Source organism: Proteus sp. G2674, from assembly GCF_009915195.1.
Taxonomy (GTDB): domain Bacteria; phylum Pseudomonadota; class Gammaproteobacteria; order Enterobacterales; family Enterobacteriaceae; genus Proteus; species Proteus mirabilis.
This window is the reverse complement of record NZ_JAABLS010000042.1, coordinates 57,672-108,545: the sequence shown is the minus strand read 5'-3', so window position 1 is coordinate 108,545 and position 50,874 is coordinate 57,672. Positions and strand designations below refer to the sequence as shown.

Here is a 50,874-nt window from a genome sequence, read left to right as displayed (position 1 = left end):
GAAAATTCCCCCACAAAGCTATTTATCGCAAGATAAATTCGCTTGAACTAGGGTGTTACCACTGCTGATATTAAAAGAGCACAATCTTTCATGTCTCAGTAGAGTAAAACACAAAACTGTAATACATACAGTAATCAGCCCAATAAGGGCAAGCTTAGTCATTTCTCTTGACACTCCTTGTTAAAGGAGACAGAATCAAGTTGTTGTGGACTTGAGACTGCCTCGAATTTTATGTAAATAGAATTCGGGGCTTTCGTCTTTTTGGTCCTTGCAAATGCTTGAACCAAAATGATCCAAGCACCCGCCTGTATACTAACAGAAAATAGCCGTGTGTCTCTGTTTATTTTGCTAAAATAAAGCTAAAAAGATTTGTTAAATCAATGGGTTATTTTGTTTTATGAGCGGGGTTTATAATGTGTTTTTTGATTTATCAAGCATTATAAAAAAACGCCAGTGATATGAACTGGCGTTTTTATAATTTATTGAAGTGAATTCAATAATTAGGCATTTTCTTGTTGGCTTGCTTGAATTGCAGTTAATGCAACAGTGTAGACGATATCATCGACTAACGCGCCACGAGAAAGATCGTTAACGGGTTTACGCATACCTTGTAACATTGGTCCAATGGAAACCAAGTCAGCTGAACGTTGTACTGCTTTATAGGTAGTGTTACCGGTGTTTAGATCAGGGAAGATAAACACAGTTGCTTTACCCGCAACAGGTGAGTTTGGTGCTTTAGATTTAGCAACGTCAGCCATTACAGCCGCATCATATTGTAAAGGACCATCAATAATCAGGTCTGGACGTTTTTCTTGTGCTAAACGAGTTGCTTCTCGCACTTTTTCAACGTCACTGCCAGCACCTGAGTTACCTGTAGAGTAAGAGATCATCGCAACGCGTGGGTCGATACCAAACGCTTTTGCTGAGTCTGCAGATTGAATAGCGATTTCAGCCAGTTGTTCTGCAGTTGGATCTGGGTTAATTGCGCAGTCACCATAAACATAGACTTGTTCTGGTAGTAGCATAAAGAACACAGAAGACACTAATGAGCTACCGGGTGCAGTTTTAATTAACTGTAGTGGTGGGCGAATAGTGTTAGCGGTTGTATGAACAGCGCCAGAAACAAGACCATCAACGACGCCTTTTTCTAACATTAAGGTACCGAGAACAACGTTATCTTCTAACTGTTCACGAGCAACAACTTCTGTCATACCTTTGTTTTTACGCAGTTCAACTAAGCGAGGTACATAAATTTCACGTACTTCTTTAGGATTGACGAGTTCAATACCTGTACCTAATTCAACACCTTGTGCTGCAGCAACACGACGAATTTCTTCAGGATCACCTAACAGTACACAGGTTGCGATACCACGTTCAGCACAAATAGACGCGGCTTTAACGGTACGAGGTTCATCACCTTCAGGTAATACGATGCGTTTTTTCGCCTTACGAGCTAATTCCGTTAATTGATAACGGAATGCTGGTGGTGATAAACGATTAGGACGTTCAGAGTTTGCTGTCAGTGAATCAATCCATTGGTTATTGATATGTTGAGCAACATAGTTCTGAATTTTTTCGATACGCTCATGGTCATCTGCTGGCACTTCTAAGCTAAAGCTTTGCAGATTTAATGAAGTCTGCCAAGTGTTTGAATTAACCATAAAGATAGGTAAACCAGTTTCAAATGCACGCTCACACAATTGTTTAATTGGTGCATCGATTTGGTAACCACCTGTGAGTAAGATAGCACCGATTTCAACGCCATTCATTGCAGCAAGACATGCTGAAACTAACACATCTGGGCGATCGGCAGAAGTGACAAGCAATGAACCTGGACGGAAATGCTCTAACATATGTGGAATACTACGAGCACAGAAAGTCACAGACTTAATACGACGAGTTTCAATATCACCTTTATTGACGATAGTCGCATTTAAGTGTTTTGCCATATCTGTAGCACGAGTAGCGATTAAATCGAAGTTCCATGGAATGCAACCCAATAAAGGAAGTGGGCTATTTTTTTCGATGGTATTTAAATCGATATTAGAGATAATCGCTTTGCTTGAGTCATCAAAAATTTCTGATAAATCAGGGCGAGTACGACCTTGATCATCCACAGGGGCATTTAATTTATTAACAATCACACCTGTGATATTTTGATTTTTTACACCACCAAATTCAGCACGAGCAAATTCAATGCGCTCTTTTAACTGCTCAGCGGTGTTGTTGCCTAATGCAGTAACGAAAACAATTTCAGCACCTAATGTTTTGGCAATCTCATAGTTTAAAGATTGTGCAAAAGGGTGCTTACGCATTGGCACTAAGCCTTCAATCAGTACAACTTCTGCATCAGCAGTATTTTCGTGATATCTAGCAACAATTTCTTCCATCAGAACATCTTTTTTATTGGAGCTGAGTAATGACTCAACGTAATCCATATTTAAAGGTTCTGCGGATTGAATTGTGGAGTGAGAGCGGATAATCGCAGTGGTTTGATCTAATGCGCCTTTAACACGAGGCTGTGCGATAGGTTTGAATACACTAAGGCGAACGCCTTTTTGTTCCATAGAACGGATTACACCCAAGCTGACGCTGGTTAAACCTACGCGTGTATCAGTTGGGACTAGCATAATTGTACGGGACACGGAAACCTCTTTAAATATCGGTTGCTCGTTATGTGAAACAGTACTGCCAGCATAACACTGGCAGTACATCAAAAAACTTAAGCGGTCAGGCGGCTAGCATCCTGAGCGATAACTAACTCTTCGTTAGTTGGGATAACAACAGCAAGACGGCTGTTATCGGTAGTGATGGTGCCTGATTTACCGAAACGTGCATCTAAGTTACGCTGATGATCAACTTCAAAACCTAATAGAGCGAGTTTTTTCAGTGATAATTCACGAACCATTGCTGCATTTTCACCGATACCACCAGTGAAGATAATGGCATCTAAACGACCTTCCATCAGTGCACAATAAGAACCGATGTATTTCGCTAAGCGATGGCAGTAAACGTCCATTGCACGTTTAGCATCAGCTTTTGTTTCGTAGTTATCTTCAACATAACGGCAGTCACTAGTAACTTCCGTTAAACCTAATAAACCAGATTCTTTAGTGAGCAGTTTATTAATATCTTCAACGCTCATACCTAAAGTATCATGTAAATGGAACACGATAGCAGGATCGATATCACCACTACGAGTACCCATGACTAAACCTTCTAATGGTGTTAAACCCATAGAAGTATCAACACATTTACCGTTAACAATAGCAGAAACAGAACCACCATTACCTAAATGGCAAGTGATTACGTTCAGTTCATCAACAGGTTTATTTAACATTTTAGCTGCTTCACGAGAAACAAAGAAATGGCTAGTTCCGTGAGCACCGTAACGGCGGATGCTGTGATCTTTATATAAGCTGTATGGCAGAGCATACAGATAAGCTTCTTCTGGCATTGTTTGGTGGAATGCAGTGTCAAATACTGCCACCATTTTATTAATTAAATGAGGGAAGGCTTTACGCGCTTCTTCAATACCAATAAGGTGAGCTGGGTTATGTAATGGGGCAAATGGAATAGCCGCCTCAATACCTTTGATGACTTCGTCAGTAATGACGACAGATTTAGTAAATTTCTCGCCACCGTGAACAATACGATGACCAATTGCTGCGATTTGTTGTGAAAGTTCTGGTTTTTCAGCCAGAATAGTATTAACAATAAAGTTTAATGCTTCGCTGTGGGCAGCACCAGCGCCTAAAGCCGCTTCATGTTTCTGACCATCCATTTTCCACTTCAGGCGGGCTTCAGGAAGGTTGAAGCACTCAGCCAAGCCTGAAAGGAATTCTTCACCATTTTCTGGGTTAATAATTGCAAACTTAAGAGAAGAACTACCGCAGTTCAGTACCAGCACCAGCTTACTTGACATGGAATTACCTATTTATCTTGTTGTCGTAGTGTCTTTTATATTATAAAGACGATGGTTAATAAAACGTCACTCATAAAAGCCTATCGCATTACTATGATGACATTAATGATACGCATCATGCTTAGGGTAAAAAACTTGATGCTAATTATAGTTGCCAATCATCAATTGGACGATTTTTATTCACCCCGAAATTTTTGCCCGAAAATCGGCGAAAAGGGTTGAAAATCACGCCGGCAAACAAAATATAGCGCTTTATTGCCACAAACCTTTAGAATGAGCACAGGATACAGAGTAAAGGCAACAAAGACAAAATATACTTAATTCTACTAAAAGATTTTTATTCTTTATAGATGTTTTTTAAAAGTTATAGAAAAAATTGATTGAGGTCATTATGAACGAACCGACAGTGACTCCCCCAGGTTTCTTCAAAAAGTTACGCCTAGGGAACGAGTATCTAAAAACCTGGCCGGTTGAGAAGCAATTAGCCCCAGTTTTTCCTGAAAATAGAATGATAAAAGCAACGCGTTTTGGTATACGTTATATGCCTCCTATCGCTATTTTTACATTGACCTGGCAAATTGCATTAGGTGGTGATTTGGGGCCGGCGATCACTACTGCACTTTTTGCCTGTAGCCTGCCAATGCAAGGATTATGGTGGTTAGGAAAACGCGCTGCAACGCCATTACCCGCTGTGTTACTCAATTGGTTTTATGAAATTCGTGAAAAATTTGAGCAAGCGGGTATTGCATTAGCCCCAGTAGAAAAGACGCCAACCTATCTCTCATTAGCGCATTTGCTTAAACGTGCTTTTAAGCAACTTGATCGCTCTTTTCTTGATGATGTGTAGAACATTTGTTCTACCTTCTTCATGGGTTATTTAATGGATTAAAATTACCCCTGTTTAGATCAAAAAACGTGTTGTTAGCACTACTCAAGTGTTTTGATTAATGCCATGCTCTCTCCAATAATTTCTTTGGAGAATTAATGATGGAAATGACACACGCACAACGCTTGATCCTCTCTAATCAATATAAAATGATGACCATGATGGATCCTGATAACGCTGAACGTTATCGTCGCTATCAGACAATTATTGAACGTGGTTATGGATTACAATTACGTGAATTAGACCGCGATTTTGATGAGATGTCAGAAGAGACCTGCCGAACCATTATTAACATCATGGAAATGTACCATGCATTGCAAGTTTCTCGAGAAAATTTAAAATCACCAGAAATGCCGGATGCTCGTCGAGTGGCATTTATGGGCTTTGATGCAGCAACAGAATCTCGTTATCTTAGTTATGTACGCTTTATGGTCAATACTGAAGGGCGATATACGCATTTTGATAGTGGTAGTCATGGTTTTAACTCTCAAACGCCTATGTGGGAGAAATACCAAAGAATGCTGGCTGTTTGGTTAGCCTGTCCACGTCAATATCACCTAAGCAGTGTTGAGATCCAACAAATACTGAATGCGTAATTATTAACGCATCACGATAAGGTAGGCATAAAATATGACAATCACCTGTAAAGGCTTTCTTTTTGATTTAGATGGTACATTAGTTGATTCATTGCCTGTTGTTGAATACTGTTGGGCACTATTTGGTGAGCGAGTAGGGGTATCAACACAAGAAATTAATAACTATATCCATGGAAAGCCGGCCATTGAGTCGATTCGCCATTTTATGCCTAATGCTACGCAAGCACAGATTGAAGAGACTTTTCGTTGGCTAGAAAAGTTAGAAGCGACACAAACAGAAGGATTAGCCCCTCTTCCGGGGGCTATCGAACTCATTAATCGCTTAAACGACTTAGCGATCCCTTGGGCAATTGTCACCTCAGGCACAGTACCAATTGCCTCTACTCGTCAGTCAGTTACAGGTATTCCTGAGCCTAAACATTGGGTGACGGCAGAATGTATCACTCAAGGGAAACCCAACCCTGAGCCTTATCTTTTAGGGGCAAAAAAATTAGGCTTGGCTCCCGAAGAGTGTGTGGTTTTTGAAGATGCTGCTGCAGGTATTTATTCTGGTTTAGATGCCGGGTGTCAGGTTATTGCCGTACATGCTCCGATTTCCCTTCCTCGTCGTAATGAAATTGATTTAATCATTGATTCATTAAATGATTTACAAATTGACAAAGAAAATCAGCAAGTCGTTATTAAGCATAAATGTTAATCATTTATTTGATCATATAACGAGATTTATATTGGTAAAAATGGTCTACTTATCAATGCAGTGAATTGACGTATTAATCTGTTTTCACTTATTGCTGATCGAGGCCATTTTGAATAGCGAATTATTATGGGTTTTAAGCCTGCTATTGATAGCTATTGTCCTTTTTACGACCAACAAAATCCGCATGGATGTGGTCGCTTTACTTGTCATCGTCGCTTTTGTTCTTAGCGGCACACTCTCATTAAATGAAGCCACGGTAGGATTTAGCGATCCGAACGTATTACTGATTGCGGCCCTTTTTGTTATTGGGGAAGGATTAGTAAGAACAGGTGTGGCATATCAAATGGGAGATTGGCTAGTACGAGTTGCGGGTAGTAGCGAAGTAAAAATGCTGGTGCTATTAATGATCTGTGTTGCAAGTTTAGGGGCTTTTATGAGCTCGACAGGGGTGGTGGCTATTTTTATTCCTGTGGTGCTCAGTGTGGCGGCACGGATGAAAACTTCTCCCAGTCGATTAATGATGCCTCTTGGCTTTGCGGGGTTAATTAGTGGTTTAATGACCCTAGTTGCGACACCGCCTAATATGGTGGTTAATAGTGAATTAGTTAGGGAAGGGCTACCCAGTTTTCAGTTTTTCTCTATTACCCCAATAGGGATCGCTGTATTAATTGCGGGTGTATTATATATGCTGGTGGTACGTCGTTGGTTAGGTTCAAGTGAAGGGGGTAAGCAAAAAGAGGTTTATCGTCGTACTTTTCGTGATCTTATCCGTGATTACCAATTAGCAGGGCGTGCACGTCGCTTAGCCATACGTAAAGGCTCACCACTGATAGGTCACTCTCTAGATGAATTACATTTACGCTCTCGCTATGGAGCAAACGTTGTCGGTATTGAACGCTGGAGGCGTTTTCGGCGTGTTATGGTCAGTGCGACGGGAGGCACTGAATTAAGAGAGCGAGATGTCCTATTAGTGGATATGTCAGCAAGTGAGGTAGATTTACGAGAGTTCTGTCGTGAACAAATGTTAGAGCCGATGGTGTTACGTGGAGAGTATTTTTCTGAGCAATCTCGTGATGTGGGATTAGCGGAAGTCTCTATGAACCCTGACTCAGAATTATTAGGAAAATCATTAAGAGAAATCAAATTCCGTACACGTTATGGGCTAAACGTTGTGGCTATTCGCCGTGAAGGGAGTGCTTTACCGGGGAAAATTGTTGATGAGCCATTACGTCTGGGAGATGTGTTACTGGTTATTGGTGATTGGAAATTAATTCGTATACTTTCGACAAAACCGCGTAATTTTATTGTATTAAATTTAGCGGCTGAAATTGATACTGTTGCACCGGCCTCATCGCAAGCACCACATGCACTTTTTTCATTAGCATTAATGGTTGCATTAATGGTGACCAATGAAGTACCTAACTTTATTGCCGCGTTAATTGCTTGCTTATTGATGGGAAAATTTCGCTGTATAGATATGGAAAGTGCTTATCGTTCTATTCATTGGCCAAGTATAATCTTGATTGTCGGGATGATGCCTTTTGCGGCTGCATTGCAAAAAACTGGGGGTATCGAGCTTATCGTTAATGGACTTATGGATGTAGCAGGGAATGCTGGGCCACAGGTTATGTTAGTCTGTTTATTTGTACTTTGTGCCACTATTGGTTTATTTATCTCTAATACGGCAACGGCGGTGTTAATGGCACCGATTGCAATAGCAGCGGCCCATCAAATGAATGTCTCTCCGTTACCTTTTGCAATGGTTATTGGTGTTGCTGCATCGGCGGCGTTTATGACACCTGTATCATCCCCGGTTAATACCCTGATCCTTGAGCCTGGTGGTTATAAATTTGCTGATTTTATTAAAATAGGGGTGCCTTTTACCATCATTGTGATGTTGATTAGCGTTTTCTTAATACCGCTATTATTCCCATTTTAATCGGTTATCTTTTGCAAAAACGCCGTTTAGTTTCATTTATTATAACGGCGTTTTTGCTACTTACTCACTGATCTCATCTAGCGATAAACTAAAGCCTGGTACAAACACTTTCATAAAATAGTCCATCTCAGGGCTATGTCTTTCTGCTAACGTTTTTTCTAAACGATTTTTGGCCAAATTAAATTCGCTATTACCCGCAGCTAACTCTTCAAGGCATTTTAAATAGGCACATAAACTATCAGCTTGTTTGACAATAAAAGTTTCTTCCTCACTATGTAATTGCTCATCGATAAGAGGGCGAAAATCTTCTTGTAACTCTTCGGGTAACATTTCAATCAATTTTTGCTGAGCATATTTTTCTATTTTTTTATATTCATGAGCAATTTGTGGATTGTGGTATTTAATAGGAGTTGGCATATCACCGGTGATAACCTCACTGGCATCATGATACATTGCTTGTAGTGCAATACGCTCGGCGTTGACATTGCCATCAAATTTACGATTTTTAATCACCGCTAATGCATGGGCAACAAAAGCCACTTGTAAACTATGCTCAGAGACATTTTCTTGGCGAATATTACGCATCAGAGGCCAGCGTGTAATTAGCTTTAAACGAGAAAGGTGGGCAAAAAAGTAACTCATAATATCTCCCAATAGCGTGATTGAAGAGATTATTGTGAGTGGATAGACACTAGATGTAAACGGTGATCAGTAAGAAAATAAAAAAACGCAATATAACCTCAGTGATATTGCGTTTTATCTTTATTAATAATAACTATTGGTGATAGCCGACAATAAAACGACCAAATTTTTGAATCGCCATCTCTAAATCATTCTCACGAGGGAGTGTCACAATACGGAAATGATCAGGGTGAGGCCAGTTAAATGCAGTACCTTGCACTAATAAGACTTTTTCTTGTAATAGTAAATCGAGGATCATTTTTTGGTCATCTTTAATACTATAACGATTTAAGTCTATTTTAGGGAACATATACAGCGCTCCCATTGGTTTAACGCAAGAAACCCCTGGAATTTGATTGATAAGCTCCCATGCGCGGTTGCGTTGCTCGTATAAACGGCCTCCGGGTAGAATAAATTCACTGATACTTTGATAGCCACCCAATGCCGTTTGGATCGCGTGTTGCATCGGCACGTTGGCACATAAGCGCATAGATGCCAGCATATTTAAGCCTTCAATATAGCCTTTTGCTTGTTTTTTCGGGCCATTAAGTACCATCCAACCTTGGCGGAATCCTGCGACGCGATAGGTTTTTGATAAACCGTTAAAGGTAACAGTTAATAAATCAGGTGCCATTGCGGCGATAGAGTGATGTTGGGCATCATCATAAAGAATTTTGTCATAAATTTCGTCAGCAAAAATAATCAAATTGTGTTGACGGGCAATTTCAACAATTTCCAGCAAAATCTCTTTGCTATATACCGCGCCGGTTGGATTGTTAGGGTTTATAATCACAATACCGCGCGTTCTGGGGGAGATTTTACGACGGATATCATCTAAATCAGGAAACCAACCTTGTTGCTCATCACACATGTAATGAACAGCATTACCCCCAGAAAGAGAAACCGCAGCGGTCCATAATGGGTAATCAGGCGCTGGAACTAGCATTTCATCGCCATCATTTAATAATGCTTGCATAGCTTGTACGATAAGCTCTGAAACACCGTTACCAATATAGATATCTTCAACAGTTACATCACGCATATCACGTGCTTGGTAATGTTGCATGATGGCTTTACGTGCTGAAAAAAGCCCTTTAGAGTCGCTATAGCCTTGGGAGCTAGGTAGGTTACGAATAACATCTACTAAGATTTCATCTGGCGCTTCAAAACCGAAAGGTGCTGGGTTACCAATATTGAGTTTTAATACTTTATTACCTTCTTCTTCCAGACGTTTTGCTTCTTGCAAAACCGGTCCTCGAATGTCATAACAAACATGGTCGAGTTTACTTGATTTTTTTATTTGATTCATAGCACGTTTACCTAATCGGGTATGACTTTATCTACATAGCGACATTTATATTTCTCATACACATCTCGGAAAGATATAAATGAAAAGGCTGTCCCAGCAAATTAACTGTTCTATCACTCTACTCTTACACTACAAACTTTTGAAGATGCTAGATAATTTTTGGTGTAAAAGGTCAGTTTATTCTAAAGAACTTATTTTGATGGCTGAAAGTATCACTTAATCTGGTGGTATGTTCTTATTTTGAATAAAAATCAAAAATATTATGCTGGTGAAGAGAGGGTTTTTAGTGCGTTTTTTAACAATAACCAGATGTGAGAGGGAAGTTGATAAGATGTTGCATAATCAATTATTGAATAATTTTATCGGATTTGTATTATCTTACTTAATATATTAAATTTTCAAATAATATGGTTAAATCTATTTTTATTCATATCAATCAAATAGTTTTTATATAAATTAAATTGAAATCTTAAATATATTTTATAAGGGTGGATACTTAAAATAGCATACACAGTTAAGGTAATTTAAATTATTTTAAAAATGTTAAAATTTATGTATTCCTAGAGAGCATTGTATGATCTACATCTAACTTGTAATGATGGTATACAGTTCTTTCTTGTAGATCCTTAGAATGATAATAAAATTTAATTTGTTACAAAAAAATGCAGTTGCTTGCGAACTAGGAGGTGTAAACGACAACAAACAAATGTAAAGTATTCAGTATGTCTTTGCTCTCTTTTTCAGAGTAAGGTACTGTCTGAATCGGAAGTCCAATTTAGACTTTTGATAAAAAACACCAGGTATATGTAATTTAAAAATCAAAAATAAGTGAAGAATAAACAATGATTAATGCAAATCGTCCGATAATGAATCTCGACCTCGATCTGCTTAGAACGTTTGTTGCTGTAGCAGATTTGAATACTTTTGCAGCCGCCGCGGCCGCTGTATGTCGAACTCAATCTGCAGTCAGTCAGCAGATGCAACGTTTAGAGCAATTAGTCGGCAGAGAACTCTTTGCCCGTCATGGTCGTAATAAACTGTTAACAGAGCATGGCTTACAATTATTAGGCTATGCACGTCAAATTCTCCGTGCTAATGATGATGCAACTGCTTCATTAACATATAGCGATGCTGAAGGTGAGTTACGTATTGGTGCATCTGATGACTCCGTCGATACACTATTACCATTTTTGTTAAATCGTATCGCATCAGTATATCCACGTTTAGCGGTTGATGTGCGTATTAAGCGTTCTCAATTTATTGAGACTATGCTTGATAACCACGAAATCGACTTAGCATTAACCACTGCACGTATTGGACATCATCCACGCACAGCGTTACGTACAGCACCTGTTTTGTGGCATTGTGCCCCTGATTTCCAATTACAAATGAATGAGCCTATTCCTTTAGTGGTCATGGACGAAACTAACCCATTCCGTCAGTTGGCAACAAATACACTAGATGACGCAGGTATTCAATGGCGTATTGCGTATGAAGCGGCTTCTTTATCTGCCGTTCGTGCTGCTGTAAATGCCGAAGTGGGGATCACAGCTCGTCCATTAGAAATGCAAAATGCTGATTTACGTATATTAGGCGAAAGCGAAGGGTTACCTCGTTTGCCTGAGACTCAGTACTGGTTATATCGTAATTTTGATGAGCAAAACGAAGCTGTATTAACGGTATTCAATGCCATCGAAAATAAGAAAACGCCTTATACTGTCACTTCAGTTGAAGAAGCGCATTCTTTAGATTTAGAGTAAGGCGCAGAGTGATATTGTTATCATGATTATTTGGATAACCCATATTAACGGTTAAAAATAGTCAAACGAAACAATAAAGTGATATATCACAATCAACGGAAACAGGTGCTATAAACGCATTTGTTTCCGTTTTTTTATGCTTTATTTTTAAATAGTCACATTGGTTTAATATTTATAGAGATTAATGTATATCACAGTGTGATCCACCTCTCTTTTCCCGCTCAGTCGCTTTGTTAAAAAATTGTATGCAGTTGTGATGGGTTACACGCTTGTAGAAATTGTTAACAAATAAAAGGTTTGTCTAGGTTTTCAGGGAATAAATAGTCAAATGAAAACGGATATTTGACCTTCTCCACATTATTGGAAAGTTAATTTGTTAAAATTTGGATAAAATTTAAACTGATTATGTATTTTTTCGACTATTTTGTGAGTTTGATCAAAAAAATAAGGCACATTTGCCTATATAGAGTCAGGTTTTTCCTGAGATACTGGTGTAGTAAAATCGAATTATCGGTTAGACTAAGCGTGTTAGCAGAAAATTTGTAGGTTGACTGACACGTTTTAGCATTGGCCAGTAATTGGGTGTTAAAAATGAGTGTTAAATTTGTTAAGAAGCGACGGAAAACTGAGTGAGTTATCACAATGTTTTCCTTAAAAGAAGAAAGGTTTAAATAGATTGTTATCATTTATTTAATTAGCAAGTCTGTTGTTTTACCTTTTTTTTCGTATTAATAAATGTGGTGTAAACCGCCGGATAAGAGTTGGTTAATTGACACCACCTTTGATGAGTAAGCAATGAGTATGTCTACGACCACCGAAGTTATCGCCCACTATTGGGCATTTGCTGTCTTCTTAATAGGCGCATTGGGGTTATGTTCGCTCATGTTGCTGGGTGCCCGCTATTTAGGCGGCCGTGCACAAGCAAGGGCTAAACATGTTCCTTATGAATCTGGCCTTGATTCCGTTGGCAGCGCTCGTCTGCGCATGTCAGCTAAATTCTATTTAGTTGCCATGTTTTTCGTAATTTTCGATGTTGAAGCACTGTTTCTTTATGCTTGGGCCGTTTCCGTACGTGAAGTGGGCTGGTTAGGCTTTATTGAAGCAGCTGTCTTTATCGCAATTTTATTAGCTGGATTATTCTATTTGGTTCGTATTGGTGCATTAAATTGGACACCAGTTCGCTCTCGCCGTGAAACCGCGGGTAAAAGCCATGTCAGATTAACCAGCGGCAAACATCCGCAGCAGTAATAAGCGAGGCATTAAAAATGGATTATACGCTCACCCGCATAGATCCGAACGGTGAGAATGACCGTTATCCCCTGCAATCACAGGAAATTGTCAGTGACCCGTTAGATGCTCACGTTCATCGCAGCGTGTATATGGGAAAACTGGAACATGCGTTACATGACGTTGTGAACTGGGGCAGAAAAAACTCTTTATGGCCATATAATTTTGGTCTTTCCTGTTGTTACGTTGAAATGGTGACGTCATTTACTGCGGTCCATGACGTAGCGCGTTTTGGTTCTGAAGTATTACGTGCTTCCCCTCGTCAAGCTGACTTTATGGTGGTTGCAGGAACCTGCTTTACAAAGATGGCGCCCGTTATTCAGCGTTTATACGATCAGATGCTAGAGCCTAAGTGGGTTATTTCCATGGGAGCTTGCGCTAACTCTGGTGGTATGTATGACATCTATTCGGTAGTGCAAGGTGTCGATAAATTCATTCCTGTTGATGTGTATATCCCAGGATGCCCACCTCGTCCAGAAGCTTATATGCAAGCATTGATGTTATTACAAGAGTCCATTGGTAAAGAACGTCGCCCATTATCTTGGGTGGTGGGCGACCAAGGCGTTTACCGTGCCAATATGCAGTCAGAACGAGAAAGAAAACACGGTGAGCGGATCGCAGTAAAAAATCTGCGTACTCCAGACGAAATTTAAAGGCTTTTGCCTAAGACGTAACCAGAGCAATGTGTTGCGATCATAGTAACCCTGATCAAAGTTGTGGTGAATAGAAATGACCGATCAGATAGCGCAAAATAGCGCACGGCCAGCGTGGGAAACCAGCGATCATATTGATGATCAGGTGGTTAACGAACTGCGTCAGAAATTTGGGCCAGATGCGTTTACATTCCAGCCGACTCGTACTGGCATGCCAGTGGTATGGGTTAAGCGGGAACAACTTATTGAGGTTATGCAATACCTCAAATCTTTACCAAAACCATATGTCATGCTGTACGACTTGCATGGCGTTGATGAGCGTGTCCGCACGCATCGTCAAGGCTTGCCGGCAGCTGATTTTTCCGTTTTCTATCATCTGATATCACTCGATCGTAATAAAGATATCATGCTGAAAGTCGCATTAAGTGAAAAAGATCTTAATCTACCGACTCTCACTTCTATCTTTCCGAACTCGAATTGGTATGAGCGTGAAGTGTGGGATATGTTTGGGATCGTCTTTAACGGACACCCTAATCTACGCCGTATTATGATGTTGCCGAATTGGGAAGGTCATCCACTGCGTAAAGATTATCCCGCTCGTGCGACAGAATTTGATCCTTATGTGCTGACTAAGCAGAAAGAGGATCTGGAAATGGAATCACTGACCTTTAAACCAGAAGAGTGGGGAATGAAACGCGGTACTGAGAATGAGGACTTTATGTTCTTAAACCTCGGTCCTAATCACCCATCTTCTCACGGTGCATTCCGTATTATTTTGCAACTTGATGGCGAAGAAATCGTCAACTGTGTACCTGATGTTGGTTATCACCATCGTGGTGCAGAGAAAATGGGCGAGCGTCAATCATGGCATAGTTATATTCCTTATACCGACCGAATTGAATACCTTGGTGGTTGTGTTAACGAAATGCCTTATGTACTGGCGGTGGAAAAGCTTGCCGGTATTGAAGTACCTGAGCGCGTTAAAGTCATTCGTGTCATGCTGTCTGAGCTATTTCGTATTAATAGCCATTTACTGTATATCAGTACCTTTATCCAAGATGTTGGTGCGATGACACCGGTATTCTTTGCCTTTACTGATCGTCAAAAAGTTTACGATATTGTGGAAGCAATTACCGGTTTCCGTATGCATCCGGCATGGTTCCGTATCGGTGGTGTTGCTCACGATTTACCAAAAGGGTGGGAACGCTTACTACGTGAATTCTTAGATTGGATGCCAAAACGTCTTGATTCTTACGTTAAAGCCGCCTTGCAAAACAGCATTTTAAAAGGCCGTACCATTGGTGTTGCCTCTTATAACGCTAAAGAAGCGTTAGATTGGGGGGTAACGGGTGCCGGGCTTCGTGCTACAGGGGTTGAGTTTGATGTGCGTAAATGGCGTCCATACTCAGGGTATGAAAACTTTGAGTTTGAAATTCCAGTAGCAAGCAATGGTGACTGTTACGATCGTGTCATGCTGAAAGTCGAAGAATTACGTCAAAGCTTACGTATTCTCGAGCAGTGTTATAAAAATATGCCAGCAGGGCCATTTAAAGCCGACCATCCACTGACGACTCCGCCACCAAAAGAGCGCACATTACAGCATATTGAAACCATGATTAACCACTTCTTACAGGTTTCATGGGGCCCTGTTATGCCTGCGAATGAATCATTCCAGATGGTGGAAGCCACTAAAGGGATCAACAGCTATTATTTAACCAGTGATGGCAGCACGATGAGCTATCGTACGCGTATTCGTACGCCAAGTTTTGCTCACCTGCAACAAATCCCAGCGGTTATCCGCGGTAGTCTGGTTTCTGACTTGATTGTCTATCTGGGAAGTATCGATTTTGTAATGTCGGATGTGGATCGTTAATCATGCAAAATGAATTAAACCATAAAGAGGATGCCGCGAAGATTGAAATCGTTGATGTAACTCATTCAAAGAAAAACACGTTTGTTTTAACGCAAGAAGAGCGTGCTGAAATTGAACAAGAAAAACATCACTATGAAGATCCCCGTGCTGCATCGATTGAAGCGCTGAAAATAGTGCAAAAAAATCGAGGTTGGGTTGAAGACGGTGCTATCTATGCTATTGCCGATGTGCTCGGTATACCGGCTAGCGATGTAGAAGGGGTAGCAACCTTTTATAGTCAAATTTTCCGCCAACCCGTCGGTCGTCACATTATACGTTTTTGTGACAGTGTGGTTTGCCATATTACAGGTTATCAAGGCATTCAGGCAGCTATTGAGAAGCACCTCAATATCCTTCCTGGCCAAACAACACCAGATGGTCGTTTTACCTTACTGCCAACCTGTTGTTTAGGTAACTGTGACAAAGGTCCTACTATGATGGTAGATGACGATACTCACAGTTTTGTTAAACCTGAAGAGATTGAAACGTTACTGGAGCAGTATCCATGACAGCAATTTCAGGAGCAAAACCGATTATTCGTAGCGCAGAAACGCATCCGCTAACGTGGCGCTTACGTGATGATCGTCAGCCAGTATGGCTGGATGAATACCGTGCAAAAAACGGTTATAAAGCGGCAGAAAAAGCATTAAAAAGCATGGCACCCGATGAGGTGACCTCTGAAGTTAAAGATGCAGGCTTAAAAGGACGTGGTGGTGCTGGATTCTCAACAGGCTTGAAATGGAGCCTGATGCCAAAAGATGAAAGTATGAATATCCGTTACATCCTTTGTAATGCAGATGAAATGGAGCCGGGAACCTATAAAGACCGCCTGTTAATGGAAGAACTGCCACATCTGTTAATCGAAGGGATGATTATCGGTGCGCATGCACTGAAAGCTTATCGTGGTTATATTTTCCTACGTGGTGAATATATTGAAGCGGCTAAGCACCTGCGTCATGCTATTGAAGAAGCCAAAGCAGCGGGTTTTTTAGGCAAAAATATCTTCGGCTCTGGTATCGATTTTGAGCTATTTGTTCACACAGGAGCAGGTCGTTATATCTGTGGTGAAGAAACAGCACTGATCAACTCACTGGAAGGTCGTCGTGCTAACCCTCGCTCGAAACCGCCATTCCCTGCAACCTCCGGTGCTTGGGGAAAACCTACCTGCGTGAATAACGTTGAAACGCTGTGTAACGTACCCGCGATTATTGAGCATGGCAAAGATTGGTATATCGGTTTAAGCGCCGGTAAAAGTCCAGATGCAGGTACTAAATTAATGGGATTCTCTGGTCGCGTGAAATATCCAGGCTTATGGGAATTACCTTTTGGTACTACAGCTCGTGAAATCTTAGAAGATTATGCGGGGGGGATGCGTGATGGGCTGAAATTAAAAGCTTGGCAACCCGGTGGTGCAGGAACAGATTTCTTAACAGAAGATCATCTCGATCTCCCTATGGATTTTGGCACGATCGCCAAAGCTGGTAGCCGTTTAGGTACTGCGTTGGCGATGGCGGTAGATAATGAAATTAACATGGTTTCATTAACCCGTAACTTGGAAGAGTTCTTTGCGCGCGAATCTTGTGGCTGGTGTACACCTTGTCGTGATGGCTTGCCATGGAGTGTCGAAATATTACGCGCGATAGAAAAAGGTCAAGGTCGTCCTGGTGATATTGAGACTCTTGAGCACCTCTGCCGCTCTTTAAGCCCAGGGCACACATTCTGTGCTCACGCACCAGGGGCAGTAGAGCCTTTACAAAGCGCAATCAAATATTTCCGTGAAGAATTTGAGGCTGGCATTATTCAAGAAGACTATACCAATGCCAATCTTATCCGTGGTATTCAGCCTAATTTGCTGAAAAGCCGCTGGTAGTTTTTCACGATACATTCTAGGTTTAACGCCTGCAATGCAGGCCTTTGGGAAGCATGCTGACTATGGCTACGATTCATGTAGACGGCAAAGAATATGAAGTTAACGGGGCTGATAACCTGTTAGAAGCCTGTCTTAATTTAGGCTTAGATATTCCTTATTTTTGCTGGCACCCAGCGCTGGGAAGCGTTGGCGCTTGCCGCCAGTGTGCGGTTAAGCAGTATCAAAATGCTGAGGATACCCGCGGTCGTTTGGTAATGTCTTGTATGACACCTGCGGCTGATGGCACGTTTATCTCAATTGATGACGAAGAAGCGAAAAAATTCCGCGAAAGCGTTGTTGAATGGTATATGACTAACCATCCTCACGATTGTCCTGTTTGTGAAGAAGGGGGAAACTGCCACCTTCAAGATATGACCGTTATGACAGGTCATACTATGCGTCGCTATCGCTTTACTAAGCGTACACATAGAAATCAAGAGTTAGGGCCGTTTATTTCTCATGAAATGAACCGCTGTATTGCTTGTTACCGCTGTGTTCGTTACTACAAAGATTATGCTGATGGCACTGATCTGGGTGTCTTTGGTGCACATAACAACGTGTTCTTTGGACGGGTTGAAGATGGCACATTAGAGAGCGAATTCTCAGGTAACTTAGTTGAGATTTGTCCAACGGGTGTCTTTACTGACAAAACTCACTCATCACGTTATAACCGTAAGTGGGATATGCAGTTTGCCCCAAGTATTTGCCAAGGTTGTAGCATGGGTTGCAATATCAGCCCAGGTGAGCGCTATGGTGAATTGCGTCGTATTGAAAACCGTTATAACGGTACAGTAAACCGTTACTTCCTTTGTGATCGTGGTCGTTTTGGCTACGGTTATGTCAATTTAGCGAGTAGACCTCGTCAACCTAAAAAACGTTTAGGCAGTAACTGGCTTGAAATCAGTGCAACACAAGCAACGCAAGCCGCTGCAGAAATGCTGAAGAAAGGGCAACGTGTTGTCGGTATCGGCTCACCACGAGCCAGTATTGAAAGCAACTTTGCTTTACGTGAAGTGGTTGGTGCTGAAAATTTCTATAGTGGTATTTCGGCTGCCGAGCAGGCTCGCTTGACCTTAATGCTGGATATTTTACAAAAAGGTGGCGTTTATACTCCATCTCTCCGTGAGATTGAAGACTATGACGCAGTACTGGTATTAGGTGAAGACTTAACACAGACAGGTGCTCGTATGGCACTGTCAGTACGTCAAGCCGTAAAAGGTAAAGCACGTGAGATGGCAGCCGCACAAAAAGTGGCTGATTGGCAAATTGCCGCCATCATGAATATCGGTCAACGGGCGAAATATCCACTATTTGTCACCCATGTTGATGAAACTCGTCTGGATGATGTTGCCGCTTGGAGTTATCGTGCGCCGGTGGTTGAACAAGCGCGTTTAGGTTTTGCCATTGCTCATCATATTAATGGTGAAGCCCCTGCGGTTGATGGCTTAGATGAAGCGTTGAATAAACAGATTGACATGATTGTTCAAGCCTTATCGCAAGCGAAAAAACCGTTAATTATTAGTGGTAGTCATGCCGGTAGCGAAGAAGTTATCAAAGCGGCTGCTAATATCGCTTTTGCCTTAAAAGCCAAGGGGAGCGAAGTTGGTCTCTCTTATGTGGCAGATGATGCCAATAGCATGGGGCTGGCGATGATGAAAGCGAAACCACTGGATGACGCATTGAAAGTGATGCGTAGTGGTCAAGCAGATAGCGCTATTGTGATGGAAAACGACTTGTATCGCCATTTTGCCGCCGACGTCATTGATGACGCGATTGCTAAAGTGGATCACCTAATTGTGATTGACCATCAGCAAACTGAGATCATGGAAAAAGCACACCTTGTGTTACCTGCTTCCTCCTTTGCTGAAAGTGATGGCACTATGGTGAGTCAAGAGGGCAGAGCGCAACGTTACTTCCAAGTGTTTGAACCTTCTTTCTATAACAAAGAAGTGGTGATGCATGAAAGCTGGCGTTGGCTAAGTGCTGTTGATTCACAATGGCATGAAGGTAATCTTGACTGGACGCAGTTAGATCATGTGATTGAGCTATGTGCAACGCGTCTACCGCAATTTGCCGGTATTGTGAATGCGGCACCTAATGCATCATTCCGTATTCGTGGTCAAAAATTAGCCCGCGAACCGCATCGTTATAGTGGTCGTACTTCCATGTTGGCAAATGTTTCAGTACATGAACAGCGTCAACCGAAAGATATTGATAGCCCATTTGCTTTCTCTATGGAAGGAAACAACAGTCCAACGGCTCCTCGCCAGCAAATTCCATTTGCATGGGCACCGGGTTGGAACTCACCACAAGCATGGAATAAGTTCCAGTCTGAAGTCGGGGGAAGCTTACGTTTTGGTGATCCGGGTGTACGCTTAATCGAATGTAGTGATAACACATTAGGTTATTTCACTGATATTCCACCAGCCTTTAACCTAGTTGAAAATCAATGGGTTGTAGCTCCTTACTATCGTCTGTTTGGTAGCGAAGAGTTATCGCAACGTTCACAAGTGATCCAACAACGTATGGACAACGCTTATTTAACCGTGAGTGAATCTGATGCCATCGCATTAGCATTATCTCAAGGTCAACAAGCGATGTTTACTTACGAAGGTCGTGAATTCACCTTACCTGTGAAAATCAGTGCTCACTTAACCCGAGGTCAAATTGGCCTTCCGTTAGGGATGGCTGGCATTTCGCCATCACTGGTGGGTGTATCGGTTCGTCAACTGCGGGGTATTGCATAATGAGCTGGTTATCTCCTGAAGTTACAGAGATTTTACTCACTGTTTTAAAAGCCGTGGTGATCTTGCTGGTGGTTGTCACTTGTGGTGCTTTTATGAGTATGGGGGAGCGTCGTCTACTGGGATTATTCCAAAACCGTTATGGGCCTAACCGTGTAGGTTATGCAGGTTCAGCACAGTTAATTGCGGATATGATCAAAATGTTCTTTAAAGAGGACTGGATCCCAAAATTTGCTGATCGCTTTATCTTTACCATAGCACCAGTGATTGCCTTTTCTTCCTTATTATTGTCATTTGCTATTGTGCCAGTTAGCTCAACCTGGGTTGTGGCTGATTTAAACATCGGTATTTTATTTTTCTTGATGGTAGCGGGTTTAGCGGTGTATGCCGTTTTATTTGCTGGCTGGTCAAGTAACAATAAATATTCGTTATTAGGTGCAATGCGTGCTTCAGCACAAACAGTTAGTTATGAGGTTTTCTTAGGACTTTCTATTTTAGGTGTTGTGGCACAAGCGGGTTCGTTTAACTTAACGGATATTGTCAATTCGCAAGCCCATATGTGGAACATTATCCCACAATTCTTTGGCTTTATTACCTTTGCGATTGCTGGCGTTGCCGTTTGTCACCGTCATCCTTTTGACCAACCTGAAGCAGAGCAAGAGTTGGCGGATGGTTATCACATTGAATATTCCGGTATGAAATTCGGTCTGTTCTTTGTCGGTGAATATATCGGTATCGTTGCCGTTTCTGGCTTAATAGTGACGTTATTCTTCGGTGGTTGGCAAGGTCCTTTCTTACCGTCATTCGTTTGGTTTGCACTGAAAACAGGATTCTTCATGATGATGTTTATTCTGATCCGTGCATCATTACCGCGTCCGCGTTATGACCAAGTGATGGCTTTTGGTTGGAAGATCTGCTTACCGTTAACTTTAATCAATCTGTTGGTCACTGCTGCAGTGATCCTCTACAACGCTCAATAAGGGTGATTGAACCATGACTTTAAAAGAGTTAGTGACTGGTTTCGGCACCCAGGTACGCAGCATTTGGATGATTGGCTTACACGCCTTTGCCAAACGCGAAACGCAGATGTACCCGGAAGAACCTGTCAATGTTGCACCGCGTTATCGTGGACGTATTGTATTGACCCGTGATCCTGATGGTGAAGAGCGTTGTGTTGCTTGTAACTTGTGCGCAGCGGTGTGCCCTGTTGGTTGTATCTCATTACAAAAAGCAGAACATGAAGATGGTCGTTGGTATCCTGAGTTTTTCCGTATCAACTTTTCGCGTTGTATCTTTTGTGGCTTATGTGAAGAAGCATGTCCAACAACGGCTCTACAATTAACCCCTGATTTCGAAATGGGTGAATTTAAGCGTCAAGATCTGGTTTATGAAAAAGACGATTTATTAATTTCAGGGCCTGGTAAATATCCTGAATATAACTTTTACCGTAAAACAGGTATGGCGATTAATGGCAAAGATAAAGGTGAAGCAGATGATGAAGCGAAACCTATCGATGTCAAAAGCCTGTTACCGTAAGGAGCGATATTCATGGAATTTGCATTTTATATTGCAGGACTGATTTCAATCCTTGCCACTTTGAGAGTAATAACGCATACCAATCCGGTACACGCACTGCTGTATCTGATTGTTTCATTAATTGGCCTTTCAGTGGTGTTCTTCTCGTTAGGCGCCTATTTTGCAGGTGCTTTAGAGATCATCGTTTACGCCGGCGCGATTATGGTGTTATTCGTATTCGTTGTGATGATGCTTAACTTAGGAAAATCGGTCGTTGAGCAAGAGAGAAAATGGTTACAGCCTAGATTTTGGATAGGGCCGGCGATTTTGTCTCTGGTACTGTTAATTGTATTGGTTTATGCAATTAGTAGTGTCACTCATGGTGAGATTAGTGGCGAGATTATTGGGGCGAAAGAAGTCGGTATTAGCTTATTTGGGCCTTATATTCTGGCTGTTGAGTTAGCATCCGTTCTCTTATTGTCAGGATTAATTGTTGCTTATCACATCGGTCGTGATCAGAGCCATGACGATCTCGTCGAAAACGAAAAAGTAGGGGAGCCAAAATGATACCTCTTCAACATGGTTTGATCTTGGCTGCGGTACTATTTGTGTTAGGTTTTACTTGCTTAGTACTTCGCCGCAACCTGTTATTTATGTTGATCGGACTCGAAATTATGATTAATTCAGCTGCGCTAGCCTTTGTGGTTGGTGGTAGCTATTGGGGTCAAACAGATGGTCAGATTATGTATATTCTGGCAATCAGTTTGGCAGCGGCAGAGGCAAGTATTGGCTTGGCATTGTTATTACAACTTCATCGTCATCGCCAAAACCTCAATATTGATACAGTCAGTGAGATGCGCGGATGAATATACTCTATTTAACCTTTGTGCTACCACTGCTGGGATTTTTACTGCTCGCATTCTCAGGTGGTCGTTGGTCTGAAAATGTATCAGCATGGATTGGCACGGGCGCTGTTGGTTTATCAGCTTTAGTGGCACTTTGGGTGGGGATAGATTTCTTTGCTCACGGACAAGAAACAGAAGTCTTAACACTCTGGACTTGGATGTCAGCGGGGAACTTTACTATCCCATTTACGTTGGTGCTTGATGGCCTATCATTAACCATGCTAGGTGTTATCACTGGCGTTGGTTTTCTTATTCATATGTATGCATCTTGGTATATGCGTGGTGAAGAAGGATATTCTCGCTTCTTTGCTTATACCAACTTATTTATCGCGAGTATGGTTGTTTTAGTATTGGCTGATAATATGATGCTGATGTATATGGGTTGGGAAGGGGTTGGTTTATGTAGTTACTTATTAATTGGTTTCTACTATAACAACCCAGCTAATGGCGCGGCAGCAATGAAAGCATTTATTGTTACCCGTATTGGTGATGTCTTCTTAGCTATCGGTATGTTTATCCTGTTTGATCAATTAGGTACGCTAAGTTTCCGCGAAATGGCGGTACTGGCTCCTGAACAACTGACCGCAGGATCAAGCATCATTAACTGGGCAATGTTAATGGTCTTAGGGGGTGCGGTAGGTAAATCAGCACAACTGCCATTACAAACTTGGTTAGCGGATGCGATGGCCGGTCCAACACCTGTTTCTGCGTTGATCCACGCCGCCACCATGGTTACCGCTGGTGTGTACTTAGTTGCTCGTAGTAATGCGCTATTCTTAATGGCACCTGATATCTTAGAATTAGTCGGTATCGTTGGTGCAGTGACATTAGTATTAGCGGGCTTTGCGGCTTTAGTACAAACCGATATCAAGCGTATTCTTGCTTACTCAACCATGAGTCAAATTGGTTATATGTTCTTGGCGTTGGGTGCTCAAGCATGGGATGGCGCAATTTTCCACTTAATGACTCACGCGTTCTTTAAAGCATTACTGTTCTTATCTGCAGGTTCAGTGATTATTGCCTGCCATCATGAACAGAATATCTTTAAGATGGGCGGGTTACGTAAGAAGATCCCATTTGTTTATGCATGCTTTTTAATTGGCGGAGGTGCCTTAGCGGCATTACCACTGTTAACAGCAGGGTTCTTCAGTAAAGATGAAATCTTATGGGGTGCGTACGCAAACGGACATTTCAATTTAATGTTAGCAGGTTTAATTGGCGCATTCTTTACGTCACTTTATACCTTCCGTTTAATTTTCATCGTATTCCATGGTGAAACCAAAACCGAAGCACACCAAGTTAAAGGCTTCACTCATACTTTCCCATTAGCGGTATTAGCGTTGTTATCAACCTTTATTGGGGCGTTAATTACCCAACCGTTAGGCGATGTTTTCCCAGAAAGCACCGTTACTCATGAAGGTAAGTATGTATTAGAAATCCTTTCTGGTGTGGTAGCGATTGTAGGCGTTGCCATTGCAGCATGGTTATACCTGAAACAGCGTCAACTTGTTTCTCAGGTGGCAAATACCAAAACAGGGCGTTTCTTCTCAACATGGTGGTTCCACGCATGGGGATTTGATGCACTGTATGAGGTGCTGTTTGTCAAACCTTATAAAGGTGCGGCATGGCTTATCCAAAATGATCCTGTTAACCAATTCTTTAATCTCTTTGGTTGTCTCTTTAAAGGCGCCAATAAAGGCTTGAGTTTCAGTGAAAACGGATTAGCGCGTTGGTATGCGGCTTCTCTCGGTTTAGGTGCAGTGCTGGTTATCGCTCTGCTGCTTCTGGTTTAATTAAGGGACACATTGCGCCATGTTATTACCCTGGCTAATACTTATTCCCTTCATCGGTGGCCTGCTAAGTTGGCAGGCTGAACGAATCGGCTCGCAAGTTCCTCGCTGGGTTGCGTTGCTGACGATGGGATTAACACTCGTTATTTCTGTGCAACTGTGGTTGCAAGGTGACTATCAACTGATTAGTGTTGATGGTGCACCTCGCTGGACAGAGTTTTACTTTGTACCGTGGATCCCTGCTTTGGGGATTAATATTCAGTTTGCACTTGATGGCATGTCATTATTGATGGTGGTATTAACTGCTATTTTAGGTATTTTAGCGGTGCTCTCTTCATGGAGCGAAAATCAACCATCTCAAGGGGCTTTCCATTTCAACCTGCTGTGGATCTTAGCAGGTGTTATGGGGGTATTCTTAGCGACTGACTTGTTCTTATTCTTCTTCTTTTGGGAAATGATGTTGATCCCAATGTATTTCCTTATCTCTCTTTGGGGACATAAAGGAAGTAGCGATGAAAAACATGTTAGTGCAGCAACTAAGTTCTTTATTTATACACAGGCGAGTGGCTTGTTAATGTTGCTGGCCATTATCGGTTTAGCTGTCGCTTTTTACAGCAAAACAGGTATTTGGACGTTTAATTATGACACCTTACTACAAGCGCACACCTTATTAGGTAGTGAACTGCAATTTATTCTGATGCTTGGCTTCTTTGCTGCATTCGCAGTAAAAATGCCAATTGTCCCCGTTCATGGCTGGCTAGCTGATGCACATGCAGAAGCACCAACGGCGGGCTCTGTTGACTTATCAGGTATTTTGCTAAAAACAGCCGCTTACGGTTTATTACGTTTTAACTTACCGTTATTCCCAGAAGCGTCTGCATTACTGGCACCTGTTGCGATGTGGTTAGGCTTAATCACCGTATTCTACGCTGCACTGTTAGCATTCCGTCAAACGGATATTAAACGTCTGGCCGCTTACAGTAGTATTTCTCACATGGGCTTTATCGTGATTGCGATTTATGCTGGCTCTGTTTTGGCTTACCAAGGTGCGATTATTCAAATGATCACCAATGGTTTGTCTGCTGCCGGTCTGTTTATCATGTGTGGCATGCTGTATGAGCGTTTAGGTACGCGTGATATGAATCAAATGGGTGGATTGTGGAAAAGCATCCGTTTCTTACCAGCATTTTCACTGTTCTTTGCGGTTGCCTCTTTAGGTATGCCAGGAACAGGTAACTTTGTTGGTGAGTTTATGATCCTATTTGGTACTTATGGCCACTTTAAGCTGATCACTATTATTTCGGTCTTTGGGTTAGTTTTTGCTTCTGTCTACGCTTTGTGGATGATGCAACAGGCTTACTATGGTTCACCGAAAACAGCAGAAAGAACCTATAAAGGGTTAAATCTGAGAGAATTTTTGATCCTGTTTATCTTGGTGGTTTTATTGGTTATTTTGGGCTTCTTCCCACAACCAGTATTAGATACTTCGATATCAGCAATGGAAAATCTCCAGACTTGGTATTCCGCTTCTCTTTCAACAGTAAGGCTGTAATTCGCCATGACAATAACTCCTGAACAATTGATCGCAATGCTACCGCTGTTAGTCGTCATCTTGACGGTGGTGGTTGTGATGCTGTCCATTGCGTGGCGACGCGATCACTTTACTATTGCCACCTTGACAGCAACTGGTTTTATCATCGCTCTCGGATCACTTTACTACGTTAATGCATTAGGCGTAGTTGATGTGACCACCCTCTACCATGTAGATGGTTATTCCAGCTTTTTCACGGCATTAACTATTATTGCTGGTTTAGGCACGGTTGCTTTTGCTTATCCTTGGTTGGAAGGCTATCAAGATAATAAAGAAGAGTTTTATATGCTGGTGGCGATTGCTGTCATTGGCGGTATTTTACTCTCTTCTGCGCACCACTTGGCGTCAATGTTTATTGGTATTGAGTTATTAACATTGCCGTTATTTGGTCTGATTGGTTATGCTTTCCAACAACGTCCTTCACTGGAAGCGAGCATTAAATATATGCTGCTTTCTGCGGCGGCCTCTTCTTTCTTGTTATTTGGTATGGCACTACTTTATGCTGAAGCAGGAAATCTCTCCTTTACGGCGATGGGGCAAAGTTTAAGTGATAGCAATATCCATAAACCATTAGTACTTGCTGGGTTAGGCATGATGTTAGTGGGAATTGGTTTTAAGCTCTCTTTATTCCCATTCCAATTATGGACACCGGATGTATACCAAGGTGCACCAGCACCAACAGGTGCATTTTTAGCGACAGCGAGCAAGATTGGTATTTTTGCGGTAGTGATGCGCTTATTCCTTGAAGCACCGGCGGCGGATAGCGAAACATTACGCATGATCTTAGGCTTTATGGCTATTGCCTCTATCCTGTTTGGTAATATCATGGCGCTGACTCAGAAGAACGTAAAACGTTTACTCGGTTACTCTTCTGTCTCTCACCTTGGTTATTTACTGGTTGCATTAATTGTCTTGCAATATAGCCCTATACTGGCACAAGAAACCGCTGAGATTTATTTAGCAGGTTATCTCTTTGCAAGTTTAGGTGCATTTGGTGCGATTGCTGTGGCTTCTAGCCCGTACAATAAAGGTGAATTAGAGTCTCTTGAAGATTATCGAGGGCTTTTCTGGCGTCGTCCTGTAGCTGCCATCGTGATGTCATTAATGATGCTATCACTGGCAGGGGTACCAATAACATTAGGCTTTATTGGTAAACTGTATGTTATTCTTGCCGGTATTGATTCAAGTTTGTGGTGGTTAACAGGCATGGTAGTGTTAGGTAGTGCGATAGGTTTATTCTACTATCTACGTGCTGCAGCTATCGTTTTCTTACGTAAACCAGATAACGATAATGCTCCAGCGGTTACGACCACATCACAAAATATGGCAACATTAATTACTTTAGTTTGCGCCATTATCGTGATTGTATTAGGTGTATGGCCACAACCATTGATTGAGCTGACACGTTTTGCAATTATTGCACCTGCGATAAATTAATTTTTATCTGCCCGTTGTTATGATAAAGAGCCTGATATTTTATCAGGCTCTTCAAACTACGGAAAAGTCCTCGCTTTTAGTTAGAAGTTTGATCTACTCAGGTTAGTACAAATAGTGAGCTAACCAATATGTTAAAAGAATACCTTCCCCCAGCAATTTTTGTTCGCAACAATTCCCCTTGATAAACTTGTTCCTGAAGATGATCTTATTCACTGTTGTTTCAATTGTGGAATGATCCCAACATTCAGATAATTGAATTTGTAGTACTTAGAGCTCAAGCGGAAAAATAATAGAACTAATTTATGAACAGAATTGATCTATACTACTCTACACGTGGAGGGAAGAGGGATATCTGGTGCTTATTAAATCTAGTTTTTTTATCACATTAATATCACTATTTATAAGTATTGTTGTTTTTTACTTAGAAACAGTTCATGAGTTTTTCTTTAAACTTTATCCCTATTCTGTAAACTCTAAAATAGTTATTGAAATACAGAAAATATTATCATATTCGTTTTTTTCTTATCTGATAGCTCTTGCTTTAATCACACTATTTTTCATTAAAAAAATTAATTTTGATAAAAAATTCCGTTTTATCATATATTTATTAATTCCCTATATAATCAATATGATTGTTTGGTATTTTAATGGATATCAAGTTATTAATTATAAATATACTTCAGTAATGGTTACTGATTTTTTATTTATATCCTATGTTATACACTTCATTTTTATTATTCCTATCATTGCATATATACTGGATTACACTTTCCGTTTTAAAATAAAAAAGTGAATGCACCAGATTATATTGAACGGCTCTATATCTACTATACCAATCATACCCCCCTGTTTTAAGGGGGTTATGATGTCTGGCTAGTGAAAATATTATTGATAATGGTGTGAAAAGTGATTAAGGAATACAAGATGAGGTGAGAGCACGGTTTTTGCCTCAGAAAGATTGCGTTTTAATTGTATCAGTTGCTCTATTAATGTATGCCAATACTGCTCTAATAGCGATAATTGTTGATTTAACATATCAATATATTGATTGATTTCTGTGACTGCATAATAACGACTTAGGGTAAATAAGAGAGCTTGTTTTTTCTGTTCTAGTTTGGTTAGATTTTTTATTTGTATCAAATAGTTATCAATAAGAGTATGACGTGTCTCTACCAGTTTTTGGTAAGAAAACCCTTTCTCCAGATGGGTAAAAAATTGCTTTAGCAGATCGATAAAAACAGAGAGAATATCTTTTTCTGAAGAAGCCAACTGCAGTTTAGAAATTGTCTGTTTACTTGGCAGGTGAGAGGTAAAAAAATCGAGGATATTTTTATTATAAATAATATCTTCACTTTTAGTAATTATATCGAGTTGTTCTTTAATTTCATTAATCGATAACTTTTGCTTGGCAATTTTCTCATTGATTTCAATAGATATTTCTTCTTTATTTCTAATTAATTTATCTATTTCACTAATAATAGTGGTGGTTGTTAAGAGCTGTTTTTTATCATTAATAAAACTGATGTGCTTTTCTATAATTTCTATAGATTCAGTTAATTCATCTTTAAATAACTGCTCAATAAACATTTTCTCTTGGAGCAGTTTTTCTGATAATTGCTGTGTCAACGCTCTATCAGCCATTGCATGATTAATTTCATTAATATTTTTAAATATCCCGGTTAACAATTTCTGGTTTAGCCGGCTTTTTAGCAGAATAGAGAAAATAATTATTTCATCGTAAATTTTATTATTGTTTATTGATATGGTAATAAGATTATGATTTAAGATATTATCATGTTCAAATAGTTCAGAAGTTATTTTTCTAATTGATTTAATAGTATGGAAAAATTGATTGCAATCAAATTCCTGTAATTGCGAAGTTACGCTATTCATAACATTTCCTTTTGTTATTTAGATGAATAAAAAGAGGATAAAGCTTCATCAAATACCGCCATCATTTCCTTTGAGTAACCGACCACCATATACCAAGGTGCAATGATTTTTTCTAAATAAATACTAAATCTAATTAACTCCATTGCATTATCAATTTTTTTAAAATTAATTAATGAAGTATTAATTTCAGTTAAAATTGTTTGCCACATATAAAGAAGATGCTCCACAGACATATCAGCATCTTCAATATATTGTTCTATTTCGTCTAAATCGACTTGAAAACGTTGTAAACACTCAGAAATAGTTGATTGTTGTTTTATTCCTTTATTGATATTATGTAGTTTCTCTATTGTTTCATTTCTTTTTTTACGGATTTTTTCAGCTTTTGAACCAAATATCCCTCCAGTAATGATCACACCAATAATACCGAATGCTAACCCCGTAAAGGCGAGTTTCACGAAGTGTTGATACTCTTTTTTTAATATTTCAATTTCATTTTCTAATAAAATTCTCTGTTCATTTAGTGAGTCATCACTATTATCAAAAAAATCATTAATATATTTCTTTTTATTAATGATATCATAATAAATTGAATGACATATATTACCTTTACTATTTTCACCTCCCACAATTTCTATTCTAAAATCATAAATCATGTTTTTTATTTTTAAGGTATTATTATATTGCTCATTAATATCATTTTTCATGCTTTCTAAAATGGCAACAAGTTGCTTAGACACTTTTTTATCTTGTGTTGAATATTTTATTGAACTGAGTTCTTCTGGTGTGATATCTTCAATTTTCCTATTTATTTTTTTTATAATTGGCATTTTATTAATAAATGCCAATAGTTGCTCACCTGTACTCGTGATTTCTCTACCGGTGATCTCTAAATCAATAGCTTGCTGTTTTACTGAGTATTCAATTTTTTGCCATTCAAAGGCATGTGTTCTCATATTTAAGAAGAGGGTTTGAATAGTTTCAGCTGATATTTGGGAAATGTTAATATCTTCATAGCCTAATAATTCAATAATAGTGTCTTTTTGATAAGGTAATTTTAATACTTTATCAATATAAGATTTGATTTTATTAAGATCATAAGGTGTAAAAATACCTGCACTACGTCCATGATCGATATTTTTACCTAGAATTAAGCTAAGAGTGACTTCGGGAAGTTGGTATTGTTCAATCACTTTATCTATATGATCAAGGGTGGTTGTATCCATATAACCTCTCTTATGTATAATTATTTGTTATGATTAAGGCATAATTTAGAAGTGATCTGTTTTCCATTTGTGATTATCTGGTCAATGCTTCTCCTTTGTAACATGAAAACAACAAAAGTTTGATAAATGACAAAGGTTATAATTAATCAGCACTTTGATAATTCTTATAGAGACGTATAATCTTTCTTTTCATTAGTAGTAGGTATTTAGAGTGGAAAAGGTTAATCCTGTGTTTTCGACACTGTACGAAAAAGTTAAAAATATAAATCTGACAGCACAAGATGATCTTTTACATTTGAAAGTTATCTTGCCATCAGAGGTGTCATTTTCCTTACTTTCATGGCTAGCAGCACAAACGTATTACCCGCAATTTTATTGGCAACATCGTGATGAAAGCGAAGAAGTAGCCGCTTGTGGACAAGTTAAGTGCTTTAATCATATCCGTGACGCTCATCGATTTTTAGCAACACATCGGCATTCATTGCATGCTGATGATGTGCGTATTTGGGGATTAAACGCGTGGGATACCATTATTCCAGGGCGTATTGATAAAGAAAAGGGGGATGATGCTTACCTTTTTTTACCTCGCATCGAGATAAGACGTCAGCAACAACTGTCGATCCATATTAATTTATTGGCAGAAGAAGATAAGCAAAGTGCGCTTGCTTTTATTCGCTCACTTAAAAATGCACTGAATATTGCACCTTTATCTGTCAAAGTAACATCTGTAGAGCACTCGTTAACGCAACAGCAATGGGCTGACTATCTTAACATTGCTTTAGAGGAAATCAATCAAGGTGTATTTGAAAAAGTAGTACCTGCACGGGCAACCTGCTTAAGCTTAGATAATCCGTTAAAAGCTATTCAATTTATGAAAGCAAGTCGAGATGTTAATCATCATTGTTATCATTATATGCTGGCTTTTTCACCTACTGATGCTTTTATGGGCTCATCACCAGAAAGATTGTATAAACGCGATGAATTTGTGCTTTATACCGAAGCGTTAGCGGGCACTGTGGCAAGTTCTGATAATGAACAACAAGCCAGAGCATTTGCTGATTGGCTAATGAACGATAAAAAAAATCAACATGAAAATCTGGTGGTAGTTGATGATATTTGTCAGCGATTACAAGGTGGGATAGAAGGGATTGATGTGTCGTCAGCAGATGTGATCCGCTTACGTAAAGTGCAACATCTGCGTCGCTATATCCACGGTAAACTTATCCATGCTGATGATGTGGATTGTTTACAGCGTTTACAACCTACCGCGGCTGTTTGTGGCTTACCGCGCTCTATTGCGCGCACTTTTATTCGTCAACATGAACCTTTTGAACGCCGTTGGTATGCTGGCTCTGCGGGCTATTTGTCTTTGCCTCATGCCGAATTTGCGGTTAGCCTGCGTTGCGGTGAATTGCATGATGATGCATTAACGCTTTATGCGGGCGCAGGGGTGGTTGCGGGATCTGATCCTTTGCAAGAGTGGGCTGAAATTGAAAATAAAGCAGCAGGTTTACGCACTTTATTAGAAAAAGAGTGTTGAATTCTTTGCAGTTTATCCAATGGCTCTCATAATATATAAACTAGGTGTTGATAAGTAGTACTGATTAGGATGCCATTTAGTGCTACTTTCAACTCGTCACTGCATCTTGTTAATAAATTAATGTTATTCTTGTACTAGCTAGTGTTATTGCTATCTTTTTGTTAACGATAAAAAATTAAGCCTAAAAAGATAAGTACTTTAGCTTAAATAATACACTCTTATCAGAGTTCTTTTTCACGATTTATTTAACGAAAACTTCTGTTCATTGAACTAGGCTAAGGAAAAGTATTTAGGAACAGATATTATAATAGTCATTGCAGGTTTTCGTTATTGGGATGATCAATGTCTAATAGTTCGTTTAATCGCCAATGGGCTAAAGTTATACTGGAAACTTTGACTCGTCATGGTTTACGTCATATCTGTATCGCACCCGGATCACGTTCAACGCCTTTAACGCTTGCGGCAGCCGCCAATCATAAACTTATTTGTCATACGCATTTCGATGAGCGTGGTTTAGGTCACTTAGCATTAGGTTTGGCAAAAGCCACTCAACAGCCTGTTGCAGTGATTGTCACCTCAGGTACCGCAGTGGCAAACTTATACCCCGCTTTAATTGAAGCGGGACTTACTGGTGAACGGGTGATCTTTCTCACGGCAGATAGACCGCCTGAACTGATTAATTGTGGCGCCAATCAGGCTATACGCCAACAAGGTATTTTTGCCAGTCATCCCTCAGAAACACTCTCTTTACCACGCCCTACAGCAGATATTCCTGCTCGTTGGCTGGTTTCTACATTAGATAATGCCATGAATAATCTTGTGCATGGTGCTTTGCATGTAAACTGCCCTTTTTCAGAGCCATTATATGGTGATGATATAGAGCATGACACACCATGGACACAAGCATTAGGAAAGTGGTGGCAAAGTGATAAACCTTGGTTACAAGAAACGCTTTCTCCCTCTGTGACTACACACCCTCAATGGGATCGACTACGTCAGAAAAAAGGGGTCGTTATTGCTGGACGTATCAGTGCGAAAGAGGGGATTGCCGTTGCCAAATGGGCCTCACAATTGGGATGGCCTCTGTTAGGTGATGTGTTATCACAAACTGGACAACCACTACCTTGTGCTGACTTATGGCTAAATAATCCACAAGTGAAGGCTGAATTAAACCAAGCAGAAATAGTGATCCAATTTGGCTCCAGTTTAACAGGCAAACGCTTATTACAATGGCAAGCGAATTGCTCACCGCAAATGTATTGGGTGATTGATGCTATTCCGGGACGTTTAGATCCGGGGCATCATCAAGGGGAGAAGTTTACCTTATCCCCGAGTCAATGGTTAACGGCACATCCTGCTATTGATAATTTACCTTGGGCGTTGTCATTAAGTCATATTGCTACACAAACTTATCAACATGTTACTGAAGTAACAGACTATTTTGGTGAAGCACAAGTTGCTCATCAGTTAGATCATCTACTTCCTCACAATGGCCAGCTTTTTGTTGGCAATAGTTTAATTGTGCGCTTAATTGATGCTTTTGCACAATTGCCACAGGGCTATCCTGTTATGAGTAATCGTGGTGCTAGTGGCATTGATGGATTGCTTTCAACCTCAGCAGGTGTTCATCGAGCCACTCAAAAACCGACGTTAACTATCTTGGGTGATTTATCGGCATTATATGATTTAAATAGTTTGGCACTACATCAACAAGTCTATGCCCCAAATGTGGTGATTATCGTCAATAACAATGGTGGGCAGATATTCTCTATGTTACCGACGCCTATAGCAGAGCGAGAGCGTTTTTACTGTATGTCCCATGCTTTAAATTTTAAACATGCTGCTGCCATGTTTGGTTTAGATTATGTTGCACCAAACTGTTGGGATGATCTGTTTACTACAGTGACTGCATGTTGGCAAGGGGAAGCCAAAACAACATTAATTGAATTGATTGTCAATGAAACTGAGGGTGCTGAAACCTTAAATCAGTTGGTAAAACAGGTAACCGCTTATGACTTTAGCTTGTAGGCAATATAACACGCATAACGAAGGGCCATGGTTAGTTTGGTTGCATGGACTATTAGGAGACAGTCATGAGTGGGAGACCGTCATTAAGGCTTGCCATGAATATCCCTCACTCGTGATTGATTTGCCCCGTCATGGTAACTCTGCCTCTATTGGGGTAAATAATTTTGTCGAGATGAGTGCATTACTCCATGACACTTTAAAAGAATACGATATTAATCATTACTGGCTGATTGGTTACTCTTTAGGTGGCAGAATTGCGATGTATCACGCATGTTTTGGTGAAAAATCGGGATTAATGGGATTGATTGTTGAAGGGGGAAACCCAGGTTTATATGATGCAATAGAAAGACAAAACCGTATTGCACATGATAAACGTTGGGCCGCGCGTTTTCGCAATGAACCTATTAATGATGTATTAACGCAATGGTATCAACAGCCTGTATTTGCTGATTTAAGCGATGAAACGCGTCAGTTATTAGTTGAAAAACGCAGTAGTAATGCAGGTTTTTGTATTGCGGAAAGTTTAGAAACACTCTCTTTAGGCCATCAGCCTTGGTTAGTTGCAGAATTACAACAACTCACCTTACCCTTTATTTGGTTGTGTGGTGAGCAAGATAAAAAATTTCAATCAATAGCGCAGCAATATTCGCTGCCATTAACGACTATCCCGCAAGCTGGTCATAATGCCCATCAGGCACAGCCTGATGCTTATGCTGCGGTGATAAACCATGTATTATCCCTCTTTGGTTAAAGGAACCTAATTATGCTTTACCCGAGCGAAGAAAAGCTATATGCACCGATTGAATGGCAGGATTGTTCTGAAGGTTTTGAAGATATCCTCTACCACAAATCTGTCGATGGCATTGCCAAAATTACGATTAACCGCCCGCAAGTGCGTAATGCTTTCCGTCCTTTGACTGTGAAAGAGATGATCCAAGCATTAGCCGATGCACGTTACGATGACTCAATTGGTACTATTATTCTTACTGGTGCTGGCGAAAAAGCGTTTTGTGCCGGTGGTGACCAAAAGATCCGTGGTGACTACGGTGGATACCGTGATGAAAGTGGCACTCACCACTTAAACGTATTAGATTTCCAACGCCAAATTCGTACTTGTCCAAAACCCGTTGTTGCTATGGTGGCTGGCTACTCCATTGGTGGTGGTCATGTCTTACATATGATGTGTGATTTAACCATTGCCGCAGACAATGCCATTTTTGGTCAAACTGGTCCTAAAGTAGGCTCATTTGATGGTGGATGGGGTGCTTCTTATATGGCACGTATTGTCGGGCAGAAGAAAGCTCGCGAAATCTGGTTCTTATGCCGCCAATATAATGCGCAAGAAGCATTAGATATGGGACTGGTAAATACCGTTGTTCCTTATGCTTCTCTTGAAAAAGAAACGGTACGTTGGTGTCGTGAAATGCTAGAAAATAGCCCAATGGCATTACGTTGCTTGAAAGCAGCATTAAATGCTGACTGTGATGGTCAAGCGGGTCTGCAAGAATTGGCTGGTAATGCAACCATGCTGTTTTATATGACAGATGAAGGTCAAGAAGGACGTAATGCTTTTAATGAAAAACGTCATCCTGATTTCACTAAATTTAAACGTAACCCATAATGCGAAACGCCAAACTCTATTCATTCAGCCTGCCAATGGAGGCAGGTGTTGTTCTGCGCTACCAAAGATTAAAAACGCGTGATGGTTTTCTTGTCTGTTTAGAGCAAAATGGCAAACAAGGTTGGGGTGAAATTTCACCTCTTCCTGAGTTTAGCCATGAAACGTTAGAACAAGCACAAGATGCCGCACAATCTTGGCTAGCAGCTTGGTGTCTAGGTGAAAATCCTACTGACAGTGAATTGCCAAGTGTCGCTTTTGGTATTAGTTGCGCATTAGCAGAGCTTGAAGGCACTTTACCAGAAGAAGCCAATTATCGTGCCGCACCTTTATGCAACGGTGATCCTGATGACTTAATTTTAAGTCTTAATGAAATGAGCGGGGAGAAAGTTGCTAAAGTTAAGGTCGGTCTGTATGAAGCTGTACGAGATGGTATTGTCGTCAACTTATTACTAGAGGCAATCCCCGACTTAAAACTAAGGCTTGATGCCAATCGCAGTTGGACGCCAGCTAAAGCAGAAGGTTTTGCCAAGTACGTGAACCCACAATGGCGCGACCGCATTGCATTTTTAGAAGAGCCATGCAAAACCCCAGAAGAGTCACTCGCCTTTTCACAAGCAACAGGTATCAATATTGCTTGGGATGAGACTGTGCGTGATGAAGGTTTTGAAGTGAAAGCTCAAGAGGGTGTTACGGCGATTGTTATCAAGCCTACGCTAGTAGGAAGTCTTGCTCGTTGCCAATCTATCGTTGAACAAGCACATGCTTTAGGTCTAGAGGCGATTATTAGCTCGAGTATTGAAAGTAGCTTTGGATTGACACAACTGGCAAGAGTGGCTCAGTGGTTAACGCCAGATTCTATTCCCGGTTTAGATACCGTTGATCTTATCAAACAACAACTTATTCGTTGTTGGCCAGATGTAGATATTCCGCTTATCACGCTTGAACAGCTTAAGATAGTATGGCAACAGTAGTTAATTTTATACAATGGCCGTGGCATCACTGGGCGCAGCTTAACCCAAATGAAACGGCCATCATATCCGGTGATTCACCTATAACATGGCAACAATTAAGTTGTCATATTAATCAATTGGCGAACCATTTAGCGAAACAGGGTGTTAATACTCAAAGTACCGTGTTGCTACGTGGTAAAAATCATATCCATGTTGTTTTTACGCTACTTGCTGTTTTTCAATGCGGTGCAAAAGTATTACCGTTAGATCCTCAGCTCCCTAAGTCTCTACTTGATGATTTATTACCCCATTTAAATATCGATTTTTATGCTGATTTAAGTGGATCAATACTTGAGTTAGATGCGAGGTTACTCGATCTTTCTGGTGTCGAATTCAATAATAAATCACATCAAGATAAAAATAACATGGCAGGTGTCGCATGGGCATCTTCTCGTATGGCAACACTGATCTTAACCTCTGGATCATCAGGTCTACCTAAAGCCGCTGTGCATACTTTTCAAGCTCATCTTTGTAGTGCAGAAGGTGTTCTTGAATTGATACCCTTTGAAAAAAGCGACAGTTGGTTATTGTCTTTACCTCTCTTTCATGTATCTGGGCAAGGCATTCTTTGGCGTTGGTTATTACGAGGCGCTACCTTGGTAGTGCGTAATATGCACCCCTTTATTGCTGCTTTGCAAGGCTGTACTCATGCTTCTTTAGTGCCAACGCAACTTTGGCGTTTATTACAAAATACACAACAGGATAGTTCGCCGCCCATCACATTAAAAGCGGTTTTATTAGGGGGAGCGATGATCCCAACTGAATTAACCCAATGTGCGGAAAGTAAAGGTATTCAGTGTTGGTGTGGTTATGGCATGACTGAAATGGCCTCTACTGTTTGTGCAAAACGCGCAGATGGTAAAGCGGGAGTTGGTACGCCATTAAAGGGTAAAGCGGTCAGATTAGTGGATAATGAAATCCAGATCAAATCTGATAGTGTTGCATTAGGATATTGGTTTGATGGTCAATTAAAGCCGTTATCACAGACTCAGGATGATTGGTATGCAACACGGGATAGAGGTTGTTTTAAAGAAGAGGAATGGTGCATTTTAGGGCGATTAGATAATCTGTTTTTTAGTGCGGGTGAAGGTATCCAGCCAGAAGATATTGAAAAAGTGCTAAATAGTCACCCTAATGTTCGCCAAACATTTATTGTCCCGATTGACGATATTGAATTTGGTCAACGTCCCGTTGCTGTTGTTGATACTGATATTGAGACAATTAATCAATTACCACAATGGTATCATACGCGTTTAGCAGGCTTTCAACGTCCCATCGCTTGTTTACTATTACCAGAACAGCTAAAGAATGGGGGGATCAAAATCTCTCGTAAACAAGTGCAACAGTGGGTGAAAGGGCAACAAGTAAATTGATATTGCGATTTTATCGAACGACTTTAAGAAAGGCGCCCAAACTACAGGCGCCTTATTATTTTGCCGAGTTGCTCACAGAGCTTCTTGTTATCAGGTTATTTAGCGTCTTTTCCTTCTAACACTTTAATCGCTTTTTCAACGCCAGCGCCATATTCAGGATGAACTTTGGTAAATAAGTCGATTTGACGTTGTTGTGTTTCTTTACTTGCTTGTGATAATTCGCCCGCAATACGCGCAAACATACGTTGATGCTCGTCATCGCTTAATAGCTCATACAGTGCACGAGGTTGGCTGAAATAATCTTCATCTTCACGATGGTTCCAGTGATCGGCTGCACCTTCAATAGAAAGTGGTGGCTCTTTAAAGTCAGGTTGCTCTTGGAACACACCGCCACTATTTGGCTCATAAGTAATACCATTACCACTATTACCATCAACACGCATAGCACCATCACGATGATAATTATGGAATGGGCATTTTGGTGCATTAACAGGGATTTGATGATGATTAACGCCTAAACGGTAACGATGCGCATCACCATAAGAGAATAGACGACCTTGTAACATCTTATCTGGGGAGAAACTAATACCTGGAACAATATTCGCAGGGCTAAATGCAGCTTGTTCAACATCAGAGAAGTAGTTATCTGGATTACGGTTTAACTCAAAGTAACCGACATCCATGAGTGGATAATCAGCATGTGGCCAAACTTTGGTTAAATCAAATGGGTTATAAGGCACGGTTGATGCCTCTTTTTCTGGCATGATCTGAATTTGTAACTTCCAACGCGGATAATCACCACGTTCAATGGCTTCAAAAAGATCACGCTGAGAGCTTTCTCTATCTTTACCTACTAGAGCTTCCGCTTCATCATCCATTAAGTTCTTGATGCCTTGTTGGCAACGGAAATGGAATTTAACCCAGAAACGTTCATTATCTTTATTGATAAAGCTATAAGTATGGCTACCAAAACCATGCACAAAGCGATAGCTTAAAGGTAAACCACGATCGCTCATATCGATAGTTAATTGGTGTAGAGATTCTGGTAAATGAGAAAAGAAATCCCATTTATAAGCCATATTACGCATATTAGTGCGAGGGTCACGTTTTACGATATGGTTAAGATCAGGGAATTTAAGTGGATCACGTAGATAGAATACAGGAGTATTATTACCCACCATATCCCAGTTACCTTCTTCTGTATAAAATTTTAAGGCAAATCCACGAATATCGCGCTCAGCATCAGCTGCACCACGTTCACCCGCCACTGTTGAAAAACGAGCAAACATTTCTGTTTTTTTACCCACTTCAGAGAATATTTTAGCTCGAGTATATTTCGTAATATCGTGAGTGACAGTAAATGTACCAAAGGCACCAGAGCCTTTTGCGTGCATACGTCTTTCAGGAATAACTTCACGATCAAAATGGGCGAGTTTTTCTAAAAACCAGACATCTTGTAGTAACATTGGGCCACGAGGTCCTGCTGTTATTACATTATTATTATCTACAACTGGTGCACCAGCCGCCGTTGTGAGCTTTTTCTTTTCCATCACATCTTCTCCAATTTGTGGAATAGTGAACATTAAAAAATAGCATGGGTGAATAAAACGAAGCGAACAGCCTTATATTTATTATGGTTAATTTTTACTGTAATTCCACTTTAGCAAGATTAAAATTATTAATAAAACCCATTAGACCGATAGTATTGATAGATGTAACTTATTTACATAGATTGAAAAATCTAAACATTGACTTTCAATTCTCAGTAAAATTGTTTAATAAATTTGCTGTATAATTATAAGTTAGGAAAATTATTTGCTGGGGTAATCATAATGAAAAAGTTTTTATTATTAGGAGCAATGAGCGCATTACTTATTTCTGCTAATGCCAATGCCATATCGATGAATGTGCAAGCGGGTAAACATTATACCGATGTACAAGCAGGTTTAGGTGATGCCGATTCTGGACTTTCTTTTAACGGTAATTGGGCACGTAGTGATCACGATGGTCAATTAGGTAGTTTAGGTGCAAAATTTGCGTTACCTCTTGGCCCATTCTCAGCAAGCATTGGTGGTAAAGCACTTTACCTCTCTCCCAAAAATGGTGATGACGGCGCGGCATTAGCTGGTGGTGTTGGACTTAATTGGCGTGTTTTACCTTCACTGAGTGTTTATGGTGAAGCTTACGCTTCGCCGGAAGGATTAACCTCAGGAAGTAAATCCTATTATGAAGCTGATGTTGGTGCTAAATACACGGTATTTAAACCACTTCATGTTAATGCGGGTTATCGGGTGATTGAAATTGAAAACGCGCATAATCACAGTAACAATAAACTTGCTGATGGTTTCTATGTAGGAGCTGGTTTAAGTTTCTAATATCAATAACGGGAACATTAGGTTTTTCCCGTTTAGTTATTTATTTTTAGCAGGTGTTACAATTAACACCTGCTTTTTATTTGATTTTTATCAGCTAATTGTGATTAACCCACTTGTGGCAATATATTAAAGGTAATCGCTATTTGAATACCAATCACTACTAACCCGCAGATAAATACAATAGCTAAGGCTGGCTTACCGCCTTTAACTTTATAATGCTCTGTAGTCTGCTTTTGCTGTCTTACTTTCCATACCAGTAGTGCCGGTAATAATAGTGCGAGAATAGATAAAGCAATTGCGGCATAGGCTAAGGCTTGCACAAAGTTAGGGAAAAATAACGCACAGAATAGCGGTGGAACAAAGGTTAATAAACCAGATTGAAAACGACCAGATGCGCGATTACTGCGTTTAAACAAATCAGCTAGATAATCAAATAATCCTAATGCTACGCCTAAGAAAGAGGTGGCGAGTGCAAGGGCTGCGAAAAGGTTGACAGCAATATTGACTCGCGGTGTAGCAACCACATCACGGATGGCGGTGAGTAGGCCATTTAAGCCAGATTCTTGGGCTAAAATCCCCATAAAGGTGGTGGTGGGAATAGCTCCTAATGTTGCTAATTGCCATAAAATATAAGCAATAAGAGGGATTGCGCTACCTACGATAAATATGAGGCGTAGTTTTTTGATATTGCCATCCATGTAACTGACAATACTGGGTACACTACCGTGGAAACCAAAAGAGGTAAAAATAACCGGGATCGCAGAAAGAACGAGTCCCTGAGCGATAGGCATAGAGGTTAAGTTGACTTTTTCCACATGGGGTAACATGACTACCAGCATAAAAATTAAGAAAATAACTTTTGCTGTAAAGAGTAAGCGGTTAATCATATCCACAGAAGTGGTACCAATACCGACTACCGCACCACCAATAACTGTAAATATAATGATACCTTGTGTGATGGTTATCTTATGACCAATCCAAGAAGATAAAGTCGAAGCTAATAATTCACCCGCACCACTGATATAAGCCGTTGTTAAAGCATACATAAGAAGTAGCAAAGCTAAACCTGTAACGACTTGTCCTCCAATACCCAGATAACGTTTCGCAATAGAGCCAAGGCCTGTATGGGGATCGTTGTATTGATAGACTTCCACTAATAAAAGCGCGGTGTAACTCATTAATAGCCATAAGCCCACCAGCAATAACACCATGGTACTAAAGCCAATACCCACAGCAGCAAGTGGCATTGCCAACATTCCTGCACCAATTGTTGTTCCTGCAACAATAAATACACTGCCTATAGTGCGATTTTTCACAAAGTCCTCGTTTTTCCAAACTATTTTACCTAGTTAAAAGTAGGGTATAAGAATGGTAAATTTCTGTCAAATTTTAATTACGATAGGTGTAATGTTTTGTTTACAAAATAAAGAGGATATAAAAAAACGCCAACATTTTGTTGGCGCTATTTATCATGTCTTTGGTTGTTGAATGACAAAAAAAAGATTAATTAATCATCAAGCTCAACCATTCTTCTTATTTGATCACGATTAATTTGTTTGATTGCACCGGTTTCAGCATCTTTATAAATAATTAATCCGGTAGACTCATCTTCTTGAGGTTTATCTGTGGTCAAAATGGTTTGTCCATCGACGGTTTCAATTTTTTGTGGAGATGAACAACCTGCTAATAGTAGTAAAGAGAAAGAGGCGGCACAAATCGGTAAAATAGTTTTTAGTTTCATAGTAACGATCCTTTTTATAACTCTGTTATTTAACTTTAGTTAAAAATACGCATTTGTGTTAGAAAAAGAACAATATAAGAAAACAGTGATCATTATAGTCAATGGTTTTACTTTGTGCAGATCTCGATTTCGATATCACTCACAGGGTGACAGCTACAAGGTAAAATTTCATCAGCTTGAATAAATGCCAAGGGCTCATTGCGATAACATACTTTGCCTTTTACTAAGCGTAATCGGCAAGAGCCACAATAACCTTCTCGGCATTGATATTCGATTTGAATTTTGCTGCGCTCTAACGTATCCAACAAGGAAGGATGCGTTTCAGAGCTAAATTCTAGTGCGGTTGATAGACCCTGCTGGTGCAGGGTCACTTTATGAGATGCCATAATGTATAGCGCTAGTTCTCTGTTTTACAGTTCGAAGTTACTTAAATCATCAGTATCTACTTGTGAGTCGATTTGACCGACTAGATATGAGCTTACTTCAACTTCTTGTGGTGCAACTTGCACATTATCAGATACTAACCAAGCATTAATCCATGGAATAGGGTTTGAACGTGCTTTAAACGGCAATTTAAGTCCTACTGCCTGCATACGAATATTAGTAATATATTCAACATATTGGCAAAGGATCTCTTTATTTAAACCGATCATAGAGCCTTCTGAGAATAGGTATTCTGCCCACTCTTTTTCTTGCTCTGCTGCTTCAACAAATAGGTCATAACATTCTTGTTCGCATTCTGCGGCAATTTCGGCCATTTCAGGATCATCTTGACCTGAACGCAGTAAATTGAGCATATGCTGTGTGCCAGTTAAGTGTAATGCTTCATCACGGGCAATCAATTTAATGATTTTAGCGTTACCTTCCATCAGTTCGCGCTCAGCAAAGGCAAATGAACAGGCAAAGCTGACATAGAAACGAATCGCTTCTAAAGCATTAACACTCATTAAGCATAGGTAAAGCTGTTTTTTGAGCTTACGTAAAGTAACTTCAACAGTTTTACCTTTTATTTGATGCGTACCTTCACCAAACATATGGTAAAGGTTAGTTAAATTGATTAACTCATCATAATAAGATGAGATATCACGAGCACGTTTTAAAATCTCTTCATTTTCAACAATATCATCAAAAACAACCGACGGATCGTTGACGATATTACGAATAATATGGGTATAAGAGCGTGAATGAATGGTTTCAGAGAACGACCATGTTTCTACCCAAGTTTCTAATTCTGGAATCGAAATTAAAGGTAAAAATGCCACGTTAGGGCTTCTACCTTGGATCGAATCAAGCAGAGTTTGATATTTTAAATTACTAATAAAAATGTGTTTTTCGTGATCGGGAAGCGCATTGTAGTCAATACGATCACGAGAAACATCAACTTCTTCTGGACGCCAGAAGAAAGAGAGTTGCTTTTCAATTAGTTTTTCAAAAATAGGGTACTTTTGCTGATCATAACGCGCTACGTTAACAGGTTGCCCAAAAAACATGGGCTCCTGAAGCTGATCATTTCTAACTTGTGAAAAAGTGGTATAAGACATAGCTTCCTCAATTAAATTTTACACGCGCCGCCTTCACAATCTGAATCTGCCGTTTCAACGACTTCTTCCAGATCACCTTGTACATCTTCTGCACCATCACGGGTATTGTGATAATAGAGTGTTTTCACACCATATTTATAGGCGAGCAGCAAATCTTTTAGCAGCTGGTTCATAGGAACCTTACCACTAGGGAAACGAGTAGGATCGTAGTTAGTGTTGGCAGAAATCGCTTGGTCGACAAACTTTTGCATAATACCGACTAACTGCAAATAACCTTCGATACTTGGCATTTGCCACAGTAATTCATAAGCCCCTTTTAGGCGCTCATACTCTGGAACCACTTGACGTAAGATGCCATCTTTAGAAGCTTTAATACTGATATAACCACGAGGTGGCTCGATACCATTGGTTGCATTTGATATTTGTGATGATGTTTCTGATGGCATCAATGCAGAGAGCGTTGAGTTACGTAAACCGTATTGTTTGATCTCTTTGCGTAAGCTTTCCCAGTCATAATGCAGAGGTTCATTAGTCAGTACATCTAATGATTTTTTATAAGTATCAATAGGTAAGATACCTTCTGCATAGGTGGTTTCATTAAACCATGGGCATGCCCCTTGCTCTTTTGCTAATTCATTTGATGCTTTTAATAAATAGTATTGAATAGCTTCAAAGGCACGGTGTGTTAAGTTGTTTGCACTACCATCTGAGTAGCGAACACCGTGTTTAGCCAGATAATAAGCAAAGTTGATCACACCAATACCCAGTGTACGACGACCCATAGCACCTTGTTTAGCTGCTAAAATTGGATAATCTTGGTAATCTAACAAAGCATCTAACGCGCGAACGGCTAAACGTGCTAGCTCTTCTAAATCGTCTAGATTTTCAATCGCCCCAAGATTAAAGGCCGAAAGTGTACACAGGGCAATTTCACCATTTGGATCTTTAATATCATTTAATGGTTTGGTTGGTAGTGCTATTTCTAAACATAAGTTTGATTGACGGATAGGTGCAATCGCCGGATCAAACGGACTGTGTGTATTACAGTGGTCAACGTTTTGAATATAGATACGACCTGTAGAGGCACGCTCTTGCATCATGAGTGAGAATAATTCAACCGCTTTAACTTGTTTTTGGCGAATACTCTTATCTTTCTCATATTGTACATATAAACGTTCAAATTCGTCTTGATCAGCAAAGAATGCATCATAGAGACCCGGCACATCAGACGGGCTAAATAATGTAATATCCTGACCTTTGATTAAACGTTCATACATTAATTTGTTTAACTGCACACCATAATCGAGATGGCGTACACGGTTATCTTCAACACCACGGTTATTTTTTAATACCAGTAGGCTTTCAACTTCTAAATGCCATAAAGGATAAAATAGCGTTGCAGCACCACCACGTACCCCACCTTGTGAACAAGATTTTACCGCAGTTTGGAAGTGCTTATAGAATGGGATACAACCGGTGTGGAATGCTTCACCATTACGAATAGCACTACCTAATGCACGAATACGACCGGCATTAATCCCAATACCTGCACGTTGAGATACATATTTAACAATAGCACTTGAGGTCGCATTGATAGAATCAAGGCTATCATCACACTCAATCAGAACACAGGAGCTAAATTGACGTGTCGGAGTTCTTACACCCGCCATAATAGGTGTTGGGAGTGAAATTTTAAATGTGGATACCGCGTTATAAAAGCGCTCAATATAATCCATACGCGTCTCTTTTGGATAACGCGAAAATAGGCAAGCGGCAACTAACACATAGAGAAATTGTGCACTTTCGTAAATATCACCAGTAATACGGTTTTGAACAAAATATTTACCTTCTAGCTGTTTCACTGCTGCATAAGAGAAATTCATATCACGTTGATGAACAATAAACTTATCCATCTGTTCGAACTCTTCTTTGGTGTAATCTTCAAGAAGATGACGGTCATATTTACCGAGTTCAACTAAATGTTTAACGTGATCATACAATGCCGGTGGCTCAAATTGACCATAGGCTTTTTTACGTAAATTAAAGACAGCAAGACGAGCAGCAAGATACTGATAATCAGGTGTTTCACCAGATATTAAGTCTGCAGCAGCTTTAACCAGTGTTTCATGGATATCGGCAGTTTTGATACCATCATAAAACTGAATCTGAGAACGTAACTCAACTTGAGAAACAGAGACATTTTCTAGACCTTCAGCGGCCCAAGTAATAACACGGTGAATTTTGTCTAAGTCAATGCGTTCTTTATGACCATCACGTTTTGTGACGAGCAGGCTGTGATTCATGAGCGATGCACCTTTCTGGCTTTAATGACCTATAAATGGGCAACCTGAAATTTTATACCGCAAAAAAGCGCTCCCGATGACAAACATTGCCAAGGAGTCTTGTGGTGTGAAATTTAAGGAAACACAATATATAGGGGTTTGTTCAAATGGTGATAACAAGATAATGGTAATTGAGGGATTGATCAAGTGTACAAATCTGAATGTTTCTGTGGATAAATAGGGGATAATTTTTTTAACAACTGCCTGTACCCTGCATAAATACAGGCAGTCAGAAACTTAAAACGACGCTAAAAAGAGGCAAAGTCAATTTTTAAAAATGTGATCGTTTGATGTTTTATTAAACCAAATCAATCTCTCTATTTCACAAATCCGAATTATCGGTCGCTTGAGTGTGCACCATGTAATTAACATCAACATTTGGCGCTAATCGGAATTTGTCTGTAATAGGATTGTAATGTAACCCAATCATATTTTTGCTACGTAAATTGGTTTCATCGACCCAGCTTAATAATTCTGAAGGACGAATAAATTTATTCGCATCATGGGTGCCTTTAGGAACCATATTCAGAATATACTCCGCGCCTACCACCAGCATAAACCACGCTTTTTTATTACGGTTGATGGTAGAAAAGAATACATGTCCACCTGGTTTCACAAGTTTGGCACATGATCTTACAATGGAGGAAGGGTCTGGAACGTGTTCTAACATTTCCATACAAGTGACCACATCATAGCGTTGTGGATATTCTGCGGCATGGTTTTCAACCGTATCTTGTATATAGGTGACAGGGATACCGGTTTCCAGTGAGTGGAGACGTGCGACTTCTAATGGCTCTTTACCCATATCAAGTCCGGTTACTTCTGCACCAACACGGGCCATACTTTCAGATAAAATACCGCCACCACACCCAACATCGAGTACTTTTTTACCAAATAAGCCATCAGCACGTTCTTGGATATAATTAAGTCTTAGTGGATTGATGCGATGTAGGGGTTTAAATTCACCTTCAAGATCCCACCATCTTGATGCGACACTCTCAAATTTGTCGATTTCATGCTGATCTACGTTAGCATGCAAAGAGGTTGTTTTATCATTCATCAGAAAGTATTACTCCTATTTTCATATTACCGATGATTCTACCAATGTTAGAGAGCGAAATCGAAGCTAAATCGAAGAGAATCGCGAAAGAGTGATTAATTTCATTGTTTCAGTTTTCCTAAAATTGGCGATTTGTGGTATAGTTCTACACCTTTGAATCCGTAGTATGAGGGACAGTGGCTCCATGAGCGACATTGCCAGAGAAATCACACCAGTTAATATCGAAGAAGAGCTGAAAAGCTCATATTTGGATTATGCGATGTCCGTTATTGTAGGACGCGCATTACCCGATGTTCGAGACGGACTGAAGCCAGTACACCGCCGAGTGCTATTTGCGATGAATGTACTGGGAAACGATTGGAATAAACCTTATAAAAAATCAGCCCGTGTTGTTGGGGATGTAATCGGTAAATATCACCCGCACGGTGACAGTGCTGTCTATGAAACGATTGTTCGTTTAGCACAGCCTTTTTCTATGCGCTACATGTTGGTTGACGGTCAGGGTAACTTCGGGTCAGTTGATGGTGACTCCGCGGCGGCTATGCGTTATACCGAAGTTCGTATGGCGAAGATCGCCCATGAACTGCTGGCGGATTTGGAAAAAGAGACGGTCGACTTTGTTCCTAACTATGATGGAACAGAAAATATACCGGCTGTTATGCCAACCCGTATTCCAAACTTGTTAGTTAATGGCTCTTCAGGTATTGCCGTTGGGATGGCAACGAATATCCCTCCGCATAACCTCGGTGAAGTTATCGACGGTTGTCTTGCCTATGTTGATAATGAAGACATCACCATAGAAGAATTAATGGAATATATTACCGGGCCTGATTTTCCGACTGCTGCGATTATTAATGGTCGCAGAGGAATATTAGATGCTTATCGTACAGGGCGTGGAAAGATTTATATCCGTGCTCAGGCTGATATTGAAACTGATGAGAAAACGGGTCGCGAAACCATTATCGTGACAGAAATTCCTTATCAGGTGAATAAAGCCCGTTTAATTGAAAAAATTGCGGAGCTTGTAAAAGATAAACGTATTGAAGGTATCAGCGGATTACGTGACGAGTCTGATAAAGACGGTATGCGTATTGTTGTTGAGATCAAACGTGATGCAGTCGGTGAAGTAGTATTAAATCACCTCTTTTCACAAACTCAAATGCAAGTCTCTTTTGGTATTAATATGGTTGCGCTTCATCAAGGCCAACCAAAATTATTGAACCTAAAAGAAATTATCGCAGCCTTTATTCGCCATCGTCGTGAAGTGGTGACTCGTCGTACCATTTTTGAATTACGTAAAGCGCGTGATCGTGCTCATATCTTAGAAGCACTTGCGGTCGCTTTGGCCAATATCGATCCTGTGATTGAATTAATTCGTCAAGCACCAACCCCAGCAGAAGCGAAAGCAGCATTAATTGCCCAACCTTGGGATCTCGGTAGCGTGTCTGCGATGTTAGAGCGTGCTGGTGATAGCAATGTTGCTCGCCCTGAGTGGTTAGAGCCACAATTTGGTGTGCATGACGGTAAATACTATCTAACAGAACAACAAGCACAAGCCATTTTAGATCTGCGTTTGCAGAAACTAACCGGACTTGAGCATGAAAAACTGCTAGATGAATATCGTGAATTACTGCTACAAATTGCTGAATTATTGCATATTTTGAGAAGCCCCGAGCGTTTAATGGACGTTATTCGTGAAGAGCTAACAGCAATTAAAACACAATATAACGATCCTCGTCGTACTGAAATCACTGAAAATACCGCTGATATTAATATCGAAGATCTGATTAATGAAGAAAATGTGGTTGTGACACTATCTCACCAAGGTTACGTTAAATATCAGCCATTGACTGATTATGAAGCGCAACGTCGTGGAGGAAAAGGTAAGTCAGCCGCAAGGATCAAAGAAGAAGACTTTATCGATCGCCTACTGGTGGCTAATACACACGATACTATTTTGTGTTTCTCAAGTCGTGGTCGCCTGTACTGGATGAAAGTTTATCAGTTACCAGAAGCGAGCCGCGGTGCTCGTGGTCGCCCAATTATCAATTTATTACCTCTAGAACAAGATGAGCGGATCACCGCTATTCTTCCAGTAAGAGAGTATGAAGAAGGTAAATTTGTCTTTATGGCAACGGCGAGCGGTACGGTTAAAAAGACACCATTACAAGACTTCAGTCGTCCTCGTAGTGCTGGTATTATCGCGGTTAATTTAAATGATGGCGATGAGCTTATCGGTGTTGATTTAACCGACGGTAGTAATGAAGCCATGCTGTTCTCAGCAGATGGTAAAGTGGTTCGTTTCGCAGAAGAGTGTGTTCGCCCAATGGGTCGTACTGCGACAGGTGTTCGTGGTATGAAACTGGTTGATGATGATAAAGTGGTTTCACTGATCATTCCTCGTGGCGAAGGTGATATCTTAACAGTGACTGAAAACGGTTATGGTAAACGTACCGTTCAAAGTGAATACCCAACCAAAAATCGTGCAACACAAGGCGTTATCTCGATTAAAGTGAGTGAGCGTAATGGTAAAGTGGTAGGTGCTATTCAAGTTGAAGAAACTGACCAGATTATGATGATCACCAATGCCGGAACGTTAGTGCGTACCCGAGTATCGGAAGTCAGCATTGTGGGACGTAATACACAAGGTGTTACCTTGATCCGTACTACAGAAGACGAGCTAGTCGTTGGCTTACAACGTGTTGAAGATGAAGATGATGCATTAGATGATGATGAAGTTGATGAAATGATCAGCGACAATATCTCTGATGTTCCAGAGTCTGAACCAACAGATGATGCGGATAGTGAAGAAGAATAATAGCTATTTTTCAGTAACTTAAAGCAAAAAAAGCAGGCGGAATGCCTGCTTTTTTATATTATAAGCATTTATTAGTCAAAAAATTTTATCAGTCATCAGAAAAAATTATCCTGATGATAAAGATCATCTCATTCAGACCTAGAGTAACTTCTGTTAGAATGAGAAAGTTGATTATCTGTATTACCGATTAGGGTGGTTATTTGCGATATCTTTCGTCATTTAAAACGTCATTAAAAATTTCCCGCTACCTTTTTCGTGCACTGGGTATCATGTTGTGGGCAATGGGCGCATTATTAACCATGTTTTATCTCATCAACATCTTTAATGATACTAAATCAGATATCCGACAAGAATATAGTAATAACTATACCGATTTATTGGGCTTCTTTCGCCAAACCTCGAGTACTATCCGCGATTTGCAATATTTAGCAGAGCGGCATCAAGAGCAACTCAATTTAAACCCTAAGATGAATAATTCTTTTTTTTATGAAGGGCCTTTTTCACTTCATAAATTAAGTGAAAGTGCCGATTGTGAATTATTCAAAGGGCAAACAAACAATTATTTTCGATCATTTAATAGTATTCTGTATTACTGGAAAGATAATACCCCTGCTTTACAAGGTATCAACCAAGTATTTATGGTTGGCTCTCATAGTATGTGTATGATTAATTTCCCATTGCGTGCATCACCTATTGATACTGAACTGTTGAAAAAAATGGTTTACGAAAATACACGTAATTACATTAATCAACGAGCTCAAGGGAAAGAG

The 50,874-nt window shown here is 40.2% G+C and carries 41 protein-coding genes (1 of these 41 cut by a window edge); 27 read left to right on the top strand and 14 right to left on the bottom strand.

Going from position 1 to position 50,874, the window contains the following annotated elements; genetic code table 11:
- Positions 1 to 18: 18 nt before the first annotated feature.
- From GWI58_RS17225 to ackA, 3 genes are all read right to left on the bottom strand, one after another.
- On the bottom strand, positions 19 to 162 hold the full coding sequence (locus GWI58_RS17225; protein WP_004247166.1) for a Hok/Gef family protein: 144 nt from the start codon (positions 160 to 162) through the stop codon (positions 19 to 21).
- A gap of 338 nt (positions 163 to 500) precedes the next feature.
- Positions 501 to 2,645, bottom strand: coding sequence for a phosphate acetyltransferase (pta, locus tag GWI58_RS17220; protein WP_017827864.1), 2,145 nt, complete (start codon positions 2,643 to 2,645; stop codon positions 501 to 503).
- A gap of 77 nt (positions 2,646 to 2,722) precedes the next feature.
- Positions 2,723 to 3,925 carry an acetate kinase gene (gene ackA, locus GWI58_RS17215; protein WP_004243716.1) on the bottom strand — a complete coding sequence of 401 codons (1,203 nt, stop codon included), beginning with the start codon at positions 3,923 to 3,925 and terminating at the stop codon, positions 2,723 to 2,725.
- A 391-nt stretch (positions 3,926 to 4,316) separates the two neighbouring features.
- On the opposite strand from ackA, the gene yfbV reads away from it, so the two are divergent.
- From yfbV to GWI58_RS17195, 4 genes are all read left to right on the top strand, one after another.
- Entirely contained in the window at positions 4,317 to 4,772 is a 456-nt protein-coding gene (gene yfbV / locus GWI58_RS17210) for a terminus macrodomain insulation protein YfbV (RefSeq protein WP_004243712.1), read from the top strand.
- Positions 4,773 to 4,912: 140 nt separating this feature from the next.
- Positions 4,913 to 5,407: a YfbU family protein gene (locus GWI58_RS17205; RefSeq protein WP_023843594.1), complete on the top strand. Its 495-nt coding sequence runs from the start codon at positions 4,913 to 4,915 to the stop codon at positions 5,405 to 5,407.
- 34 nt (positions 5,408 to 5,441) lie between these two features.
- Positions 5,442 to 6,104, top strand: a complete 663-nt coding sequence (locus GWI58_RS17200; protein ID WP_012368105.1) for a sugar phosphatase — start codon at positions 5,442 to 5,444, stop codon at positions 6,102 to 6,104.
- Between the two features lie 109 nt (positions 6,105 to 6,213).
- Positions 6,214 to 8,043: an SLC13 family permease gene (locus GWI58_RS17195; RefSeq protein WP_036895279.1), complete on the top strand. Its 1,830-nt coding sequence runs from the start codon at positions 6,214 to 6,216 to the stop codon at positions 8,041 to 8,043.
- 60 nt (positions 8,044 to 8,103) lie between these two features.
- On the opposite strand, the gene yfbR is transcribed toward GWI58_RS17195, so the two are convergent.
- Entirely contained in the window at positions 8,104 to 8,685 is a 582-nt protein-coding gene (gene yfbR, locus GWI58_RS17190; protein WP_004243705.1) for a 5'-deoxynucleotidase, read from the bottom strand.
- A 133-nt stretch (positions 8,686 to 8,818) separates the two neighbouring features.
- Positions 8,819 to 10,033, bottom strand: a complete 1,215-nt coding sequence (locus tag GWI58_RS17185) for a pyridoxal phosphate-dependent aminotransferase (protein WP_004243704.1) — start codon at positions 10,031 to 10,033, stop codon at positions 8,819 to 8,821.
- An 842-nt stretch (positions 10,034 to 10,875) separates the two neighbouring features.
- On the opposite strand from GWI58_RS17185, the gene hexA reads away from it, so the two are divergent.
- From hexA to nuoN, 14 genes are all read left to right on the top strand, one after another.
- On the top strand, positions 10,876 to 11,793 hold the full coding sequence (gene hexA / locus GWI58_RS17180) for a transcriptional regulator HexA (protein WP_004243703.1): 918 nt from the start codon (positions 10,876 to 10,878) through the stop codon (positions 11,791 to 11,793).
- A 795-nt stretch (positions 11,794 to 12,588) separates the two neighbouring features.
- On the top strand, positions 12,589 to 13,041 hold the full coding sequence (locus GWI58_RS17170) for an NADH-quinone oxidoreductase subunit A (protein WP_004243698.1): 453 nt from the start codon (positions 12,589 to 12,591) through the stop codon (positions 13,039 to 13,041).
- 17 nt (positions 13,042 to 13,058) lie between these two features.
- Complete coding sequence (locus GWI58_RS17165) at positions 13,059 to 13,733, top strand: NuoB/complex I 20 kDa subunit family protein (protein WP_004243697.1); 675 nt, start codon at positions 13,059 to 13,061, stop codon at positions 13,731 to 13,733.
- Positions 13,734 to 13,809: 76 nt separating this feature from the next.
- Entirely contained in the window at positions 13,810 to 15,606 is a 1,797-nt protein-coding gene (nuoC, locus tag GWI58_RS17160) for an NADH-quinone oxidoreductase subunit C/D (protein WP_004243696.1), read from the top strand.
- Positions 15,607 to 15,608: 2 nt separating this feature from the next.
- Positions 15,609 to 16,154 carry an NADH-quinone oxidoreductase subunit NuoE gene (gene nuoE, locus GWI58_RS17155; RefSeq protein WP_004243693.1) on the top strand — a complete coding sequence of 182 codons (546 nt, stop codon included), beginning with the start codon at positions 15,609 to 15,611 and terminating at the stop codon, positions 16,152 to 16,154.
- The gene (gene nuoF / locus GWI58_RS17150) at positions 16,151 to 17,515 is read left to right on the top strand and encodes an NADH-quinone oxidoreductase subunit NuoF (protein WP_004243692.1); all 1,365 of its coding nucleotides are present in this window, start codon (positions 16,151 to 16,153) and stop codon (positions 17,513 to 17,515) included. Before nuoE ends, nuoF begins: the two co-directional genes overlap by 4 nt.
- 62 nt (positions 17,516 to 17,577) lie before the next feature.
- Positions 17,578 to 20,301: an NADH-quinone oxidoreductase subunit NuoG gene (gene nuoG, locus GWI58_RS17145; RefSeq protein ID WP_172409593.1), complete on the top strand. Its 2,724-nt coding sequence runs from the start codon at positions 17,578 to 17,580 to the stop codon at positions 20,299 to 20,301.
- On the top strand, positions 20,301 to 21,278 hold the full coding sequence (gene nuoH, locus GWI58_RS17140; protein WP_004243690.1) for an NADH-quinone oxidoreductase subunit NuoH: 978 nt from the start codon (positions 20,301 to 20,303) through the stop codon (positions 21,276 to 21,278). Before nuoG ends, nuoH begins: the two co-directional genes overlap by 1 nt.
- A gap of 13 nt (positions 21,279 to 21,291) precedes the next feature.
- The gene (nuoI, locus tag GWI58_RS17135; protein ID WP_004243689.1) at positions 21,292 to 21,834 is read left to right on the top strand and encodes an NADH-quinone oxidoreductase subunit NuoI; all 543 of its coding nucleotides are present in this window, start codon (positions 21,292 to 21,294) and stop codon (positions 21,832 to 21,834) included.
- Positions 21,835 to 21,846: 12 nt separating this feature from the next.
- Entirely contained in the window at positions 21,847 to 22,380 is a 534-nt protein-coding gene (gene nuoJ / locus GWI58_RS17130) for an NADH-quinone oxidoreductase subunit J (protein WP_004243688.1), read from the top strand.
- Positions 22,377 to 22,679 (top strand): NADH-quinone oxidoreductase subunit NuoK, encoded by a 303-nt coding sequence (nuoK, locus tag GWI58_RS17125; protein WP_004243687.1) that lies wholly within the window; start codon positions 22,377 to 22,379, stop codon positions 22,677 to 22,679. The genes nuoJ and nuoK overlap by 4 nt, the downstream gene beginning before the upstream one ends.
- Positions 22,676 to 24,511: an NADH-quinone oxidoreductase subunit L gene (gene nuoL / locus GWI58_RS17120; RefSeq protein WP_161769419.1), complete on the top strand. Its 1,836-nt coding sequence runs from the start codon at positions 22,676 to 22,678 to the stop codon at positions 24,509 to 24,511. The genes nuoK and nuoL overlap by 4 nt, the downstream gene beginning before the upstream one ends.
- 19 nt (positions 24,512 to 24,530) lie before the next feature.
- Positions 24,531 to 26,060, top strand: coding sequence for an NADH-quinone oxidoreductase subunit M (nuoM, locus tag GWI58_RS17115; protein WP_004243685.1), 1,530 nt, complete (start codon positions 24,531 to 24,533; stop codon positions 26,058 to 26,060).
- A gap of 6 nt (positions 26,061 to 26,066) precedes the next feature.
- Positions 26,067 to 27,536, top strand: a complete 1,470-nt coding sequence (nuoN, locus tag GWI58_RS17110; RefSeq protein ID WP_004243680.1) for an NADH-quinone oxidoreductase subunit NuoN — start codon at positions 26,067 to 26,069, stop codon at positions 27,534 to 27,536.
- 885 nt (positions 27,537 to 28,421) lie between these two features.
- Here nuoN and GWI58_RS17100 read toward each other — a convergent pair.
- Both GWI58_RS17100 and GWI58_RS17095 read right to left on the bottom strand, forming a co-directional pair.
- Positions 28,422 to 29,429 (bottom strand): alpha-xenorhabdolysin family binary toxin subunit B, encoded by a 1,008-nt coding sequence (locus tag GWI58_RS17100; protein WP_161769418.1) that lies wholly within the window; start codon positions 29,427 to 29,429, stop codon positions 28,422 to 28,424.
- Between the two features lie 14 nt (positions 29,430 to 29,443).
- The gene (locus GWI58_RS17095; RefSeq protein ID WP_161769417.1) at positions 29,444 to 30,655 is read right to left on the bottom strand and encodes an alpha-xenorhabdolysin family binary toxin subunit A; all 1,212 of its coding nucleotides are present in this window, start codon (positions 30,653 to 30,655) and stop codon (positions 29,444 to 29,446) included.
- 211 nt (positions 30,656 to 30,866) lie between these two features.
- Here GWI58_RS17095 and GWI58_RS17090 point away from each other — a divergent pair, with 211 nt between their 5' ends.
- From GWI58_RS17090 to menE, 6 genes are all read left to right on the top strand, one after another.
- Positions 30,867 to 32,195, top strand: a complete 1,329-nt coding sequence (locus GWI58_RS17090) for an isochorismate synthase (RefSeq protein ID WP_161769416.1) — start codon at positions 30,867 to 30,869, stop codon at positions 32,193 to 32,195.
- A gap of 342 nt (positions 32,196 to 32,537) precedes the next feature.
- Positions 32,538 to 34,223, top strand: a complete 1,686-nt coding sequence (gene menD / locus GWI58_RS17085; protein WP_161769415.1) for a 2-succinyl-5-enolpyruvyl-6-hydroxy-3-cyclohexene-1-carboxylic-acid synthase — start codon at positions 32,538 to 32,540, stop codon at positions 34,221 to 34,223.
- Positions 34,207 to 34,974 (top strand): 2-succinyl-6-hydroxy-2,4-cyclohexadiene-1-carboxylate synthase, encoded by a 768-nt coding sequence (gene menH / locus GWI58_RS17080; protein ID WP_161769414.1) that lies wholly within the window; start codon positions 34,207 to 34,209, stop codon positions 34,972 to 34,974. The genes menD and menH overlap by 17 nt, the downstream gene beginning before the upstream one ends.
- Positions 34,975 to 34,986: 12 nt before the next feature.
- Positions 34,987 to 35,844 (top strand): 1,4-dihydroxy-2-naphthoyl-CoA synthase, encoded by an 858-nt coding sequence (gene menB, locus GWI58_RS17075; RefSeq protein WP_004243669.1) that lies wholly within the window; start codon positions 34,987 to 34,989, stop codon positions 35,842 to 35,844.
- Positions 35,844 to 36,815: an o-succinylbenzoate synthase gene (gene menC / locus GWI58_RS17070; RefSeq protein WP_094960012.1), complete on the top strand. Its 972-nt coding sequence runs from the start codon at positions 35,844 to 35,846 to the stop codon at positions 36,813 to 36,815. Before menB ends, menC begins: the two co-directional genes overlap by 1 nt.
- Positions 36,803 to 38,227 (top strand): o-succinylbenzoate--CoA ligase, encoded by a 1,425-nt coding sequence (menE, locus tag GWI58_RS17065; protein WP_094960011.1) that lies wholly within the window; start codon positions 36,803 to 36,805, stop codon positions 38,225 to 38,227. The genes menC and menE overlap by 13 nt, the downstream gene beginning before the upstream one ends.
- Before the next feature lie 95 nt (positions 38,228 to 38,322).
- On the opposite strand, the gene GWI58_RS17060 is transcribed toward menE, so the two are convergent.
- Complete coding sequence (locus tag GWI58_RS17060) at positions 38,323 to 39,777, bottom strand: catalase (RefSeq protein WP_004248382.1); 1,455 nt, start codon at positions 39,775 to 39,777, stop codon at positions 38,323 to 38,325.
- A 282-nt stretch (positions 39,778 to 40,059) separates the two neighbouring features.
- On the opposite strand from GWI58_RS17060, the gene GWI58_RS17055 reads away from it, so the two are divergent.
- The gene (locus GWI58_RS17055; RefSeq protein ID WP_094960009.1) at positions 40,060 to 40,602 is read left to right on the top strand and encodes a YfaZ family outer membrane protein; all 543 of its coding nucleotides are present in this window, start codon (positions 40,060 to 40,062) and stop codon (positions 40,600 to 40,602) included.
- Between the two features lie 104 nt (positions 40,603 to 40,706).
- Here the strand turns inward: GWI58_RS17055 and tyrP are convergent, their stop codons facing one another.
- The 6 genes from tyrP to ubiG form a co-directional block, all read right to left on the bottom strand.
- Positions 40,707 to 41,918, bottom strand: coding sequence for a tyrosine transporter TyrP (gene tyrP, locus GWI58_RS17050; RefSeq protein WP_004248379.1), 1,212 nt, complete (start codon positions 41,916 to 41,918; stop codon positions 40,707 to 40,709).
- Positions 41,919 to 42,109: 191 nt separating this feature from the next.
- Positions 42,110 to 42,343 (bottom strand): YgdI/YgdR family lipoprotein, encoded by a 234-nt coding sequence (locus GWI58_RS17045; protein ID WP_004243656.1) that lies wholly within the window; start codon positions 42,341 to 42,343, stop codon positions 42,110 to 42,112.
- A 107-nt stretch (positions 42,344 to 42,450) separates the two neighbouring features.
- On the bottom strand, positions 42,451 to 42,729 hold the full coding sequence (gene yfaE, locus GWI58_RS17040; RefSeq protein ID WP_004248377.1) for a class I ribonucleotide reductase maintenance protein YfaE: 279 nt from the start codon (positions 42,727 to 42,729) through the stop codon (positions 42,451 to 42,453).
- 24 nt (positions 42,730 to 42,753) lie between these two features.
- Positions 42,754 to 43,884, bottom strand: coding sequence for a class Ia ribonucleoside-diphosphate reductase subunit beta (gene nrdB, locus GWI58_RS17035; RefSeq protein ID WP_004248376.1), 1,131 nt, complete (start codon positions 43,882 to 43,884; stop codon positions 42,754 to 42,756).
- 11 nt (positions 43,885 to 43,895) lie between these two features.
- Positions 43,896 to 46,187: a class 1a ribonucleoside-diphosphate reductase subunit alpha gene (nrdA, locus tag GWI58_RS17030; protein ID WP_004243653.1), complete on the bottom strand. Its 2,292-nt coding sequence runs from the start codon at positions 46,185 to 46,187 to the stop codon at positions 43,896 to 43,898.
- Between the two features lie 361 nt (positions 46,188 to 46,548).
- On the bottom strand, positions 46,549 to 47,286 hold the full coding sequence (gene ubiG, locus GWI58_RS17025) for a bifunctional 2-polyprenyl-6-hydroxyphenol methylase/3-demethylubiquinol 3-O-methyltransferase UbiG (protein ID WP_004243650.1): 738 nt from the start codon (positions 47,284 to 47,286) through the stop codon (positions 46,549 to 46,551).
- A 184-nt stretch (positions 47,287 to 47,470) separates the two neighbouring features.
- Between ubiG and gyrA the strand changes: the two genes are divergently transcribed.
- On the top strand, positions 47,471 to 50,104 hold the full coding sequence (gyrA, locus tag GWI58_RS17020; protein WP_004248375.1) for a DNA topoisomerase (ATP-hydrolyzing) subunit A: 2,634 nt from the start codon (positions 47,471 to 47,473) through the stop codon (positions 50,102 to 50,104).
- Between the two features lie 200 nt (positions 50,105 to 50,304).
- Positions 50,305 to 50,874: the beginning of a two-component system sensor histidine kinase RcsC gene (gene rcsC / locus GWI58_RS17015; RefSeq protein WP_110229090.1), read on the top strand. Its footprint extends 2,259 nt past the window's final position; 570 of the gene's 2,829 nt are visible here — the first part of the coding sequence; its start codon is at positions 50,305 to 50,307; its stop codon lies beyond the right edge, outside the window.

What these genes read in the sequence shown, in the direction of transcription:
- GWI58_RS17205 (WP_023843594.1), top strand. Translation starts at nt 4,913, where the DNA reads ATGGAAATGACACACGCACAACGCTTGATCCTCTCTAATCAATATAAA.
- hexA (WP_004243703.1), top strand. Translation starts at nt 10,876, where the DNA reads ATGATTAATGCAAATCGTCCGATAATGAATCTCGACCTCGATCTGCTT.
- nuoC (WP_004243696.1), top strand. Translation starts at nt 13,810, where the DNA reads ATGACCGATCAGATAGCGCAAAATAGCGCACGGCCAGCGTGGGAAACC.
- menC (WP_094960012.1), top strand. Translation starts at nt 35,844, where the DNA reads ATGCGAAACGCCAAACTCTATTCATTCAGCCTGCCAATGGAGGCAGGT.
- nuoE (WP_004243693.1), top strand. Translation starts at nt 15,609, where the DNA reads ATGCAAAATGAATTAAACCATAAAGAGGATGCCGCGAAGATTGAAATC.
- GWI58_RS17200 (WP_012368105.1), top strand. Translation starts at nt 5,442, where the DNA reads ATGACAATCACCTGTAAAGGCTTTCTTTTTGATTTAGATGGTACATTA.
- nuoL (WP_161769419.1), top strand. Translation starts at nt 22,676, where the DNA reads ATGAATATACTCTATTTAACCTTTGTGCTACCACTGCTGGGATTTTTA.
- nuoJ (WP_004243688.1), top strand. Translation starts at nt 21,847, where the DNA reads ATGGAATTTGCATTTTATATTGCAGGACTGATTTCAATCCTTGCCACT.
- nuoN (WP_004243680.1), top strand. Translation starts at nt 26,067, where the DNA reads ATGACAATAACTCCTGAACAATTGATCGCAATGCTACCGCTGTTAGTC.
- nuoM (WP_004243685.1), top strand. Translation starts at nt 24,531, where the DNA reads ATGTTATTACCCTGGCTAATACTTATTCCCTTCATCGGTGGCCTGCTA.
- GWI58_RS17055 (WP_094960009.1), top strand. Translation starts at nt 40,060, where the DNA reads ATGAAAAAGTTTTTATTATTAGGAGCAATGAGCGCATTACTTATTTCT.
- menH (WP_161769414.1), top strand. Translation starts at nt 34,207, where the DNA reads ATGACTTTAGCTTGTAGGCAATATAACACGCATAACGAAGGGCCATGG.
- nuoG (WP_172409593.1), top strand. Translation starts at nt 17,578, where the DNA reads ATGGCTACGATTCATGTAGACGGCAAAGAATATGAAGTTAACGGGGCT.
- GWI58_RS17095 (WP_161769417.1), bottom strand. Translation starts at nt 30,655, where the DNA reads ATGGATACAACCACCCTTGATCATATAGATAAAGTGATTGAACAATAC.
- nrdB (WP_004248376.1), bottom strand. Translation starts at nt 43,884, where the DNA reads ATGTCTTATACCACTTTTTCACAAGTTAGAAATGATCAGCTTCAGGAG.
- yfbR (WP_004243705.1), bottom strand. Translation starts at nt 8,685, where the DNA reads ATGAGTTACTTTTTTGCCCACCTTTCTCGTTTAAAGCTAATTACACGC.
- GWI58_RS17165 (WP_004243697.1), top strand. Translation starts at nt 13,059, where the DNA reads ATGGATTATACGCTCACCCGCATAGATCCGAACGGTGAGAATGACCGT.
- GWI58_RS17170 (WP_004243698.1), top strand. Translation starts at nt 12,589, where the DNA reads ATGAGTATGTCTACGACCACCGAAGTTATCGCCCACTATTGGGCATTT.
- ubiG (WP_004243650.1), bottom strand. Translation starts at nt 47,286, where the DNA reads ATGAATGATAAAACAACCTCTTTGCATGCTAACGTAGATCAGCATGAA.
- GWI58_RS17225 (WP_004247166.1), bottom strand. Translation starts at nt 162, where the DNA reads ATGACTAAGCTTGCCCTTATTGGGCTGATTACTGTATGTATTACAGTT.
- menE (WP_094960011.1), top strand. Translation starts at nt 36,803, where the DNA reads ATGGCAACAGTAGTTAATTTTATACAATGGCCGTGGCATCACTGGGCG.
- nrdA (WP_004243653.1), bottom strand. Translation starts at nt 46,187, where the DNA reads ATGAATCACAGCCTGCTCGTCACAAAACGTGATGGTCATAAAGAACGC.
- GWI58_RS17100 (WP_161769418.1), bottom strand. Translation starts at nt 29,429, where the DNA reads ATGAATAGCGTAACTTCGCAATTACAGGAATTTGATTGCAATCAATTT.
- GWI58_RS17185 (WP_004243704.1), bottom strand. Translation starts at nt 10,033, where the DNA reads ATGAATCAAATAAAAAAATCAAGTAAACTCGACCATGTTTGTTATGAC.
- nuoH (WP_004243690.1), top strand. Translation starts at nt 20,301, where the DNA reads ATGAGCTGGTTATCTCCTGAAGTTACAGAGATTTTACTCACTGTTTTA.
- ackA (WP_004243716.1), bottom strand. Translation starts at nt 3,925, where the DNA reads ATGTCAAGTAAGCTGGTGCTGGTACTGAACTGCGGTAGTTCTTCTCTT.
- gyrA (WP_004248375.1), top strand. Translation starts at nt 47,471, where the DNA reads ATGAGCGACATTGCCAGAGAAATCACACCAGTTAATATCGAAGAAGAG.
- nuoK (WP_004243687.1), top strand. Translation starts at nt 22,377, where the DNA reads ATGATACCTCTTCAACATGGTTTGATCTTGGCTGCGGTACTATTTGTG.
- GWI58_RS17045 (WP_004243656.1), bottom strand. Translation starts at nt 42,343, where the DNA reads ATGAAACTAAAAACTATTTTACCGATTTGTGCCGCCTCTTTCTCTTTA.
- menB (WP_004243669.1), top strand. Translation starts at nt 34,987, where the DNA reads ATGCTTTACCCGAGCGAAGAAAAGCTATATGCACCGATTGAATGGCAG.
- menD (WP_161769415.1), top strand. Translation starts at nt 32,538, where the DNA reads ATGTCTAATAGTTCGTTTAATCGCCAATGGGCTAAAGTTATACTGGAA.
- nuoI (WP_004243689.1), top strand. Translation starts at nt 21,292, where the DNA reads ATGACTTTAAAAGAGTTAGTGACTGGTTTCGGCACCCAGGTACGCAGC.
- yfbV (WP_004243712.1), top strand. Translation starts at nt 4,317, where the DNA reads ATGAACGAACCGACAGTGACTCCCCCAGGTTTCTTCAAAAAGTTACGC.
- yfaE (WP_004248377.1), bottom strand. Translation starts at nt 42,729, where the DNA reads ATGGCATCTCATAAAGTGACCCTGCACCAGCAGGGTCTATCAACCGCA.
- nuoF (WP_004243692.1), top strand. Translation starts at nt 16,151, where the DNA reads ATGACAGCAATTTCAGGAGCAAAACCGATTATTCGTAGCGCAGAAACG.
- GWI58_RS17060 (WP_004248382.1), bottom strand. Translation starts at nt 39,777, where the DNA reads ATGGAAAAGAAAAAGCTCACAACGGCGGCTGGTGCACCAGTTGTAGAT.